Source organism: Marinobacter sp. LV10R520-4, from assembly GCF_002563815.1.
Taxonomy (GTDB): domain Bacteria; phylum Pseudomonadota; class Gammaproteobacteria; order Pseudomonadales; family Oleiphilaceae; genus Marinobacter.
Map to the genome: position 1 here is coordinate 1,777,520 of NZ_PDJM01000001.1, position 53,068 is coordinate 1,830,587.

General features: G+C 54.1%; 67 protein-coding genes, 2 pseudogenes and 2 riboswitches (2 of these 71 cut by a window edge). Of the genes and pseudogenes, 40 read left to right on the forward strand and 29 right to left on the reverse strand.

Annotated elements, in window-relative coordinates; all coding sequences use genetic code 11:
* From ATG98_RS08560 to ATG98_RS08570, 3 genes are all read left to right on the forward strand, one after another.
* Positions 1–295: the 3' portion of a hypothetical protein gene (locus tag ATG98_RS08560; RefSeq protein WP_098424409.1), read on the forward strand. 113 nt of this gene lie to the left of the window's left edge; the window shows 295 of its 408 coding nt (coding positions 114–408); the start codon falls outside the window, past its left edge; its stop codon occupies positions 293–295.
* A gap of 261 nt (positions 296–556) precedes the next feature.
* Positions 557–883, forward strand: coding sequence for an antibiotic biosynthesis monooxygenase family protein (locus ATG98_RS08565; protein WP_098422602.1), 327 nt, complete (start codon positions 557–559; stop codon positions 881–883).
* A 126-nt stretch (positions 884–1,009) separates the two neighbouring features.
* Positions 1,010–1,465, forward strand: a complete 456-nt coding sequence (locus tag ATG98_RS08570) for a GNAT family N-acetyltransferase (protein ID WP_098422603.1) — start codon at positions 1,010–1,012, stop codon at positions 1,463–1,465.
* 68 nt (positions 1,466–1,533) lie between these two features.
* Here ATG98_RS08570 and ATG98_RS08575 read toward each other — a convergent pair whose 3' ends face one another.
* From ATG98_RS08575 to ATG98_RS21825, 3 genes are all read right to left on the reverse strand, one after another.
* Entirely contained in the window at positions 1,534–1,935 is a 402-nt protein-coding gene (locus ATG98_RS08575) for a PIN domain nuclease (RefSeq protein WP_098420659.1), read from the reverse strand.
* Positions 1,932–2,126, reverse strand: a complete 195-nt coding sequence (locus tag ATG98_RS08580) for a type II toxin-antitoxin system VapB family antitoxin (RefSeq protein WP_011785720.1) — start codon at positions 2,124–2,126, stop codon at positions 1,932–1,934. The genes ATG98_RS08575 and ATG98_RS08580 overlap by 4 nt, the downstream gene beginning before the upstream one ends.
* Before the next feature lie 373 nt (positions 2,127–2,499).
* A complete protein-coding gene (locus ATG98_RS21825) occupies positions 2,500–2,784 on the reverse strand; it encodes a hypothetical protein (protein ID WP_179888091.1) in 285 nt (94 codons plus the stop codon).
* Positions 2,785–2,927: 143 nt separating this feature from the next.
* Between ATG98_RS21825 and ATG98_RS08595 the strand changes: the two genes are divergently transcribed.
* The 3 genes from ATG98_RS08595 to ATG98_RS08605 all read left to right on the forward strand — a co-directional run bounded on the left by ATG98_RS08595 (position 2,928) and on the right by ATG98_RS08605 (position 4,244).
* On the forward strand, positions 2,928–3,566 hold the full coding sequence (locus tag ATG98_RS08595; RefSeq protein ID WP_098420663.1) for an SGNH/GDSL hydrolase family protein: 639 nt from the start codon (positions 2,928–2,930) through the stop codon (positions 3,564–3,566).
* Between the two features lie 130 nt (positions 3,567–3,696).
* Complete coding sequence (locus ATG98_RS08600) at positions 3,697–3,954, forward strand: type II toxin-antitoxin system Phd/YefM family antitoxin (protein WP_098420635.1); 258 nt, start codon at positions 3,697–3,699, stop codon at positions 3,952–3,954.
* The gene (locus ATG98_RS08605; RefSeq protein WP_098420664.1) at positions 3,942–4,244 is read left to right on the forward strand and encodes a type II toxin-antitoxin system RelE/ParE family toxin; all 303 of its coding nucleotides are present in this window, start codon (positions 3,942–3,944) and stop codon (positions 4,242–4,244) included. The genes ATG98_RS08600 and ATG98_RS08605 overlap by 13 nt, the downstream gene beginning before the upstream one ends.
* Positions 4,245–4,319: 75 nt before the next feature.
* On the opposite strand, the gene ATG98_RS08610 is transcribed toward ATG98_RS08605, so the two are convergent.
* The gene (locus ATG98_RS08610) at positions 4,320–4,613 is read right to left on the reverse strand and encodes a type II toxin-antitoxin system RelE/ParE family toxin (protein WP_098420665.1); all 294 of its coding nucleotides are present in this window, start codon (positions 4,611–4,613) and stop codon (positions 4,320–4,322) included.
* Positions 4,613–4,852, reverse strand: coding sequence for a type II toxin-antitoxin system ParD family antitoxin (locus ATG98_RS08615; RefSeq protein ID WP_098422605.1), 240 nt, complete (start codon positions 4,850–4,852; stop codon positions 4,613–4,615). The genes ATG98_RS08610 and ATG98_RS08615 overlap by 1 nt, the downstream gene beginning before the upstream one ends.
* Positions 4,853–4,990: 138 nt before the next feature.
* Between ATG98_RS08615 and ATG98_RS08620 the strand changes: the two genes are divergently transcribed.
* On the forward strand, positions 4,991–5,356 hold the full coding sequence (locus tag ATG98_RS08620; RefSeq protein ID WP_143751177.1) for a hypothetical protein: 366 nt from the start codon (positions 4,991–4,993) through the stop codon (positions 5,354–5,356).
* Between the two features lie 72 nt (positions 5,357–5,428).
* On the opposite strand, the gene ATG98_RS21830 is transcribed toward ATG98_RS08620, so the two are convergent.
* Together ATG98_RS21830 and ATG98_RS08625 are read right to left on the reverse strand one after the other, a co-directional pair.
* On the reverse strand, positions 5,429–5,602 hold the full coding sequence (locus tag ATG98_RS21830; protein WP_179887983.1) for a hypothetical protein: 174 nt from the start codon (positions 5,600–5,602) through the stop codon (positions 5,429–5,431).
* Positions 5,603–5,604: 2 nt separating this feature from the next.
* On the reverse strand, positions 5,605–5,841 hold the full coding sequence (locus ATG98_RS08625) for an addiction module protein (protein WP_098420668.1): 237 nt from the start codon (positions 5,839–5,841) through the stop codon (positions 5,605–5,607).
* 97 nt (positions 5,842–5,938) lie between these two features.
* Here ATG98_RS08625 and ATG98_RS08630 point away from each other — a divergent pair, with 97 nt between their 5' ends.
* The 5 genes from ATG98_RS08630 to ATG98_RS08650 all read left to right on the forward strand — a co-directional run bounded on the left by ATG98_RS08630 (position 5,939) and on the right by ATG98_RS08650 (position 7,792).
* Positions 5,939–6,400, forward strand: a complete 462-nt coding sequence (locus ATG98_RS08630; protein WP_143751447.1) for a methyltransferase family protein — start codon at positions 5,939–5,941, stop codon at positions 6,398–6,400.
* A 152-nt stretch (positions 6,401–6,552) separates the two neighbouring features.
* Positions 6,553–6,807, forward strand: coding sequence for a type II toxin-antitoxin system ParD family antitoxin (locus ATG98_RS08635; RefSeq protein WP_098422606.1), 255 nt, complete (start codon positions 6,553–6,555; stop codon positions 6,805–6,807).
* Positions 6,807–7,103, forward strand: a complete 297-nt coding sequence (locus ATG98_RS08640; protein ID WP_098420670.1) for a type II toxin-antitoxin system RelE/ParE family toxin — start codon at positions 6,807–6,809, stop codon at positions 7,101–7,103. Before ATG98_RS08635 ends, ATG98_RS08640 begins: the two co-directional genes overlap by 1 nt.
* A gap of 138 nt (positions 7,104–7,241) precedes the next feature.
* A complete protein-coding gene (locus ATG98_RS08645; protein WP_098422607.1) occupies positions 7,242–7,514 on the forward strand; it encodes a CopG family ribbon-helix-helix protein in 273 nt (90 codons plus the stop codon).
* The gene (locus ATG98_RS08650) at positions 7,511–7,792 is read left to right on the forward strand and encodes a type II toxin-antitoxin system RelE/ParE family toxin (RefSeq protein ID WP_098420672.1); all 282 of its coding nucleotides are present in this window, start codon (positions 7,511–7,513) and stop codon (positions 7,790–7,792) included. Before ATG98_RS08645 ends, ATG98_RS08650 begins: the two co-directional genes overlap by 4 nt.
* On the opposite strand, the pseudogene ATG98_RS08655 reads toward ATG98_RS08650, so the two are convergent.
* The 3 genes and pseudogenes from ATG98_RS08655 to ATG98_RS08665 all read right to left on the reverse strand — a co-directional run.
* Positions 7,730–7,930: pseudogene (locus tag ATG98_RS08655) on the reverse strand (CcdB family protein); the annotation flags it as partial. The gene ATG98_RS08650 and the pseudogene ATG98_RS08655 overlap by 63 nt on opposite strands.
* Before the next feature lie 437 nt (positions 7,931–8,367).
* The gene (locus ATG98_RS08660; protein ID WP_098422608.1) at positions 8,368–8,796 is read right to left on the reverse strand and encodes an organic hydroperoxide resistance protein; all 429 of its coding nucleotides are present in this window, start codon (positions 8,794–8,796) and stop codon (positions 8,368–8,370) included.
* A gap of 161 nt (positions 8,797–8,957) precedes the next feature.
* Positions 8,958–9,407 (reverse strand): MarR family winged helix-turn-helix transcriptional regulator, encoded by a 450-nt coding sequence (locus ATG98_RS08665; RefSeq protein ID WP_098422610.1) that lies wholly within the window; start codon positions 9,405–9,407, stop codon positions 8,958–8,960.
* A 257-nt stretch (positions 9,408–9,664) separates the two neighbouring features.
* On the opposite strand from ATG98_RS08665, the gene ATG98_RS08670 reads away from it, so the two are divergent.
* The 3 genes from ATG98_RS08670 (at position 9,665) to ATG98_RS08680 (ending at position 11,721) form a co-directional block, all read left to right on the forward strand.
* Positions 9,665–9,997 (forward strand): YnfA family protein, encoded by a 333-nt coding sequence (locus tag ATG98_RS08670; RefSeq protein WP_098422612.1) that lies wholly within the window; start codon positions 9,665–9,667, stop codon positions 9,995–9,997.
* A gap of 223 nt (positions 9,998–10,220) precedes the next feature.
* On the forward strand, positions 10,221–11,363 hold the full coding sequence (locus ATG98_RS08675; protein WP_098422614.1) for an iron-containing alcohol dehydrogenase: 1,143 nt from the start codon (positions 10,221–10,223) through the stop codon (positions 11,361–11,363).
* A gap of 22 nt (positions 11,364–11,385) precedes the next feature.
* Positions 11,386–11,721, forward strand: a complete 336-nt coding sequence (locus ATG98_RS08680; protein ID WP_228706066.1) for a hypothetical protein — start codon at positions 11,386–11,388, stop codon at positions 11,719–11,721.
* Between the two features lie 195 nt (positions 11,722–11,916).
* On the opposite strand, the gene gtfA is transcribed toward ATG98_RS08680, so the two are convergent.
* Both gtfA and ggpS read right to left on the reverse strand, forming a co-directional pair.
* Entirely contained in the window at positions 11,917–13,359 is a 1,443-nt protein-coding gene (gtfA, locus tag ATG98_RS08685) for a sucrose phosphorylase (RefSeq protein WP_098422616.1), read from the reverse strand.
* 32 nt (positions 13,360–13,391) lie between these two features.
* Positions 13,392–15,665, reverse strand: coding sequence for a glucosylglycerol-phosphate synthase (gene ggpS, locus ATG98_RS08690; protein ID WP_098422618.1), 2,274 nt, complete (start codon positions 15,663–15,665; stop codon positions 13,392–13,394).
* Between the two features lie 249 nt (positions 15,666–15,914).
* Between ggpS and ATG98_RS08695 the strand changes: the two genes are divergently transcribed.
* A complete protein-coding gene (locus tag ATG98_RS08695) occupies positions 15,915–16,277 on the forward strand; it encodes a hypothetical protein (RefSeq protein ID WP_228706067.1) in 363 nt (120 codons plus the stop codon).
* Here ATG98_RS08695 and ATG98_RS08700 read toward each other — a convergent pair.
* From ATG98_RS08700 to ATG98_RS08710, 3 genes are all read right to left on the reverse strand, one after another.
* A complete protein-coding gene (locus ATG98_RS08700; RefSeq protein ID WP_098420681.1) occupies positions 16,274–16,753 on the reverse strand; it encodes an NADAR family protein in 480 nt (159 codons plus the stop codon). The two genes, ATG98_RS08695 and ATG98_RS08700, sit on opposite strands and share 4 nt — an antisense overlap.
* A gap of 68 nt (positions 16,754–16,821) precedes the next feature.
* Positions 16,822–17,925, reverse strand: a complete 1,104-nt coding sequence (locus ATG98_RS08705; RefSeq protein WP_179888093.1) for a histone deacetylase — start codon at positions 17,923–17,925, stop codon at positions 16,822–16,824.
* Between the two features lie 84 nt (positions 17,926–18,009).
* Positions 18,010–18,555, reverse strand: a complete 546-nt coding sequence (locus ATG98_RS08710) for a GNAT family N-acetyltransferase (protein WP_098422620.1) — start codon at positions 18,553–18,555, stop codon at positions 18,010–18,012.
* Between the two features lie 737 nt (positions 18,556–19,292).
* Between ATG98_RS08710 and ATG98_RS08715 the strand changes: the two genes are divergently transcribed.
* A complete protein-coding gene (locus ATG98_RS08715; RefSeq protein WP_098422622.1) occupies positions 19,293–20,603 on the forward strand; it encodes a DUF2254 domain-containing protein in 1,311 nt (436 codons plus the stop codon).
* 49 nt (positions 20,604–20,652) lie between these two features.
* Here the strand turns inward: ATG98_RS08715 and rlmF are convergent, their stop codons facing one another.
* Positions 20,653–21,606 carry a 23S rRNA (adenine(1618)-N(6))-methyltransferase RlmF gene (gene rlmF, locus ATG98_RS08720; RefSeq protein ID WP_098422624.1) on the reverse strand — a complete coding sequence of 318 codons (954 nt, stop codon included), beginning with the start codon at positions 21,604–21,606 and terminating at the stop codon, positions 20,653–20,655.
* A 198-nt stretch (positions 21,607–21,804) separates the two neighbouring features.
* Here rlmF and ATG98_RS08725 point away from each other — a divergent pair, with 198 nt between their 5' ends.
* The 3 genes from ATG98_RS08725 to ATG98_RS08730 all read left to right on the forward strand — a co-directional run bounded on the left by ATG98_RS08725 (position 21,805) and on the right by ATG98_RS08730 (position 22,947).
* Complete coding sequence (locus ATG98_RS08725) at positions 21,805–22,149, forward strand: HigA family addiction module antitoxin (protein WP_218925850.1); 345 nt, start codon at positions 21,805–21,807, stop codon at positions 22,147–22,149.
* Positions 22,150–22,219: 70 nt separating this feature from the next.
* The gene (locus ATG98_RS21835; protein WP_179888095.1) at positions 22,220–22,396 is read left to right on the forward strand and encodes a hypothetical protein; all 177 of its coding nucleotides are present in this window, start codon (positions 22,220–22,222) and stop codon (positions 22,394–22,396) included.
* Between the two features lie 143 nt (positions 22,397–22,539).
* Positions 22,540–22,947 (forward strand): hypothetical protein, encoded by a 408-nt coding sequence (locus ATG98_RS08730; protein ID WP_098420685.1) that lies wholly within the window; start codon positions 22,540–22,542, stop codon positions 22,945–22,947.
* Here the strand turns inward: ATG98_RS08730 and ltaE are convergent.
* Positions 22,916–23,932 (reverse strand): low-specificity L-threonine aldolase, encoded by a 1,017-nt coding sequence (gene ltaE / locus ATG98_RS08735; RefSeq protein ID WP_098422626.1) that lies wholly within the window; start codon positions 23,930–23,932, stop codon positions 22,916–22,918. The genes ATG98_RS08730 and ltaE overlap by 32 nt on opposite strands.
* A 74-nt stretch (positions 23,933–24,006) precedes the next feature.
* Positions 24,007–24,840 (reverse strand): zinc-dependent peptidase, encoded by an 834-nt coding sequence (locus ATG98_RS08740; protein WP_098422628.1) that lies wholly within the window; start codon positions 24,838–24,840, stop codon positions 24,007–24,009.
* A 64-nt stretch (positions 24,841–24,904) separates the two neighbouring features.
* Here ATG98_RS08740 and ATG98_RS08745 point away from each other — a divergent pair, with 64 nt between their 5' ends.
* The 3 genes from ATG98_RS08745 to ATG98_RS08755 all read left to right on the forward strand — a co-directional run bounded on the left by ATG98_RS08745 (position 24,905) and on the right by ATG98_RS08755 (position 27,416).
* Positions 24,905–25,576, forward strand: a complete 672-nt coding sequence (locus ATG98_RS08745; protein WP_098422630.1) for an SDR family oxidoreductase — start codon at positions 24,905–24,907, stop codon at positions 25,574–25,576.
* A 117-nt stretch (positions 25,577–25,693) separates the two neighbouring features.
* On the forward strand, positions 25,694–26,368 hold the full coding sequence (locus ATG98_RS08750; protein WP_098422632.1) for a hypothetical protein: 675 nt from the start codon (positions 25,694–25,696) through the stop codon (positions 26,366–26,368).
* 73 nt (positions 26,369–26,441) lie between these two features.
* The gene (locus ATG98_RS08755; protein ID WP_098422634.1) at positions 26,442–27,416 is read left to right on the forward strand and encodes a M23 family metallopeptidase; all 975 of its coding nucleotides are present in this window, start codon (positions 26,442–26,444) and stop codon (positions 27,414–27,416) included.
* Here the strand turns inward: ATG98_RS08755 and ATG98_RS08760 are convergent.
* The gene (locus ATG98_RS08760; protein ID WP_098420691.1) at positions 27,413–27,838 is read right to left on the reverse strand and encodes a universal stress protein; all 426 of its coding nucleotides are present in this window, start codon (positions 27,836–27,838) and stop codon (positions 27,413–27,415) included. The genes ATG98_RS08755 and ATG98_RS08760 overlap by 4 nt on opposite strands.
* A gap of 86 nt (positions 27,839–27,924) precedes the next feature.
* Between ATG98_RS08760 and ATG98_RS08765 the strand changes: the two genes are divergently transcribed.
* The 4 genes from ATG98_RS08765 to ATG98_RS08780 all read left to right on the forward strand — a co-directional run bounded on the left by ATG98_RS08765 (position 27,925) and on the right by ATG98_RS08780 (position 30,959).
* The gene (locus ATG98_RS08765; protein ID WP_228706068.1) at positions 27,925–28,677 is read left to right on the forward strand and encodes an SOUL family heme-binding protein; all 753 of its coding nucleotides are present in this window, start codon (positions 27,925–27,927) and stop codon (positions 28,675–28,677) included.
* Between the two features lie 77 nt (positions 28,678–28,754).
* Positions 28,755–29,000: a TIGR03643 family protein gene (locus ATG98_RS08770; RefSeq protein ID WP_098420693.1), complete on the forward strand. Its 246-nt coding sequence runs from the start codon at positions 28,755–28,757 to the stop codon at positions 28,998–29,000.
* 319 nt (positions 29,001–29,319) lie between these two features.
* The gene (locus ATG98_RS08775; protein WP_098420694.1) at positions 29,320–29,736 is read left to right on the forward strand and encodes a CopG family transcriptional regulator; all 417 of its coding nucleotides are present in this window, start codon (positions 29,320–29,322) and stop codon (positions 29,734–29,736) included.
* Positions 29,737–29,768: 32 nt separating this feature from the next.
* Entirely contained in the window at positions 29,769–30,959 is a 1,191-nt protein-coding gene (locus ATG98_RS08780) for an alpha/beta hydrolase family esterase (RefSeq protein WP_143751449.1), read from the forward strand.
* Between the two features lie 46 nt (positions 30,960–31,005).
* Here the strand turns inward: ATG98_RS08780 and ATG98_RS08785 are convergent, their stop codons facing one another.
* Complete coding sequence (locus ATG98_RS08785; protein WP_098422636.1) at positions 31,006–32,445, reverse strand: sodium:solute symporter family protein; 1,440 nt, start codon at positions 32,443–32,445, stop codon at positions 31,006–31,008.
* A 119-nt stretch (positions 32,446–32,564) separates the two neighbouring features.
* Positions 32,565–32,673: riboswitch (TPP riboswitch) on the reverse strand.
* 89 nt (positions 32,674–32,762) lie between these two features.
* Positions 32,763–32,859, forward strand: a riboswitch (TPP riboswitch).
* Between the two features lie 47 nt (positions 32,860–32,906).
* Here ATG98_RS08785 and ATG98_RS08790 point away from each other — a divergent pair.
* The 3 genes from ATG98_RS08790 to ATG98_RS08800 all read left to right on the forward strand — a co-directional run bounded on the left by ATG98_RS08790 (position 32,907) and on the right by ATG98_RS08800 (position 35,893).
* Positions 32,907–33,680 (forward strand): 3-oxoacyl-ACP reductase, encoded by a 774-nt coding sequence (locus tag ATG98_RS08790; RefSeq protein ID WP_098422638.1) that lies wholly within the window; start codon positions 32,907–32,909, stop codon positions 33,678–33,680.
* Positions 33,680–34,996, forward strand: coding sequence for an LLM class flavin-dependent oxidoreductase (locus tag ATG98_RS08795; RefSeq protein ID WP_218925851.1), 1,317 nt, complete (start codon positions 33,680–33,682; stop codon positions 34,994–34,996). Before ATG98_RS08790 ends, ATG98_RS08795 begins: the two co-directional genes overlap by 1 nt.
* A gap of 96 nt (positions 34,997–35,092) precedes the next feature.
* Positions 35,093–35,893: a thiazole synthase gene (locus ATG98_RS08800; protein ID WP_098420697.1), complete on the forward strand. Its 801-nt coding sequence runs from the start codon at positions 35,093–35,095 to the stop codon at positions 35,891–35,893.
* Between the two features lie 81 nt (positions 35,894–35,974).
* Here the strand turns inward: ATG98_RS08800 and ATG98_RS08805 are convergent, their stop codons facing one another.
* On the reverse strand, positions 35,975–38,251 hold the full coding sequence (locus ATG98_RS08805) for a mechanosensitive ion channel family protein (RefSeq protein WP_098420698.1): 2,277 nt from the start codon (positions 38,249–38,251) through the stop codon (positions 35,975–35,977).
* A complete protein-coding gene (locus tag ATG98_RS08810; protein WP_098422640.1) occupies positions 38,251–39,036 on the reverse strand; it encodes a DUF1499 domain-containing protein in 786 nt (261 codons plus the stop codon). Before ATG98_RS08810 ends, ATG98_RS08805 begins: the two co-directional genes overlap by 1 nt.
* Positions 39,037–39,268: 232 nt before the next feature.
* On the opposite strand from ATG98_RS08810, the gene ATG98_RS08815 reads away from it, so the two are divergent.
* The 3 genes from ATG98_RS08815 (at position 39,269) to ATG98_RS08825 (ending at position 42,140) form a co-directional block, all read left to right on the forward strand.
* A complete protein-coding gene (locus ATG98_RS08815) occupies positions 39,269–40,279 on the forward strand; it encodes a DctP family TRAP transporter solute-binding subunit (protein WP_098420700.1) in 1,011 nt (336 codons plus the stop codon).
* Positions 40,280–40,351: 72 nt separating this feature from the next.
* Positions 40,352–40,846 (forward strand): TRAP transporter small permease, encoded by a 495-nt coding sequence (locus ATG98_RS08820; RefSeq protein WP_098420701.1) that lies wholly within the window; start codon positions 40,352–40,354, stop codon positions 40,844–40,846.
* Complete coding sequence (locus ATG98_RS08825) at positions 40,836–42,140, forward strand: TRAP transporter large permease (RefSeq protein WP_098422642.1); 1,305 nt, start codon at positions 40,836–40,838, stop codon at positions 42,138–42,140. Before ATG98_RS08820 ends, ATG98_RS08825 begins: the two co-directional genes overlap by 11 nt.
* 29 nt (positions 42,141–42,169) lie before the next feature.
* On the opposite strand, the gene ATG98_RS08830 is transcribed toward ATG98_RS08825, so the two are convergent.
* Together ATG98_RS08830 and ATG98_RS08835 are read right to left on the reverse strand one after the other, a co-directional pair.
* A complete protein-coding gene (locus ATG98_RS08830) occupies positions 42,170–42,547 on the reverse strand; it encodes a thiol-disulfide oxidoreductase DCC family protein (RefSeq protein WP_098422644.1) in 378 nt (125 codons plus the stop codon).
* 182 nt (positions 42,548–42,729) lie between these two features.
* Entirely contained in the window at positions 42,730–42,936 is a 207-nt protein-coding gene (locus ATG98_RS08835) for a cold-shock protein (protein ID WP_007348184.1), read from the reverse strand.
* A 336-nt stretch (positions 42,937–43,272) separates the two neighbouring features.
* Between ATG98_RS08835 and ATG98_RS08840 the strand changes: the two genes are divergently transcribed.
* The 3 genes from ATG98_RS08840 to ahpC all read left to right on the forward strand — a co-directional run bounded on the left by ATG98_RS08840 (position 43,273) and on the right by ahpC (position 45,345).
* On the forward strand, positions 43,273–43,539 hold the full coding sequence (locus tag ATG98_RS08840; protein WP_098422645.1) for a DksA/TraR family C4-type zinc finger protein: 267 nt from the start codon (positions 43,273–43,275) through the stop codon (positions 43,537–43,539).
* A gap of 190 nt (positions 43,540–43,729) precedes the next feature.
* Positions 43,730–44,602 carry a putative RNA methyltransferase gene (locus ATG98_RS08845; protein ID WP_416376570.1) on the forward strand — a complete coding sequence of 291 codons (873 nt, stop codon included), beginning with the start codon at positions 43,730–43,732 and terminating at the stop codon, positions 44,600–44,602.
* A 179-nt stretch (positions 44,603–44,781) separates the two neighbouring features.
* Complete coding sequence (gene ahpC, locus ATG98_RS08850) at positions 44,782–45,345, forward strand: alkyl hydroperoxide reductase subunit C (protein ID WP_179888097.1); 564 nt, start codon at positions 44,782–44,784, stop codon at positions 45,343–45,345.
* Positions 45,346–45,474: 129 nt separating this feature from the next.
* On the opposite strand, the gene ATG98_RS21490 is transcribed toward ahpC, so the two are convergent.
* From ATG98_RS21490 to ATG98_RS08860, 4 genes and pseudogenes are all read right to left on the reverse strand, one after another.
* A complete protein-coding gene (locus ATG98_RS21490) occupies positions 45,475–46,017 on the reverse strand; it encodes a cation transporting ATPase C-terminal domain-containing protein (RefSeq protein ID WP_143751182.1) in 543 nt (180 codons plus the stop codon).
* A complete protein-coding gene (locus tag ATG98_RS21495; protein ID WP_218925852.1) occupies positions 45,968–46,423 on the reverse strand; it encodes an HAD-IC family P-type ATPase in 456 nt (151 codons plus the stop codon). Before ATG98_RS21495 ends, ATG98_RS21490 begins: the two co-directional genes overlap by 50 nt.
* Positions 46,424–46,439: 16 nt before the next feature.
* A pseudogene (locus tag ATG98_RS21500) lies at positions 46,440–47,333 on the reverse strand (HAD-IC family P-type ATPase); the annotation flags it as partial.
* Between the two features lie 167 nt (positions 47,334–47,500).
* Positions 47,501–48,232: a DUF3581 domain-containing protein gene (locus ATG98_RS08860; protein ID WP_098420706.1), complete on the reverse strand. Its 732-nt coding sequence runs from the start codon at positions 48,230–48,232 to the stop codon at positions 47,501–47,503.
* Between the two features lie 280 nt (positions 48,233–48,512).
* Here ATG98_RS08860 and ahpF point away from each other — a divergent pair, with 280 nt between their 5' ends.
* Positions 48,513–50,081, forward strand: coding sequence for an alkyl hydroperoxide reductase subunit F (gene ahpF / locus ATG98_RS08865; protein WP_098422648.1), 1,569 nt, complete (start codon positions 48,513–48,515; stop codon positions 50,079–50,081).
* A 56-nt stretch (positions 50,082–50,137) separates the two neighbouring features.
* Here ahpF and ATG98_RS08870 read toward each other — a convergent pair whose 3' ends face one another.
* Positions 50,138–50,878, reverse strand: coding sequence for a TrmH family RNA methyltransferase (locus ATG98_RS08870; protein WP_098424414.1), 741 nt, complete (start codon positions 50,876–50,878; stop codon positions 50,138–50,140).
* Between the two features lie 235 nt (positions 50,879–51,113).
* On the opposite strand from ATG98_RS08870, the gene rlmE reads away from it, so the two are divergent.
* The 3 genes from rlmE to ATG98_RS08885 form a co-directional block, all read left to right on the forward strand.
* Positions 51,114–51,734, forward strand: a complete 621-nt coding sequence (gene rlmE / locus ATG98_RS08875) for a 23S rRNA (uridine(2552)-2'-O)-methyltransferase RlmE (RefSeq protein ID WP_098420708.1) — start codon at positions 51,114–51,116, stop codon at positions 51,732–51,734.
* A gap of 114 nt (positions 51,735–51,848) precedes the next feature.
* Complete coding sequence (locus ATG98_RS08880) at positions 51,849–52,139, forward strand: encapsulin-associated ferritin-like protein (protein ID WP_098420709.1); 291 nt, start codon at positions 51,849–51,851, stop codon at positions 52,137–52,139.
* Between the two features lie 114 nt (positions 52,140–52,253).
* Positions 52,254–53,068, forward strand: partial view of a hypothetical protein gene (locus tag ATG98_RS08885; RefSeq protein WP_098422650.1) — the 5' portion only. It continues 526 nt past the right edge of the window; 815 of the gene's 1,341 nt are visible here — the first part of the coding sequence; it begins with the start codon at positions 52,254–52,256; the stop codon falls past the right edge of the window.

The following is a 53,068-nucleotide window of genomic DNA, read 5'->3' on the forward strand; positions in this document are numbered from 1 at the left end:
TGGGCCGTTAGCTACCCTTAGTACGCGAATGTACTTCTTAGCTGTGACAGAAAAAGGTTTATATTTTCATAAATGGAGCTTAATTGGCAATTTTAAAAGTTATGATTTTTTTGAGTTTGATGAAATTGAGAACGTTAAAATAGGTAAAGGTATATTGCAAAGACCAATGAGGTTTCACTTTAAAAACGATAGAAAAATAAAAGTAAAAGCACCGTTAAAGGGTCATAAAAAATTAGCGAAAATGACTCTTGATGTGCAAAATTATATTGAAAATAGAATTTCTCTAGCTCGATAATCCCTTTTCTGATATTAATATATTCACTCGAAGGAGAGTTTAAAAGTACCGCCGATGAAACGATGAGTATACAAGTCGACCATATAGGGCATATATTGGGAACACTTGGGGTAACTATCTATTGCAGATTCAAACCTGTGCGTCTGACAAGTTACTCAAAAGGACGTGAAACAGTTGGCTAGCACTCGTTCCTCGTACATTTTAGCCAACTATTTTGCGCTGCTTCGTAAGGCGTCACAAAGCAAGGGAGATCACTGAATCATGATCGCCAGGGAATGGAAGTGTCGAGTACCTGAGTGCCATAGCGCAGGGTTCACTGCTTATCTGTACGAAAGCGGCATCAAAGACGCTTCTTCAACACCGGGCTTTCGCGGTGCTCAGATTTTCCGCCGCACTCTGGCCCACAAAGTTGAACTGACGCTCATTACGTACTGGGAAAAGCTCCAATCAATCAAGGCCTTTGCTGGCAACGATATTTCGCAGGCGCGCTTGTACCCTGAAGATGAGGTTTATGAGCTTGAGCCTGACTTTTCGGTGCAGCACTATGAAGTCATCGAGCATCAGTTTTTGGTAGAGCAGCGGCGGTAAACGGGTGCAATTACTTTGTAACCAGTCATTCACGTTCGTTCACGGCCTGGCGGCCGTCCAACGGATTCCTTTATCAGGGCTCCTTTAGCTTCGCATTAGACGTACACGATCATCATGGGGAGAGTTATGACTGACCATCAGACCAGCTTCGTCATTGAAAACGACAAGGCCGAATGGCGAGTCCTTTTCAACGGCTATGCCGATTTCTATAGCGTGCCGATGGACGATAGCACTGCAGACAAAGTTTGGGCTTGGCTGCTGGACCCAAGCCACGTCCTTGAAGGGCTCGTGGTGCGTGACGCAAACGGTACCATTGTTGGCTTCGCACACGTTCGTGCCTGTCCCCGAACTCTTGGCGGCTGCGACGTCGGTTTCCTGGATGATATGTACGTTGCTCCAGATGCTCGCGGTTCTGGTGCGTCGGATGCTCTATTTGTGGGTTTGCGCACTTTGGCGGTGGAGCGTGGCTGGCCAACTGTTCGTTGGATTACTCAGCACTTCAATGCGCGAGGTCGCGCGTTCTATGACCGTTATACGTCTGGGCCAAGTGATTTCATTATGTACCAGTGGAAGCAGGATTAGCCCTGACTTGGGGTATACGTTTAACAAGTCACGGAAAACGGACGCGTGAGGCGCCGCTTCGTTCAGCGTTATGCTTCTCTCAGAGCAGGCTCAAGCCCAAGGTAATCAACAAAAGGGATAAAGTCGCGATCCAAAAACAGCAGGGGTAGCTTCTTCTCTATGCAGAACGTTGCGATGATCACGTCGGCCGTTTTTCTGATCGTGATACCCCTTTTACGAAGCGCACGATAATTGTCGGCACACTTGGCAGCCATATCTTTGCCAAACATTTCATATTGATCCAGAGCAAGCAGGCTTTGTTTGGTCTGATGGTATTGCTGGTCGTTGCGGATGCCTTGAAGGATTTCCAGAAATATGAGGTCGCCGATAGCGACTGACCCTTGGACTATTGATGCATCCAGCAGGTCAGTGTGCGGATTTTTGACTCCGTTGAAATAGTCGATCCAGACGCTGGTATCCACCAGTATCATCCGGCGCTCCGCATTTCATCCAGGTCACCTTCCCACTTGATTTTGCCTCGTAGCTTCCGAATCTCCTGCTGCTTGCTAAGCTGTACCAGAAGTTTCAGGCCTTGCTCAACAGCCTCTTTTTTGGTTTCGTAGCCGGAGGCTTTGAGGGCTTCGGCCATCAACTGGTCGTCAATGACGATGTTCGTTCTCATGTCGCACCTATGTGTATGGTTATCGATTTCTATACACAATCTAGCACTTCGGAGAGAACATAACAATCGGCTGCACAGCGACCGATTTTCCGTCGCTTCGCAGCTCCAAACCGGCGCGTGAGCCGGGCGTTATGTTGTTGGGAGATCTGATAGTCAGCTATGAAACTTGAAAATATTGAGTTACTTATCGATGGCTCGGGCGAAATTTCTATCGGAAGGGCTGGGCCAGTTCGATGTGCTGCATGTGCGTCTGATGAGGATCAGTGTCTTGCAATGTTGGTCAGAAGGCCTGATGAGTCGTCATCTGAGTTGCTAAAACGGCTTGATTCTGCAATAGAGAATGCGATTGAACGGAAAATATTTGCGGATGAGATCAATGGATAGTGGCCAAGACGCTGTTCATGACTGTCACGGCATGCCAGATAATGGCGTGTCGATTAGGCTGGAAAAGAATTATGTAAGGCGCGAAAATTTCGTATGGTGCCTGTTTATAGAAAGGCAAGCGACGGAAGGCGATTTGGAGGAGAATCATCATCTCGAAGAGGTTGGCGAGATGATTTGGACGACGGTTGTTGAAATTGGGTTCTGCCCATATTGCGGGCAAGAGCTTGCCGTCCCCAGCAGAAATAAGCCCGGTGATTTTGGTCGCTTTGCTCATATTGACTGCTCAGCCTGGGCGAGCCGATGGTGCTGACCTCAACAAAACATAACCAAGCCATGCACCGGATGCCAAAACCTCCGCTTCATTGCGGTTTTGTCACCGGTGATGGCGGGCGTTCTACGGCAAGGAAGGCTTAGGCAATGCACCAAATCTTGGTATACGCAGATTCGTTGAGTTGGGGCATCATCCCTGACACTCGTGGTCGATTTCGATTTGATCAAAGGTGGCCGGGGGTTGTGGAGAATGCGCTACTCAATGCAGGTACGTCTGTTAGGGTTATTGAAGACTGTCTTAATGGCCGTCGTACCGTATGGGATGATCCTTTCAAGCCGGGTCGCAACGGACGTGAAGGCCTGGAAAAGTGCATGGAGATCAATTCGCCGTTGTCATTGGTGATCATGTTATTGGGCACCAATGATTTTCAGTCTATGCACAATTTGACCGCATGGCAGTCTGCACAAGGCTTAAAAGCTCTTGTCGGTGCAATACGGCGAGCTCCCATAGAACCCGGAATGTCAGTACCGGCAATTATGCTTGTGGCGCCCCCAAAATTGCAAAAGGCCAAGGGCAGTATCGCGCCTAAATTCAAAGGTGCAGAAGATAAAGCCGTGGGTCTGGCCGACGCAATTCAAGCCGTAGCGGCAGAATGTGGTTGTCATTTTTTCGATGCTGGTTCGGTTACGCCGACAAGCCGTGTCGACGGTGTTCACCTAGACGAAGATCAACATCGCACACTCGGTCTCGCGCTTGCCAAAGTAATCCAGCCGTTGGTCCAGTAGTTTTGCCGTATACCAAGTGCAGGCAAGGGACGCTCCCAAAGTCGCGCCCCTGCTGCAAGCGTTAGCTGGGATTGCGCCACCTGAAAAGTGATACTATAGTGTTACTATCAAACTAATTCAGGGTAATTCCATGAAAGTTGAGCTAGTTACAAGCCTCAAGCGCCAAGCGACAAAAATTCTGGCAGACCTGCGTTTATCAAAAGAACCGGTACTGATTACAGAGCATGGCCAGCCGTCCGCTTACCTCGTTGACGTGAAGGATTACGAGTTTATGCAGCGCCGGCTGGAACTACTTGAAGGGCTCTCACGGGGAGAGCGTGCTGTACTGGAGGGAAGAACGTACAGCCAAAGCGAAGCCAGGGAGAAAATGAGTAAATGGCTGAAGTAATCTGGACGGAGCCAGCTCTTCAAGAATTAGATTCTATTGCCGAGTACATTGCTCTGGATAATGTAGTTGCTGCAAGCGCTCTGGTTGAAAAAGTTTTTGAAAAAACGGAGCGCTTGGAAAACTTTCCGCAATCCGGCCGAACTCCACCTGAGCTACCCAATTCAATCTACAGGGAAGTTGTCGTGCTCCCTTGCCGTGTTTTCTACCGTGAAGAAGGGAGTCATGTGTTCATCCTCTATGTTATGAGGGAGGAACGGCAGCTTCGTGTTTACATGCTGGAAAACAGCTAACCAGACGCGGCACGCGGATGCTTTTGTCTTCGCTTCGCTGCGTCAAGGTCGCCGGTGCGCTCAGCGTTATGGGTGTCAAAGATGTCGTTCCACATCCATACTATTGTGAAGAATTCTAATCACAACAATTTTGGATTCGACACCCTCTCGGAAGAATATAATATGGCTGCCTTGGCTAAATTTTCTGTAACCGGGCTTTACGTCTCCAGCATCCCCGCCAATCTCTGGCTGGCGAGCAAGAAGTTTGAAAGCACCGTCCAGTTGCTTCAAGTATTTATTGCGCTGCTTTTTCCCCCATCTTTCAGTGGAAAACTGGCCAATTTCTATGATGTCTTTCCGAGCCGCAGCAGTGAGCAAAAATGGGCGCATTAGTGAGCGTCGTTATCCAGTTCGGCAATAATGCTTTCATAGGAGTAGTCAGCAATACCGCTTTGCTCACCTTCGTCCAAAAGGCGTCGCAACCTTTCAAGCTTACTTTCCGTCTCCTCCAACAGTCGCAGCCCGGCGCGCACTACGTCACTGGTAGAGCCGTAACGACTATTTTCAATCTGTGCGGTTATGAACTCGTCAAAGTGAGGGCCAAGAGTAATACTGGTGTTTCTGGACATAATAGCATTCCTGTACCAAATATTGGTACATTATGCGAAATTCCCCATAACAAGGCAAGGTAGGCCGACGCGATAAAACTGCGCGACTGCTTGCGGCGTTATGCGCACCACAATCTGAGTTTGAGTAAGATCCATAGTATGAAAAAGGTATCAGAAATGCTCATAGCAGTTAGCGGTGACCTGCTAAAGAGCGTGGAAAATCTGGAGGAAATGCAGGCACATTTGGATTTGGTGAAGACTGCATGGAACATGTCGCTGTCATCTGGAAAAAAACGGAATGGAAAGCTCAAAAAGTTCATTGGGTCTCAACGGGCCCGGGCGCCAAGCATAGAGGCACTCGAAGGTCTCGAATGGGAGTTCAGGCGAATCATGAAGCAAAAGGACAAGCTTTTTCCAGCGGTAAAGAAAAAAGTAGAGTTTGCGATGGCCATTGAGGAAAGCAAGAACTGCTATATTATACGGGCATACTTCACTAATGGCGCCGAGCCGAGTCCGATCGCCTAACAATCACAGCCACGGCGACGTCTACTCCATTGCGGCTTCGCCTCCACTCCGTAGCCGCGCGTACTGTTGGCGTTAGGGCTTATTGCGCGTCCGCCAATAGCCAGGCTTTCGGGAGTGGTGGGCAATAGCGATCACTACGCTTTCCTCCGACAACTCAATCGCAACAATGTCGTAAGGGAAGCGCTCCAGAATCAGTCGTTTTGCACCGGTATGGCCGGCTTCTCCCAGTATCCTTACCGTTCGCATTGCTACTGGCTTAGCGTCGCTCGCATCTTTGTTCGAAATTCTTCGCGGCTGAGAAGTGTGGCCTTACCGCTTTTTACCTTGGACACACGGCGAATAATTTCATCATTCCAGTCCCGTTCAACAGAGTCGTCACGAGGGCCGTCTAAGCTCATTATGAGCTCGCGCGCTAGCGCTGCACGTTCCGACTCGGAGAGAGTCGAAATCTGGGAGCGTAGGTGATTTAACGTGTTGGTAGTCATGGTGCCTCCGCGAGTAGCGATACGGCTATGCTATCCCCACCGGACGCCCTTGTCGGGAAGTCGCTTATTTCAATGTTGAGCATCAAGAGAGAAATTCGTGAAAGCACTCGAACTCAAAGTCCCTCCGGTTGCATTGGTAGCCATAGTTGTTGCCAGTATGTGGGCTGTTTCGCGCATCTCGCCAAACCTGTATTTCACCTTCACCGGTGCAGCGTGGTTGGCGGCGGGCATTGCAGTGATCGGCGCTTGTATCGCCATTTTTGGAGTCCTGGAGTTCAGAGCTGCCGGAACGACGGCAGACCCGCGGATACCAGGTCAGTCTGTAAGCCTGGTGACTGGTGGAGTTTATCGACACAGCCGGAATCCGATGTATTTTGGATTGTTGCTGGTTTTGTCTGCGTGGGGCTTGTTCTTGGGCAGTGCCCTGTCTTTGCTCCTCCTCCCGGCATTCATCATATACATGACCCGATTTCAGATTATTCCAGAGGAGCGGTTTATGCGTGAACACTTCAGTGAGTCATACAAAAAATACAGATCTGAGGTGCGCCGGTGGATTTGAGGTCCAGCAAGTCGCTGTTGTCGGACAAATTTTTCGCTGCGCTCCAAATTTGCCGCAGAGCTTTGCGTTGGGCGCCAAGAAGTGTGGCATTGATTCAGTGCAAGCGAGTAGTATGATATTGTCATACTTTATCTGTGTTAGGAGCACCAACTATGAGCATGCACCGGAAAACTATTACGCTGACTGAGCAACAAAACGGTTGGGTGAAAGGTCAGATTGAAAGCGGTCAGTTCGGCAATGATAGTGAGTATATCCGCTATCTCATCCGGCGAGACCAGCAAGCCCAAGTACGTCTCGCCACGCTGAGGCAGGCCCTGTCTGAGGGTGAGTCAAGCGGGATACCTAAACCGCTTGATATACCGGCTATCAAGACTGCTGGCCGTAAACGCATGAAGGCGGCCAATTAGTGTTCAATCTGAGTGTCACGCCGAAGGCGGAATCAGACCTCATCGGAATTTGGGTGTACACCTGCGAAGAATGGGGTGTCGATCAAGCGGATAAATACCTGGATCAACTGGAAGCAGGAATGCAGCAGCTGATTAATCATCCGTCACTAGGCGCGAACTACGCCCATGTTCTTTCTGGGTATCGCAGATTGCAGGTCGAGCATCGCGCTGTTTTTTACCAGGTGCTTGAATCGGAGATGCTTATTGTTCGTGTGTTGCACGAGGACATGGATGCGCCTGATAGGCTTCTGGATTAGTGGCGACTATGTTTCCGGCGCAGCTTCAAGACTCCCATCCAGGCTCCGTGCCGTTGCAAAGCCTCGCGTTAAATTTTTTGCTGACTCTCGTTGACTATGCTGTAATACATTGTAGTCATCAGACTTGAGGGTATCGCCATGAGTGTCACTACAGTTCGCCTTCAGACGGAAGTTGAGCAGCACCTGGAAGCAATTGCCAGCAGGCTCCATCGAAGTAAAGGCTGGGTAATTAATCAGGCACTATCGGAATACATCGAAAAGCAACAGCGAGAGCAAGAGCGCTGGCAGCAAACGTTGGAGGCAATGGAGTCTGCCACCCAGGGGAAAGTGGTTGATGCCAGCGAGGTCCATAGTTGGCTAAACAGCTGGGGCACTGATAACGAGCAGGATGCGCCGAGGTCAGGTAAGTGAAACTGGTTTACACGGATGAAGCCATTGAAGATTTGAAACGCCTCAGGGAGTTCATCGCAGTCCACAACCCCTCTGCGGCAGGCAAGATAGCCGCAGAGCTGGTGGGCAAAATCGAATTGTTACCAGATTTTCCGAAATTGGGGACACCGGTTGAAATGGCACCGGTCCCTGATTCGGTCCGCGACATGGTTTTTGGGAAGTATGTTGTCCGCTATTCAGTACACGTCAGTGCGATCATTATTCTTCGGGTATGGCATGAGCTGGAGGGTGAACGGTAACAAATTAACGCTGACTTCTGGAGTGAGGCCCTGCATCGTTTGGTTCCCGAAGGATGAAAGCCTGCCAAGCGGAATAGCAATGCGTGTTGCAAGTTCGGACAAGTGTGGGTTTTGAATGTCGACGAGATAGGGATAGAACGATTTTCTGGTGCGCTCATCGTCAGCGGCCCAGGTTTCCGGCGTTAGTTATGGGGAACAATTTATGTCGAAAAAAATAGTCATGTTTGAATACGAGAAAGAAACAAAAAACAGTGTTCGCTATAAGGAGGTCCCTGATGAAGGAACTGCTCCTGTCGTGGGTACTTTGTATGTTCAAAAGTGGTTTGCTGGTGATTGCAAATCGATTGAGATAACGATAGACAAAAAAACTAGCTGACTCGCCATTATTCTTGGCGCACGCTGCTCGCCAAGGTAATTGTGGCCGCAGCTAACAATGGCAAGCACCAGACATTTTAAGGCTCCGGCTGCGGGCGTCGCCGGCTCAGGGAATTGATTGACGAACTGGATTTATCCTGACGAGGCTAACCCTCTGCTTCGCGGCGGGTTAGCCTGTCTTTAATCACCCAAAGAGGGAATTAATCAACGCGGGTTAGGGTAACGTCGATGTTGCCACGGGTTGCGTTTGAGTAGGGGCACACTTTGTGCGCTTCGTTGATCAGCTTTTCAGCCTGAGCGTCGTCCATGCCCGGCAGTGAAATTTTCAGCTCAACTTCAATACCAAAACCCCCCGGAATCTCACCGATACCGACTTCGCCTTCGATTGAGGCTTCTTCTGGCATTGCCAGCTTGTCGCGGCCGGCGACGAATTTCATGGCACCAATAAAGCAGGCAGAGTAGCCAGCAGCGAAAAGCTGCTCAGGGTTTGTCCCTTTGCCGCCGGCTCCGCCAAGTTCTTTCGGAGTGGTCAGCTCTACATCCAGAATACCGTCCGATGAGATGGCGCGACCGTCACGGCCACCTGTGGCTTCAGCGGATGCGCGATACAAGATTTTTGCAACAGACATAGTGTTTGCTCCTTTCGACGAGTCATGTTGATGACTCCTCGTGTTCGTGATTAATGAGTGCGCAAGATTTAAGCGCTTTTCAATCTGCAAGTTAGCGCACAAATATATTGTGCGCAAGGTAAATGGCGAAAGTGTAATACGTACGTGCCAGATAGAGGCGCTCAGGTGGGTGTTTTCAGGTTGCTGCGCAGTTTGATCAGCTGCTGTTTCAGTTCCATTAGGTCGGCTACTGACTGGCCACTAACATTGACAATGCAGCCCGGTATATCCTTGGCTTGGTCCTGAAGCACCCGGCCTTTTTCTGTGAGGTGCAGTTCAACCACGCGCTCATCAACTTTCCGGCGCCGCCGGTTCAGCAGACCGTCGGATTCGAGCCGTTTGAGCAGAGGCGTGAGCGAGCCCGGGTCTGTCAGCAATCGCTTGCTGATATGGCTCACGGTTATCCCGTCTTCCTCCCATAAAACCAGCATAGCCAGATACTGCGGATAGGTCAGATTCAGTGCGTTCAGCAGTGGCTTATAGGCTTTGGTCATCATTAAAGACGTCGAGTAGAGGGCAAAACACAGCTGGTTATCGAGCAGAAGCTCGGAGTAGGAGTCGTTGTCGGGCATGGAGGGTCCATCGTATCGGGGGCGATAAAAGCCATCGCGCTAAGTATTTAACTCCGAGTGTACGGCGTTTTTCAGGGGTTTTTCCAGTGAACATGACTGGCAGCATTGAAATGGCTTCCCTGCTTTTGGTTCCTTCCGCTACACACCGGCGCCGGTTACCATTAACGTTAGACAACAGATTAATGCATGCCTTTCTGGTCTTTAATAAGCCAGATCTCCCGATGCGTAAGGTGTGCTGCTGCCAAGGAGTAAGTGTTTTGCCTGAGTTGAAGACTTTTGGCCTTTTTTTCATCACCGCGTTAGCGGAAATTCTTGGCTGCTATTTGCCTTACCTTTGGCTTCGGGAAGGCAAAACTATCTGGCTTCTGGTACCCGGCGCTCTGAGCCTGGTCGCTTTTGTATGGCTGTTGTCGCTTCACCCAACGGCGGCGGGCAGGGTGTATGCAGCCTATGGGGGCGTTTATATTTTTATGGCGATTTTGTGGTTGTGGACAGTCAACGGAATTCGACCAACAACATGGGACATAGTGGGGTCTGCGGTGGCACTTTTGGGCATGGCTATCATCATGTTTGCGCCTCGCACCACGTAACCCGTCAATTAAGTGGGTTATCTGCAAGGTTTGGTTGGTGAAGGATGAGAGCTGGACAAGCGGGCGCACCGCTTCCTTCGCTTCAGCGTTAAGGCTCAGAATGGGCAGATTCTATAAAAATCTTGCTGCCGGCAAATTTAGTCATTACTTTTGATATCTCTATTGTTTATTCCTTCTGGTTGGCCGGGGGGAATGGCCATTCATATTCAGGATGATACATTCTATGTTAGGCGCTTTTGGCTTGGTAACCCCGGCAGAGATACTGTTCGGACGGGGGCACATAGCCCAACTAAACGATCGGGCGACAAAACTGGGTACGCGAGCACTGGTAGTGCATGGTAGAAATCCAGGCAGGCTCTCTGGTGTCTTCGAGTCATTGAAGACCGTCGATATCGTGCAAACGCTGTCCATTGAAAAAGAGCCAGATCTGCAAACACTGATGGCGGCTATTGATCAAGGTAAGCTGCTGGGAATAGACGTGGTACTCGGAATCGGCGGTGGCTCTGTCATGGATGCCGCTAAAGTACTTGCCGCTATGCTGCCCAGTCAGACAGATTTGATCAGCCATCTGGAGGTAGTCGGAAGCGGGTTGCCACTGTCAGCCAAACGCCTACCGTTGATTCTGGTTCCCACCACCTCTGGCACCGGTGCAGAAGTCACTCGAAACGCTGTTATTGATATTCCGGAAGCCCAGCGCAAGGTGAGCCTGAGGGATAACCAGTTACTCCCGGATCTTGCTTTGGTAGACCCTGCGCTTACCGACCACTGCCCCCGGCAGGTCAGCTTATACTCGGGGCTAGACGCGGTTACTCAGGTAATCGAGCCCTATTTATCGTTGCGCTCAAATCTGTTTACGGACATGTTGTGCAGGGAGGCTATCCCCAAGGGGCTCCGGGCGCTAAAGCAACTTATGGACAGGGAATCCGAAGACGCGCGTGACTCGTTGGCTCAGGTGAGCCTCTTCGGTGGTCTTGCTCTTGCGAACTCGGGACTGGGTGTTGTTCACGGTATTGCTGGCCCGTTAGGCGGGCTATGCGGTGCGCCGCACGGCGCGATATGCGGCGCATTGTTACCAGCCGGCATCGCCGCTAACCGAGACAACGTGGTTGAAGTTGAGCAGATCGCTCGTGTCGACCGGGTGATTGACTGGATTGCTGACGTATTTGAGACCTCCAGAGGCCAAGCATTGCAACATTTTCGGCAATGGATTATTCAGAGTGGATTACCCGGGCTGGCGTCGATCGGAGTGACGGATGAACACATTATTTCAGCCTCACAAGCAGCGGCCGGCTCTTCCTCCATGAAGGCCAATCCTGTGGTGTTGTCTACTGCGACAATAGAAGACGTGATGCGCCAGTCTTTTTGATTCTGAATATGGCGGATTGGCTTTGCAACAGCAGGTTGCGGTATGCAATTCTGACGGGAAACTTTATGAGCATCGCTTTATGGAAAAAATAGTGAGAAGAATATTCCAACCAATACTCCGCGTATTTGAATTTGGTGACGGGGAGTATCGTTATGAGAAATCACACCGGAAGATTCTCATTGCTATGGGTGTATTGTTTTTAGCCCTATCAACTGTTTCAGCGGTATTAGCGATCATTTCATCACAACTGGGTGGGCTTATTCCTTTTCTCGTCTTTTTTATGATTGGGCTTGTATGTGAAGTGGTTGGGTTATTAGGGAGTAACCGCGCGGTTGCAAAAATTTGGGGCAGTAAATAGACGAGTCGTGAATCCATTGGGGCCGGCCTGCCCAATACGCGAGTCGTCGCGTGACTCAAGCGAGACGGACGGACTGTCAGTTGGCGCCCTGTTCCAACCAGCCTGTTCTGACAGACACGCGGCGCAAAATGGTGTCATCGGTCGGATTGAGAACATTTGCCACCAGCCAGATTGCACCAGAATTTTTGCCTCTGGTTAACACGCAAGCTTCTCCATCTGCGCGGTGTCGAGGTCGTAATATCCGATTTTTACGGTATTAAAGTTCAGGTCGACAAACAGGTGGCAGTAATAGTCCCCATGGCGCCAGGCCATGGCCACGCTGGAATTGTTGGAGTAGTTCAGTTCAAAATGGCCATCAAAGGCCGGGTAGTTGCTACGAAACTTCATCAGGGCCAGTAAGCGTTGCACGACGGGCTTCTGAATGTGTTGTTCCACTTCGTCCAGGGTGTAGTAATGGCGATTAATATCCCGCAGTTCGCCGCTTTGTTTCATCAGTTCGTGGTTGTTGCACCCGGCCAACAGCCCCACGTAGTAGACCTGCGGAATGCCGGGTGTGAAAAACTGGATCGCCCGGGCGGCAATGTAGGCGTCATCGTTCTGCATGAGCGCGTCGTAGAAGGTGCAGGTGAGCTGGTAGATTGCGCCAACGCTGTGGATATTGGCCGCCGAGCGCCGCATGATCGGGTCTGCACTGCGGGCATCAATGTTATCAATAAGCGCTCGGATTTTTTCATCTGGCAACACACCTTCAACATCCGGAATACAGATTCCGTCGTGGGTATCTAATACGGTAACCATGTTGCGTGGGCACATTCGCAGCCAGTTTTTCAGGTACACGCTGTTTGCGTCCAGCAGCGAATAGAGCAAAAGGGGCGGCAGAGCAAAGCCGTAGGGGTGCATGTTGCGTCGGCCGATCGCGTATTGATAACTGGTGTGATCGTGGACTTCCGGCAGGCATTCCGCGCCGTGTTTCAGGGCCACTTCGTTAATCCAGTCGAGTATCCGATAGACCTCGGGCTCCACCAAAAAGCAGCTGGTTCCAATACGTTTGGTGGTGTAACCAAAGGCATCGAGCCTCAGCAGGTTTACACCTTTTGAGGTGAGAAAGCCGATATAGCTTTCCATCAGGCGGTAAGCCTGGTCGGACTCGTAATTGAGATCAATCTGCTGGTCGGTGAAGGTGCACCAGACCCGGGTTTTTGTGCCATCCGCAAGCGTCACTTCCCGAAAGGGTTCTTTCTCTTTGCGGATATGAATCTTGGCCATGTCATCCGGGGAAATCTCGCCGAACTTGTCGACATGAACGAACAGGTCGGCATACTCCGAATCAAAGCCATTGGCGATGAAATCCCTAAACTCGGGAGACTCGTCAGAGATATGGTTCACCGTCAGGTCGACACAGAGGTCGTACTTTTTAGTGAAGGCTTCAATGTCGTCCCAGGTACCAAAATCCGGGTCCACCTCCTTGTGAGTCAAGGGCGAAAACCCGCCATCGGCATTGGACGGAAAAAACGGCAGGATATGCAGCCCGCCAATGGCCTCTGACAAGTGTTTGTCGACAACTGTGTAGAGGTCTTTCAGGTCATTGCCAATTCGGTTTGGGTAGCAAATCAGCTGCACGGCATTTTTTAACAGCATGTGTCTGGCTCCTGGATTGGGTGAAGGTCATGTCAGGCCGCGCAATGGCCTATGGGCAAAATCTTGTTTAATTTTGTCGCGCGTCGCCGTTCAACTTCATTGATAAACTCCCGCCCCCAATACTCGATGTCATAACGGCAAACCACTTCGAAGGCTTCGCTCAGTCGGTTCCGGGCATCGCTTCGGCTGATCGCCAATGCGTAGTAGCAGGTATCGGCCAGGTCCTGCGGGTGGTGCGGATTCGCCAGAATGGCTCCGCGCAGTTCCGCCGCCGCGCCGGCAAATTCAGACAGCACCAGTACGCCACTGCCTTGGGTTAAGCCCTGGGTTGCGATGTATTCTTTTGCGACCAGGTTCAGGCCATCCCGCAGCGGCGTAATCCACATCACGTCGGCTATGGTGTAATAGGCCACCAGTTCTTCAAAGGGCAGGGCGCGGAAGAAGAACTGCACCGGGGTCCACCCGACCTGTGCAAACTGCCCGTTAATGCGCCCCACCGTTTGTTCGATCTGCGACAGCAATTCCTCGTAAATAGTCATTCCGGCCGCCGCCGGCACACAGATCAGCACAAGGGTGACTTTGGTTTTCAGTTCAGGATGCTCGTTCAGAATGCGCTCATAAGCCTGTAGCTTTTCAATAATGCCTTTGGTGAAGTCGAGACGCTCCACCGACAGAATCAGCCGGACATCCTTGAACTCTTCACGCAGTGTTTCCATTTGCGCGATGACACTCTGGTCAGACAGAGCGGTACGAACGCGATTCAGGTCAAGCCCGACCGGGTGTGCACCCAGCCCGATCTTGCGGTCATTCACTTTTATTTCGGTGCTCATTTCATCAAGACCCACCGCGCAGCCATAGGTCAGAAAGCGCGGTGCACAGCCCATTTTCTGGGTGACCTCAAGCGGTGTGACACCTCTTGCCACATCCACAAAGTTCTCGGCCTGCCTGGGAATATGAAAACCAATGTGGTCACACTGCAACAGGCTGCCGATGATTTCGCGGCGCCAGGGCAGCACGTTGAATACGTCGGCTGACGGGAAGTAGGTGTGATGGAAAAAGGCAATGGTGAGGTCTGGCCGCATTTCGCGTAAATAGGCCGGTACCATCCATAGATTGTAATCGTGAATCCAGACCACGGCGTTTTCCGCCGCTTCCTCGGCGGCGCGCTCTGCAAACAATCTGTTGACCTTGAGGTACACCTGCCAGTGGTCATCGCGGAACGTGGCCCGCTCCCAGAAGGTGTGCAGGGTCGGCCAGAAGGCTTCTTTCGAGAATCGTTTGTAAAAGATCTCAACGTCTTCTTCGCTCAGTGCTACTCGTGCCGCGACCAGTTTTTCGTAGCGGCTGGTATCCACTTCGGTGTGGGTCTGGAAGGGGCCGAGATCGGGATCGTCAACTGACCAGGCGACCCACGAACCTGCTTTGCCATCGGAGAAGAAGCTCAGCAGTGTGGGGATGATGCCATTGGGCGATTTGGGCCGACGTCGAATCAACTCCCCATTCTCGACCACTTCTTCATAGGGCAGGCGATGGTAGACAATCACCAGGTCGGATTTGCCCCTGTTCATGTAATCCGGAATTTCGGCTTCAATACCCAGGTGACCCAGATAACCAAAATGCTCGAATGCCTCCAGAATGCCGCCGCAGCCCGACGCTTCGGCATGAAGTACTCGCGCCTGGTGCTTGGTTGCTTCCAGCAGTTCGGCCTCGGATGCACCGACACAGACACCCTTGAATTCGTGTTGATACATCGACAGGTCATTCAAGGTGTCTCCAGCAACCAGGACCGATTCCGGGTCTACCCCCAGGTGTTCAACCAGACGGGACAGGGTGCGCCCCTTGTTAACGCCCTGCGGAAGTATGTCCAGGTACTTGCCCGCGGAAAACAGTAATTCACAGGATAATGCGCTGACCCGTGACAGCATGTCTTCGCTGACCACATCGTTGTTACAGAAGTAAGAGACGCGGCGCTCCTGAGGGACTTCCTGACGCTGCAAGCCTTTAAATGAGGACAGGGCGCTCTCCACAACTTGCTCACCTGGCCAAAGCTCGTCGATTTCGCCCTGCAGTGGCTGGATGGCTTGTTGCGAGGCGCCATGAACCACAGTACAGCCGACATCGCAGATAATGTAGTCGGGCTGCGGAATCGTCGGATCGGACAGCAGGGGTAGCACGGCTTCTAGCCCTCGACCGGTTACAAACACTAAATCGATCTCCGGGTGAGCAACGATGAGTCGATAAAGCTTGAGGCGATTTTCCGGATCACCTGCGAGAAAAGTACCGTCAAGGTCGGTGGCGAGTAGCATTTTATACTCCTGTATAAGTCTTTCCTTATGTCCAGGAGTTCAGCAAAACATGGCGTAGAGATGGGACACTAGCGTGGGCAAAGCTTTGCTGAACTAGGGGACCCTACAAACTATCAATGCAGTTTTCATACCGGAAGTTGGCGGCAACACCGGTATTCTGCCCATGAAGTTTGAAAATACGTAATGTGATCATAGTGATATAGACATTTCCGTGCATGGCCTAGCTCTTGCAATATTCACAGCTCACACGTGATCACAAAGGCGGTGCATAAAGACAAGAACAATCCCCAAGTGCTTGCAGGCCGCGGGCAACACGCCCCAAAAGCAAGGCTAAGTCAGGAGGTTCCTATCTGGTCTCTTATGCGCCCCATTGGTGCGATTCTGGGCAGCGTCGCACTATTACAGCTCGGCAGTGGTCTACTTAACACTTTGCTGGCAGTGACCGCCGACGGTCAGAAGTTTTCAACAATCTGGATTGGCTTTTTTATGCCCGGCTATGCGGTTTATCAGGTCAGACACGTGTCGGTTCTGACCGCAGGGGAGCATGCGCATTTCGAGCCCATGGTGCAGACGTCGCATGAGATTGTCGGAATGATCGAAAAAGAAGGTTAATGGCTGCCCGCCCGCTCTTCCTGAAGCTTCGCCCGAACGTTCATCAATACGTGGCCGTACTTGTTATCGCCCCGGCGATCCCGTCCACAACCCCAGAAATAATCAAAATTACTATTTTCCACGATTTTTTGATCGCCGGTGTTGAGAAGCGCTTCCGCCAGCTCAGGGTGAGTGCGGCAACGGGTGTAGACGCCCCGGGTCATAACGGTTTCACGCACCCGCTTCCAGTCACTGCGAAAACTCTTCCAGCGTTTGCGGCCCAGTTTGCGGGCCTCAGTTGGTGATATCGCGTTTCGCACCTGTTCCTGGTGGACGTCATCGGTAAACTTCATACCCTGAAAATAATGTTCCAACGACGGCCACACTTTGCCCTCCAGCTCGAAACTGTAGCGGGCGTAGGTCCCGAAGGGGCTATGCGGATCGGTACGGGAGGTAAATAGACTGCTTTCGCTGTCGTCTGATGGAAATAGGGACATGATGGCCGTCGCTGCAAGAGAGTGAGTCAATACACCAAATAAGGAGTGTACCGTGCCAGGTTGAACACTTATTCTTCGTCGCTGAAAGCCGAGCGGTGGAACTCTGCGGCTTCTTCCGCTTCTTTGGCGCCCGCTTCCCAGAGTTTGGGTACGTCGCCACCCGCCAGCACCTCAAGCACCGCGTGAACACCTTCGGCCAGCGAGGAAAGGTTGTACCCACCCTCTAAAACGAACGCGAGCTTGCCTTCGCAGTGGGTGTCAGCAATGTCTTGAACGATTCTGGTCAGCACTTTAAAACCGTCATAGGTGAGGTTCATCGCCATATCGTTGTGGTGGGGGTCAAACCCCGCCGAGACCAGCACCAGGTCTGGTTTGAAGTGCTCTGCGGCCGGCGTCAGTATGTCTCGGAAGACCTTCTCGTAGGCAATGTCGCCGGCGGTTTCCGGAAGGGGGACGTTGATGGTGTAACCTTCACCCAGGCCAACACCCACCTCTTCAATCAGACCAGATCCGGGATAAAACGGTGCAGCGCAATGGGTGTCGAAGAACAGCACATCCGGATCTGCCCAGAAAATATCCTGGGTGCCATTGCCGTGGTGCGCGTCCCAGTCAATGATCAGGACACGTTCACAGCCCAGCTTTGCCTGGGCATGGGCAGCCGCCACGGCAACGTTGTTCAGTAGGCAGAAACCCCTTGCCCGCACGGGCTCGGCGTGATGTCCTGGCGGGCGCACAAGGGCGAAGGCGCTTTGTGCCTCACCTTTGCAAACGCTTTCCACGGCAGCAATGGCGTTGCCGGCTGCCGCTCTTGCCGCTTTGATGCTGTCGGGGGACACCGCCGTGGTGTCTCTGTCGAGCCAGGCGCGTTTGCCATCCAGTGAAAAAAGATGGTCCAGATAGGACGTGATGTGCACGCGTGCCAGCTGATCGTAGGTGGCAGCAGGCGCTCCTGACTGGAACTGGACACCGGGTATGGGGTTTTTATCCAGATGCGCTTTGATCGCCGCCAACCGGCCCGGATGTTCAGGATAGCTCCATTTAAAATCCAGTCCCTGGAGAATAGTCCTGACTCGCTTTTCTACCCGGCTAGGAATAAAAGGCAGGTCTACCTCGGGATTGTGCCCCAGCATTATTTCATCATAAAACACATTGACACTGCGATCGCCAATCACAAGACACTCTCCTTCTTGAGCTCTTTCGGTTGCCTGTCGAAGCTGTCGTTTCGATACGGTTTCGAACCGGGTTCAGCAGGCTTCTCATAGTTGCTGTGACGCAAGGGCTTCCTTCACAGTCGAGGTGAAGGCTGCGGCACGAATGCCGGTGGTTTTAAAGCCCAATTTGGCCCAGGCGGCCTTGGCCTCTTTATTAGACTCAGCGTATTCGAGAATCAGCTCATGCACATTATGGCTTTCCGCAAATCTAACCAACTCCTGTAACAGCGCCCTGAAAATACCGAGATTCCGAAACTCGGGCTCCACCCATACATCGTCAATGATTCCCGACCTGTAAACCAACGCTTCCGCCTGTTCCCAGATTCCCTGACTGTGCCACACATAGATATAGCCCATTCCGATGATGCCGGCATCCGGGTTCTCTGCCACAGTCAACAGCTTGTTATCGTCTCCCAGTGAGGAGCGTAATACGTCCAACAGTCGGTTATGTTCGTTTTTCTTAAGGTTCTGTGGCGGGGCGCCAGAGACATGCAACGCCAGTTTGGCGAGAAACTTCACGAGTACCGGAAGGTCCCCTTCACGTGCTTCCCGAAGCACAAAGGCCGCTTTACTGGCTTTCTTTCTGGCCATAAAAACTCCTGAAACTGAATGGCGAAGCACAAATCACTCTGATGATTAATCGGAGTCGTATCTCACCATTTACCTTTATTAAAAGCTCTTTGGTCAGCTTAGTCGTTTTTTCAAGAAGTTGCTGCACCACCCTGTCGGCAACTTAACACGCAACGAAAGATACGGCCTGATTTCAAGCATCGTTGGAAGTATTCATGGGGGTGATCACGGTAGCGGCAGCTGCTGGGGGTTATTATCCCGGGTATGGATAATTTCAATAGATTTACGACTTCTTGCAGAGCTGGTGCGGTTGGCTGATGCCGCACCTTCTGTCCAGATAGGCGTGTATGCTGTTGGCGACCCCCATTAGTCAGGGGTAGTTGGCGATTCGAGTCCCGGCTTCCAGGTTCTGTTGGCCGGTCCCCAATCAATCAACCCAGGCCCAGAAAAGACAGGATTGCGATAACGATAACGACTGCGCCGACTATGTAGACAATGTTGTTCATGAGAAATACCTTTCACGTATGATTGGGAATCGAAGGGGCCTTAAGGCACCCATGCTCAGCATACTCACGCTGCTTACTTGCGTTCGGTGCGGCGGCGCACACACGGACGATTAAATCGAAAAGGATTTGCTTAAAGCGTTGGTATAAAAAGGTGTGTTTGTTGGTGTGTGTATGACGTTCGGCTTTTCCTACTGGATAGACCATCCGGGCAACCTTTGAGCTATCCTGTACACAACCGCAAAGGATGCAATTATGGCCGAATCACCACTGTTGAGTTCAGACAGGCTGCGCTTTTTTTTCAGCCGAATCAAAGAGCGTTTGTGGGTCAAACCACTGGTGCTTGGCGTGCTTTCTGTTGGCGGTACATTCCTCGCCAAGCTTGCTGACGATGCAGGCCTATCCGGCGTGTTACCCGATGTCACCCTAGAATCTGTTGAATCGCTACTGTCTATCATGGCGTCCAGCATGCTGGTTATTGCGACGTTTGCGGTAGGCTCCATGGTTGCCGCCTATGCATCGGCCAGCGCTGGTGCGACACCTCGTTCCATACCGTTGGTTATTGCTGATGACGTTACCCAGAACGCTTTGTCTGCGTTTATAGGCGCCTTCATTTTCAGTATTGTTTCCCTGATAGCCGTTCAGAATGAGATGTTTGATTCTGCCGGCCGGTTTGCGATCTTTGTGCTTACCCTTTTAGTGTTCGCCATTGTCGTTATCACGTTCGTTCGCTGGGTCGACAGAATCGCTCGTCTGGGCCGGGTAGTAAACACCATTGAGCAAGTGGAAAAGGCAGCCGGCGATGCACTGGATCGTCGCCGTCATGGCCCCACGCTGGGCGCTTTGACAGCCTCCCTGCATCAGGTTGAGGGCAGTGGGGTATTAGTCTATTCGTCGACGGTTGGCTATGTGCAACACATTGATCTGGGGGCCCTACAATCCCGCGCTGAAGCACACAATTGCCGCGTGATGGTGACGGCACTGCCGGGTACATTTGTGAGCGCAGGCCAACCACTGCTTCGTGTCGACAAGTGCGCCGACGGAGGCGTTGAGGAGGAGGAAAATGAGAGCGAGACGTTTAAGCCAGATGTGTTTGCCAGCGCCTTCACGGTCAGTAGCAACCGCACCTTTGAAGACGACCCCCGTTTCGGACTTCTTGCGCTGTCCGAGATCGCCGACAAGGCGCTGTCGCCTGGCATCAACGACCCGGGAACTGCGATCAACGTCATTGGAACGATGGTGCGGCTGTTTACGATTTGGCAATCCCCACTTAAAAAAGAGAGGTTACAGGCGATCACCTATGACCGTGTATCGGTTCCGGAACTGGTGATCGACGACTTGTTTGACGATGCATTCACAGCTATTGCCCGTGACGGCGCGGGTATGGTTGAAGTTTCCATCCGACTGCAGAAAGCTTTTTGCGCGTTGGCTGAAGCCGGTGACAAGGCGATGGCGGCCGCCGCCAAAAAACATTCACGGATGGCACTGAATCGTTCGAAGCACGCCATGTCCCTTTCAGGCGATATTGATGCTGTTGTCAGAGCGGCTGCGTTTTCGGCCAGGTAATTGATGATCGGCGCAGAGATTGAAGAGGTAGGCCTCTTCTGGCTCTTCTTTAAATAAATGTCCAAGCCAATATTCTCGTTGTTTTTTTGCCCTGCTTCATTTCTATTTCCCGTACGTCAATTGCGCCAAGCTTAAGAATCAGTTTTTTTGCCGGCTTTACATTGTCAATTTTCGAAACCAGGCTTGTAAACCAGCGGCATTGAGTTGAAAAAACTTGGCTTTCTTTTATGAGTTTTTTAAGGAACAGCCGTTCGCCACCTTTACACCATAGCTCGGCCTCCAGGCCGCCAAAATTCAGAGTGGAAGACGTAATTTTTTGCTCACCGCGATGACGAGCAAGGTTGTTAATTTTACGCTGGCTGCCTGCTAGAGCTTCCTCTTGCGACCCATGAAACGGCGGGTTGCATACACTGACATCAAAGAATTCCCCGGTTTGAATGATCCCTTCAAAAATGTGATTTTTATCGTGTTGCGTGCGCAGTGTGAAACGGTCTTTTAGCGAGGGGTTATTAGCGATAATCGAGGCTACGTTTTCAAGTGACTGACGGTTAATATCACTACCCACACACTGCCAACCGTATATCTGGCAGGCTAATAGCGGGTATATCCCATTCGCACCCGTTCCTATATCCAGTAAGGAAATATTGGGCCGGGTATTAGCCTGGTTTGTCGTAGGCTCGCCAACGCCAAGCAGCTCGGCTATGTAATGGATGTAGTCGGCTCTGCCTGGAATGGGTGGGCAAAGCGAGCCCTCTGGAATATCCCAATCGATAACGCGGTAATATTGCTTTAATAGCGCGGTATTCAGAGCTTTTACGGCCAGTGGGTCTGCGAATTCTATGGAAAGGTTGCCGTAAGCGTTTGTGTGTACATAGGGGGCTAGTGGCGGACAGCTTTTTACAAGCGATGGGAAATCATAGCCCTGCTTGTGCAGATTTCTCGGGTGTAGATTCTTGCGATCAGGCTTGGTTTGGTTCTTTTCACGTCGGTAAAGTGCGCTCACAGTAATATATCCGAAGTTTAGAATTTAAAAGTGAAACGAAGTCGCCGTCGCGTGACCATCAATTGACATGTGTAACGTGACAAATTACACTCGCGGTCCGCGATCGAAACTTGGCAGGCAGGAGCCGCAAACGATTTCGATGAATGACCAGTGGCGTATGTGCTTTTATTTTGACGATGGTAATACGTGCAAGGTCACATGCAACGACCACTGGGAGAGATATTAACTGTGGCTATTCCTGACACTGGCAGTCTGCAGCACAAGCCGACCCATCCTGGTGAAATGTTAAGAGAGAGTTTCATCCCAGACTACGACTTAACGGTTGCTGGATTGGCTGAATCTTTGGGGGTATCTCGCCAGTCCGTCAATGAGCTGCTGCGAGAGCGCCGTGCGGTCAGCCCTGAAATGGCACTACGGCTTGCGCGTTTGTTTGGTAATTCTCCGGAGTTTTGGCTGAATGCGCAGCGCGCTGTTGATTTGTGGACTGCAGCGCTATCGGTCAAGGAAGAAGTTGACCGAATCACACCGTTAGACGCTGCATAACCAGATCGTGCAGCGAGCTTAGACATTGTTGAAATGGACAGATAAACCAACATTTAACCGAGAGAATATTATGAGCAAGAAACCCGCAAAAGGTTCAGTAACAACGGCCTCAATTGAAGAGCAAACAGCGGCTTTTTTAAAGGCTGGCGGAGCGGTTCATTATGTCGTTAAAGGTAAAAGTGGGCAAATTGCCCCTGCAGGCCCGAAGCCGGTTACCCCGAAGCCGGTTACCCCGAAAAATGACTGATGTGTCCGTTGGTTGGCACTGAAGTTCTTGTCAAGCTCATTAGAAAGCACTGCTGTACAAAGAAACGCCTTTTATAGCGGCGTTAAAGCTTAGCAAGTTTCTGGGTATTCAAACCATTCCCGTATTAGAAGTGGAGTCTATTGATGAAGCCAAAAGACCTCGTGGCGCAGTTCGTTGCTGATATCCAAGCCCAGCGTTTCGATGAGGCAAAGGCCTTGCTGGTGTCGGACGGATTTGAATATGTTGGGCCAAACATGCGTTTCGTGAATCCGGATGACTTGATGGCCTACCAATTCGGGATGGTCGCCATTCAAAAAGCCCTGATTCTCCGTCAGCTCAGTGCCGATGAAGAACACGTGTTCGCAATTCTGGATTACCGGACCAATTTTGAACCGATTGGCGATGTGCGGCTTGCAGTCTGGTTTAGTGTTCTAGGGGACAAAATCCAAAAGGTTGAAGCCTTCTATAATGCGGCTGTCGTTGAAAACATGTTGGGTGGCAACCTTCCCCAGTCGACTGTTAAGGCTGCTGCTGATAAAACCGCTGAATAGCTTTTAATAGCTGGTTTACATCGTTGTTATCAAGGTCTCGGTGGGTCACAAAGCGAATCGGCTCACCGGCGGTGATGAGAATGCCCTGGCTCGCCAGATAATCGCGCAGCGCCGCGGCTTTGCCAGAGCGGCAGCGGGCGTAAACGATGTTGGTCTGGGTGCGGCTGGGGTCAATTTCCAGTTCTGAAATGGCGGCAAGCCCGGTACTCATGCCTTGGGCGTTTTCATGGTCTTCTTGCAGTCGCAGTGGCCCTTGCTCCAGGGCGATTCGCCCGGCTGCTGCCAGTATGCCGGCCTGGCGCATGCCGCCGCCGAGCATTTTGCGCAGGCGTGTTGCTCGCTCAATAAAGGCTGTTGAACCCAGCAACAGCGATCCCACCGGGGCGCCCAATCCTTTCGACAGGCAAACACTGACGGAATCGTAGTGTTTGGTTATGTCCGTTACATCACAGTCTGATTTTACCGCTGCGTTAAATATTCGAGCTCCGTCCAGGTGAAGCTGCAGCCGGTGGTCATCACAAAAGGCGCGAGCCTGGCGCTGGTAGTCCAGTGACAGCACTTTGCCGCCGATGGTGTTTTCCAGCGATAGCAGGCGCGTTATGGCGAAATGAAAGTCACCGGGTTTTATCGCTGCGCGGGCCTTGTCGAGGTTGATGCTGCCGTCGGGCTCATTCTCTATAGGCTGAGGCTGCACACTTCCAAGTACGGCGGCGCCACCGCCTTCGTAGCGATAGTTGTGCGCTGACTGGCCACACAGATATTCGTCGCCGCGACCGCAGTGGCTCATGATGGCCAACAGGTTGGCCTGGGTGCCGCTGGCCGTAAACAAGGCAGACTCGAAGCCCAGCCGCTCGGCTGCGTAGGCTTGCAGGTTGTTCACTGTTGGGTCTTCACCGTACACATCGTCACCAACCTCGGCGTAGGCCATGGCCTCGCGCATTTCCCGGGTAGGGCGGGTAACGGTGTCACTGCGAAAATCAATCATGGTGGCGCTCTTTTGCATCATCGCTAAGGTGTGAGATAGGTCGTGGCATTCTACAGTCAAAGGTAGAGCGCGGTTCAACCTTCGTAGCGGCTGAAGTCTATGGGGTCCAGCCGATAAAAACCGCACAGTGCATTGTAAACGTCCGGTTGTTCGGCTTTTAGGTGTTTTGGCTGCTGAAAAAAGGCTTCTGTCAGCACCGCAAAGAACTCGGCAGGCTTGGTTGCACCGTAGGGGTCTAGCCAGCTTTTTTGATGATGCTGCAAGCTGGATCGCAGGTTCTCATACGCTTTGGTCATGGTTTGTTGCCACACTTGGGCTTGCTCGCCGCTGAGCGGCGGCGCGCCGTCTGCGGTGCCGTCCAGGTAGTCCAGTTGGTGGGCGAACTCATGAAGAATAACGTTGTGCGGGCCGTCTGAATTCATCGCGCCTTCCTCGCATTCAGACCACGCCAACACCACTTGCCCCCGGTTAGATGCCTCGCCCGCACGAACCTGATCACTAACACTCACTACGATGCCATCACTCTGGGCCGTTTGTACGCGATACACATCCGGGTACACCAAAATGCTGCGAACATCGTCATAAGAGGCATAGGGGCGTGCCAGAATAAGCAAACAGGCGTGGCTGGCAATGGTAATTTTTACCCGCTCGTCCACATGAAAACCGGCGCAGCCGTAGAACTCCTTTTCGGAAAGAAAAAGCTGAATGTATTCTTTCAGCTGCTTTTTCAAGGGTGGGGGAAGTTTTTGATAGAGTGGCATATGGGCCTGCAGCAACTTGCGCCAGGCTTTTGGAAAAGGCTGTTGCAGTTCACGCTGTCGCCGCCAGTTGCGGTAGAAAAACAGGTAAAATATCGCGAAATCGATGAGCGCCAGAGCAAACACGGCGAAGACAAATGGCGAAGACAATGTGGCTGTGTCCTGTTTAGAGGGCGTTCTGCCATCTTATCCTATTCATCTATGAGGTGTTGTTATGTCGAATAAACGAGTAGTGGTGATCACCGGTGCCAACCGTGGAATAGGCCTGGAGCTAGCCCGGCTTTTTGCCGCAAAGGGCTGTGAGGTGATTGGCGTGTGTCGTGAAACCTCGGCCGAGCTGGCGGAAGCGGCTGCCAAGGTTGTTGACGGTGTAGATGTTACAACCGACACCGGTGTGGAAAAGCTGATGGCCGGCCTGCAGGGCGTTCAAATCGACGTGCTGATTAACAACGCGGGTCTGTTGCAGGACGAAGTACTGGGTAGCATCGATTTTGACTCCTTGCGCACCCAGATGGAAATCAATGCCTACGCGCCGCTGCGAATCGCCGAAGCCCTGTTCCCGCAAATGCCTTCCGGTGGAAAGATCGCGAATATTACCAGCCGCATGGGGTCGATTGCTGATAACGACTCCGGTGGTCGCTACGGTTATCGTGCCTCCAAAGCCGCATTGAACGCGTTTGCGAAATCTTTGGCGGTAGACTTGAAGCCTCGCGGTATCGCTGTCGCCCAGCTGCACCCGGGCTATGTGAAAACGCGCATGGTGAATTTCGGCGGGCTGATTACCCCAGAAGACTCTGCGAAAGGGTTGGTTGCGCTGATTGAAGGGCTGAATCTGGAGAATTCCGGGTCCTTCTGGCACAGCAACGGTGAGAAGTTGCCTTGGTAAGTAGAGGTAAAGGGTAGAAGGAACGGCGTGGTAGAATGTTTCGCTTGAATATAGAGTGCCGCGCCTTGATATTGGGGCGAATCCTTTGCCGGTGTATTGACGACTTTTGAGGTTTTTATGGCCCGTTTTGAACTGCTGGGTACCGCCACCATTCCGGGTAAAGGCACGGAGTTGCGCCTGCTTCAGCGCAATGATGAGTTTTCGATCAAAATTGCCGGCAAGCCCGGTGAACTGATGAACAGCCGCCTTCATGGCTCCGAAGATGCCTTGGCAACGCTCGCTTGCGAGCGGATTGCCGATCACCCCACACCGCGCGTGTTAATTGGCGGTTTGGGTATGGGCTTTACGCTGGCAGCGGCCCTGGGCGCTTTGGGTGATAAGGCGGAAGTAACCGTGGCCGAGTTGGTGCCAGACGTAGTGGAATGGAATCGCGGGCCATTGGGTCTTGCGGCGGGTTATCCCTTGAATGATCCCAGAACGAAAGTGCACGTCGGCGACGTGGTGCAGCTGATCAAAGACTCGCCGGGCCATTATGACGCCATTTTGCTGGATATCGACAATGGTCCCGAAGGGATGACCCGTAAGGAAAATGACTGGCTGTACACCGCCGCCGGTATTGCCGCCGCCCAGGCTGCGCTGACGTCCGAAGGAATTCTGGCTTACTGGTCGGCAGGGCAAGACCCCACGTTTACCGAAAGAATCAAGCGTACCGGGCTTTCTGTTGAGCCGGTGACTGTGCGCGCTCATCGCCCCGGCAAGGGTGCCAAGCATGTCATCTGGCTGGCGTGGTAGAGAGCGTTGGTTATTAACGCTCTCTGTCGGCACTCTTTATAAATAGTCCAGCTTGAATTAAGGAACCCGATTAATGTCCTGGATGGTCATGGTTACTCAGATTTTTCTGCCGGTGCTGCTGCTGTTTTGGTTTGCACGGTTTCCGGCGGCTGGCGTTCTGGTCTTTGGGCTTCAGGCGATTTCGGTTGGCGCAGTTATTCTGGGGGTAGGGCTCGCGGCTTTATGGACCATGCCGCCTTTCTGGGTGCCGTATCTTTACGGCGTTGTGTTCCTGTTGACCATCGCCTGGCATCTTGTACGAGGCCACTTGCTTGGCAACGGATTCTGGCAAGCGTCTGCCGGGCCAACCACGTTGGTGCTGATGGCAGCCGGGTTGGGCGCGATTGGCGGCTATATGGGTTATCTGGCGTGGCTGGGCCGTGAACTCCCGCAAGTAGACACGGTGAATATCGCACTGCCCTTCGGCGCGGGCGACTATCTGGTGGCGCACGGGGGCTCAGGCAGCCTGGTCAATATTCACCTGCATACACTGGACGAATCGGTAGAGCGATTCCGGCCCTGGCGGGGCCAGAGCCGCGCGCTCGACATTGTCCGCATTACGCCGTTTGGCCGTCATGTAGAAGGCTGGCAACCCGCTGACCCAACTCGTTATGTCACCTTCGGAACACCGGTATTAGCACCGTGTAACGGGGCAGTCGCCAGAATCGTGGACGGTGTTCAGGACATGCAGGTTCCTGAAATGGACCCCGAAAATATAGCGGGCAATTACGTCGCTGTTGATTGTGGTGATTTCTTTGTGGTGTTGGCGCATTTGCACCAGGGCAGTATTCAGGTAAGCGCCGGAGACAGTCTGGACATTGGGGACAAGCTTGGGGAAATGGGTAATTCCGGCAACAGTTCAGAGCCGCATTTGCACGTGCATGCCCAAAGAGGCCTGCCCGAAGAGGCTCCGCTAAGTGGGCAGCCTCTGGCCCTGACGATCAACGGAGACTTTTATATTCGAAACGACAGGATTAAGGTCTCGGGCTCCGGCGCAGCACAAGATTAATCCTCACGCACAACGAAAACCGACACGTTACTGTGTCTGACGATGTTTGCACCATTCGAGTGGAGAATGTGCAGTCGATCGCCGATGCCAGGCGGGTGGGACGCCATGATGACCAGGTCTGCACCGGTTTCTTTGATGGCTTCCAATAAACGGTCATCCAGTTCCACGGCGATATCTGCCGTCGAGATCACTTTGCTGTCGGTAGCGACGCCGTGTAATTTTCCCTGCTCTTGGGCAAAAGTGTTGAGCTTTTTGGCCAGCTCTTCCGGATTGTGTGCGGCGGCGGATGGGGCTGTGTTGGTGACTGCGATGTAGCAGAGTGCGGCGTTGTAGTGCTTGGCGATGTCGATTGCCGTGTTGAGCGCCTTCGACATTTGCGCCGTACGTGACAGGTCGACGGGCACGAGAATTTTGCGATACATAGCGTTTCTCCCTATCCCAATTCAAGTGCGGAGCCATTTCCTTCCACCATCAAAAGCGTGGCAGTAATTCCCGGATATTGCCACGTATGAAGGCTAAAAAGTCGGCACATGGCGCCTTTCTGTCTTTCATGCCAGACTTCAAGGGTACACAAAAAGAGAGGTGTTTCTATGAATCTTCAGAGAGCGTTTGGTGGTGGACGCTAATGGCCCACCTGAAGCAGACAGTTTGGGTGATGATTGTGGCAATTCTCGGAGTTGGCAACGCTATGGCGACAGAAGAAGCTGAATATACCGTTGTACACAAAGATCAGGATTTTGAAGTGCGCGATTACGAGCCACATATCCTGGCCGAAACCGTCGTAGACGGAAAGTTTTCTAACGCCGGCAACAAGGCCTTCGGCCGGTTGTTCAAATACATCTCCGGCGATAACACGTCCCAGCAGAAAATCGAAATGACCTCGCCGGTTGCGCAGGAAGCCGAAAGCGAAAAGATTGATATGACGTCGCCGGTGGGTCAGAAGCGGGAAAACGACAGCTGGGTCGTAAGCTTTATGATGCCCGCGTTTTATACATTGGAGACGGTGCCCCAGCCCAAAAACCCCAAAATAACTCTACGGCAGGTTCCCATCCAGCGCATGGCTGTGGTTCGCTACTCAGGCACTTGGAGTGAAAAGGGTTACCGGAACCATAGGGACAAGTTGGACGCCTGGGTAAAGGAGAATGACTTCAGTATGATTGGTGAGCCAGTGTGGGCGCGGTATAACCCGCCCTTTATGCCCTGGTTTTTGCGGCGCAATGAAGTTCTGATGCCGATCGCGATGCCGTCAGACAATCCGTAAACGCAACATTGCCTGCATCCAAACGCTGCGGGAAAACGTAATGTTTTGAACACTTCTGTTTAGCTAGAGCACGCGCTATGGACCCAGTCGACGAGTCACGAATTATTGAAATGGCGTGGGAAGACCGCACGCCATTTGAGGCCATCCAGCAGCTTTACGGACTGTCAGAACCCGAGGTTATCCGGTTTATGCGAAAATCACTCAAGCCCGGCAGTTTCAGGTTGTGGCGAACGCGGGTGTCCGGCCGTGCAACAAAACACCTGAAGCTGCGCAGCCCAGACGTAGGGCGGGGTTATTGCCCGACGCAATACAAGCAACGCTGATTCCTTTTCACCTTCACAGCCTAACCTTTCCACCTTCACAGTCTAGCCTTCCAACCTGCGTGCTTGGTTCTTTTAATCCTGCATTTTTTGCCCCTCCAGCGGTCGCACCTGCTTCGTTAGTAGATGTATTTACGCCAAACTATAAGCTGACGCTTTCGCAGGACGCCGTCAGCGTTTTTTCTTACAGCCCCCTCTATGCCTGATCCATTTGTTCCTTGACAGTCATCTAGATACGCCATATAACATCCATATGGATTCTATTTGGATTCCATACGGAGTTTTAAAGTGTTTGGCCAGTGCTAATCAACAAGGAAAAGCGATGAGCGTGCATGAGATACGACGCAAGACAGGCGACACCACCGAAAAGCTCACTATCAACCTTGGTGTGGTGGACCTGGGGCAGATTGATCTGCTGGTACAAGAAGGGTTTTATTCTAATCGCAGCGATCTGATCCGCACGGCGATTCGCAACCAGTTAGCGGTCCATGCGGACGTGGTCAAGGAAACGGTTGCTCGCAAGACCTATGTGCTGGGCTTGCAGTATTACAGCCGTCGTGATCTTGAAGCGCTGCAAACCAAGGGAGAAGTACTACAGATTCAAGTGCTGGGACTTGCCAGTATTGCCGAGGATGTTTCCCCTGAGCTTGCCTTGGCGACGATTGAATCGATTGCCGTTCTAGGCGCTCTACAAGCGAGCAAGGCGGTCAAGGCCGCCTTGGCGGACAGAATCTATTAGTAGTGTATTCATTCACGCCGAGGGACATTTCCATGAATCGTTCAATCAACGAAACGCTTATGGCCAATCTGAAAGAAGCCACTCGATTGACTCAAGCGGGCCAACTGCAGGAAGCGACCGCAATAATACAGCGAGCGTTGCACGGCACGTCGAACCTAAATAAAGTGGTCAAGCCTGTGTCAGCCGAACGCATGGCGGGCCAAGGCACGCCAGACAGGGCTAAGCCTGTGGGCGATCTTCTGCGCGGCAAACTATCGGGTTTGAACGGGTTGAGCACAGGTTTGGCATCTTCCGTCGAAGCGCTACCCGAAGGTGCAACGTTTAACAGTGACACCTTTACTAATCAAACGGGCAGCCGCGACTACAAACTGTACATTCCCAGTGGTTATCACGGCCAGTCCCTGCCGCTGGTGGTTATGCTGCACGGATGTACCCAGAATCCGGATGATTTTGCGGCTGGTACGGGTATGAACACGCTTGCGGAATCGCAGTTGTGTCTGGTGCTCTATCCCGCTCAAACAGCTTTTGTCAATCACTCCAAGTGTTGGAACTGGTTCAAACCAAGCGATCAACAACGCGAGAACGGCGAACCGGCAATTCTTGCCGGTATGACGCGGCAGATTGTCGATGAGTATAAGTTGGACGAGCAACGGGTTTATGTGGCGGGATTGTCCGCCGGCGGTGCCATGGCAACCACCCTTGCAATGACCCACCCGGACTTATACGCAGCGGTGGGCGTTCATTCTGGTCTTCCCCACGGTGCCGCACACAGTATACCTTCAGCACTTGCGGCCATGCGAGGTGATGCCGCGCCTCTTGCAAGCCGTAATAACAAGAGGGCGGGTGCTGGCGCAATGTCGTCAATGGATCAGAAAATTCCCGCCATCATATTCCACGGTGACCGCGACACCACGGTACACCCTGGCAATGGCGACCGCGTTGCGGCGCAGTATTCTAGCTCTATCGGCTCGGGCAGCGGACCGAAAAACGCGATTGATATCAAAAGTGAACAAGGGAAGGTGCCCAACGGCCATGCCTATACCCGCACGACTCATCATGATGCCAACGGCAAGGCTATTGTTGAACAGTGGTCGATTCACGGCGCCGGCCACGCCTGGGCCGGTGGTGCGCCTCAAGGCTCGTATACCGACCCGAAAGGTCCGGATGCGACTGGGGAAATGCTGCGCTTTTTCCTGACGCATTCAAAAGTCGAGCAGCGGTAGACGTCACGTTAAGGGCAATCGTAAGCCGGCTATTAGCGGCTGCAGATTACCCTTCCAGCTTCCGCACCTGCTGCGCCAAGATGGAAAAATCGAAGCGCTCTCCTTTTGGCATTAGCAGCAACAATAACGACACCGCAATGGGTACAAAGGTTGCGAGCAGGAAAGATTCCAGCAAATAGGTGAGCGGCGCCCCCGGTGCGGGAAACAGCATTAACCCGGTAGCCAGGCCGGCAAACGTGCTAATCGCGGCGTTGTAGCTTTGGTAACGGGCGTTGTAGAAGCCAAAAAATACCGGGAAAGCAGCGGCGCAGCACAGCAGATCGGCCAGCAGAAACAGGTAAAGCACGCTGTAACCTTGGGCCGCCACAAACAGCACCGGTACCGACAACAACACAATCAGCCAGCGGGACAGCGACAGCAGGCTATGGTTGCTCAACTTTGGCAGCAGCCGGCGCAGGTCTATGACCATGATGCTGGTCAGCCCGCTGATGGTGGAGTCGGCACTGCTCATAATCAGCGCCAGCCCAAAGGGTAACAGGCCAATCGCAAACCACACGGGTACGTCCGCCAGCAACACGCTGAACAGCGCCACCGAACCGTCACCCGGCAAGCCCAGGCCTACAAACGCCAGCCCGAACAAACCCATGATGAAAATGATGGGGAAACTCAACAGACCACTGATGATAAAACCGTTGCGGATAACCTTGTTATCGCGGGCGGCGAAAATACGCTGCCAGGTGCCTTGGTAAAATAACCCGGTCAGCACCACTGCCAGGAAAAAGGTCAGGCCGGATTTCAGGCCGTTGATGTCCAGTGGGTTAAGCAGGTGTGGAGCTTTTTCCTGCAAACCTTGAATCGCCGGGGCCAGACCACCGGTGGCCTTCCAGCCAAAGCCAATTAATAGCGCCAAAAAGGGCAAAATCACCAGCATTTGTACCCGGTCGGTAAAAATGGTGACTCGCAGGCCGCCGTACAGGGTGTACAGCAGAGTGGCGCCCATGACGATGCTGGCGGTTAGCCATAAGGGCACCGGCGCTAGTAAAGACACCATTTTGGCAATGGCAGTCAGGCCCGCAGTCAGGCTGATAAACAGATAAAAAACCATGATCACCAGCACGAAGCCGTACATAACGCGACCATAGCGGCCGAGCACAAATTCGGTGAGGGTGTGGCCTTCGGGCATTAATGTTCGAATGCGTTTGCCCAAGGGAATCATGATCAGCCGCGGTGCCAGGGCACCCAGAGCATAACCGGTCACAGCACCAATGCCACCCCAGGTGGCGGCCTGGGCCGGGCCAAACAGAATCCAGGTACCCATGGTGGTTGCCAGCAAGGTTAGCAGGGTGGCAGAGCTGCTCTGGCTGTTGCGGGCGACCAGAAAGTCGTCCAGTTTGTCTTGCTTGTGGCGGGCGTAAATCAGGCCGGGTATCGCAAAAAGTGCGGCGAATAAAACCAGCCATATAAGGGCGGTAGAGGTGCTGAGCATGGGTAAATTTTCCTTGCCGCGGCAGGCGGGAGCGTCATCGCCAAAGGTGGCGGGTCAATAGTACAACCGGGACAACCAAGACAAGCAGCGGGGAAAGAAAGGGGCGCACAGGCAAGCGTAAAGCAGGCGTTTTCCTTCCCTTCGCCGGCATTACCCGGATCAGGTTCGAAGGGTTACCGCACTAAGTGCGGAGTCTCAGCCATCGCAATGGCGCCCCCAGGAATGGCAATAGAGTAGGAAGTCTGTTCGTACTTGTCAATTGCCGCTATTAATGGCGGTTTGGCCTGCATATTCGTGCCGCCGTTGTGCTATGGTTTTGGCTCGACACGGGGTGTCCTGCTTTGCAGGGCTGAGAGCACACCCGTTGAACCTGATCCAGTTCATACTGGCGAAGGGATGTCAGAGGGTGCGCCCGCACCCAATCTGTCCATTCATACCTTCGCCTCAGCCATGAGGTGTCTATGCACAAATCCGTCCGTCTTGATCAACAGCTGGTTTTGATAACCGGTGCTGCCCGCGGTTTGGGCGAACACCTGGTGCGCGCGTTTTTGCGGGAAGGCGCCAACGTTGTCATTAACTACCGCAACAGCGCCGAAGCGGCGCACAAACTGGCCGCTGAAGAACCGGTACGTGCCCTTGCGGTGCAGGCTGACGTGACCGACCGCGCCGCTGTGCAGGCGATGTTTGCCCAGGCCCGGCAACATTTCGGGTTTCCGGTGACCACGGTAATCAATAATGCCTTACCAGATTTCTCGTTCAACGGCGATGCTCGCCCGAATGCGGATCAGCTGACCTGGGAGAATCTGAACCAGCAGTTTGCCGGCGTGGTGGGTGGCGCGCTGAACACCACCCAGGCCGCGCTGGCTGGTATGCGCGAACAGGGTTTTGGCCGCATTGTGAATGTGGGGACAAACTTGTTCCAGAACCCGGTGGTGCCGTACCACGATTACACTGCGGGTAAAGCGGCTTTGCTGTCGCTTACCCGTACCCTGTCGCAGGATCTGGGCCCGGATAACATCACCGTGAATATGGTGTCGGGTGGTCTACTGCGCACCACGGACGCATCTGCTGCAACGCCTGAGGCGGTGTTCGATTTCATCGCCGCCAGCACACCGTTGCGACGGGTGACCACGCCGGCAGAGTTTGCCGATGCTACCTTGTTTTTTGCGTCACCCTGGTCGCGCTCGGTAACCGGGCAGAACCTGGTGGTAGACGGCGGATTGGTGAAAAACTGATGGCGGCCTCCGGTTCACATCAACGGATGATGCACATCAACCTGTTTCTGATGGGTTGTGGCCATCATCGAGCAGCCTGGCGCCACCCGCAGTCGGCGGTGGAGCAGTTGGGAGACATTCGCTATTACGAGCGCCTGGCGCAAACCGCCGAACGGGGCAAGCTGGACGCCGTATTTTTCGCCGACAGCAATTCGGCGGGCAATGTGTCAGACGGCAGCTGGTTTTACCTGGAGCCGCTAACGGCCATGGCCGCCATGAGCCGGGCCACGGAAAAAATCGGGTTTATCAGCACCGTATCCAGCACTTTTTACACACCGTTTCACGCCGCGCGTTTAGTCGCATCGCTGGATCATATCTCCGGCGGCCGCATTGGCTGGAACGTGGTTACTTCGATGTTTGATGTAGAAGCCCGCAACCACGGTTATGACGCTATGCCCGGCCACGCCGAGCGTTACCGCCGCGCCGACGAGTTTGTGCAGGCTGTGTTGGGATTGTGGGACTCCTGGGCTGATGACGCTTTGCGGTTTGATCGCCAAGGCCATTACGCCGACCCCGCCAAGGTGCGACCGATAAACCACCAAGGAGAGTTTTTTCGGGTAGACGGACCGTTGAACGTGCCGCGCCCGGTGCAGGGGCACCCGGTATTGTTTCAAGCCGGCGCGTCGGAGCCCGGGCGGGAGCTGGCGGCCAGATGCGCTGAGGCGATTTATGCCGTTGCCTACGATTTGCCGGCGGCGCAAAGCTATTACCGCGACATCAAACAGCGGGTGAAAGCCGCGGGCCGCGAGGTGTATGTGCCGATCCTACCGGGCTTGGTCACTTACGTGGCACCCACCGAAGCGGAAGCAAAAGCCAAACAGCGTGAGCTTGACGAGCTGTTACCCGTGGATTCATCTTTGCGCCAGCTGGCCATGTTTATCGGCCAGGACTGTTCGGGCTGGGATCTAGATGCACCGGTGCCAGCGCTGCCGCCATTGGAAGAGTTTAGCGGGCCGCAGGGCCGCTACAGCACCATTTTACGCATTATCGAAACCGAACAGCCGACTCTGCGCCAGCTGTTAGGCCGGCTGGCGGCGGGGGGTGGCCACTGCACCATGATTGGCACACCCGAGCAGATTGCCGACAAGATGGAGCACTGGTTCCGTAACGAAGGCGCCGATGGGTTTAACCTGATGCCGCCGTCGCTGCCCGGTGGTATTGAAGACTTTATCGAGCAGGTGGTGCCGGTGTTGCAAGGTCGCGGGCTGTTTCGTACTGAGTATCAGGGCAGCACTCTGCGCGAACATTTAGGGTTGGCCAGGCCTGATCGTCGCTGAAACGTTATTTTTGCTGCCCAATATCAAATCACGGTACAAACACTTGCAACAGTCTCCGCTTGTGCAAGTAGGTACCCACACAAACAGGAACACAACATGACAGAACAAACCTTGGACAAACCACTGGTGATCGCAGGGCGGCAGTTCACATCGCGCCTTATGGTGGGTACCGGCCGCTACAAAGACTACGATGAAACCGCGCGTGCGCTATACGAAAGCGGCGCCGAGGTCGTAACCTTTGCCGTGCGTCGCACCAGCATTGGCCAGAATCCCGACGAGCCCAACCTGCTGGATTTCCTGCCGCCAAACCGCTACACCCTGCTGCCCAATACCGCTGGCTGTTACGATGCCCGTTCTGCGGTGCGCACCTGCAAGCTGGCCCGTGAACTGCTGGATGGCCACAACTTGGTCAAGCTGGAAGTACTAGGGGATGAGTCCACCCTTTACCCGAATGTGGTGGAAACCCTGAAGGCCGCCGAAGAGCTGATTCGTGATGGCTTTGACGTGATGGTGTACACCAGCGACGACCCCATTGTGGCGTTGGAGCTGGAAAAAATCGGCTGCTGCGCGATTATGCCCTTGGGCTCGTTGATTGGCTCCGGCCTTGGTATTCAAAATCCCCACAATATTCGCCTGATCGTCGAGCGCGCCAGTGTGCCGGTGCTGGTGGATGCCGGTATTGGTGCCGCTCACGAGGCGGCTATGGCGATGGAACTTGGGTGCGACGGGGTATTGATGAACTCGGCCATTGCCCATTCGCCAGACCCTGTTGCCATGGCCCGCGCTATGCGCCTGGCGGTGCAAGCCGGGCGTGAAGCATTTCTGGCCGGGCGGATGCCCCGCCGCCAACTGGCAGATCCGTCATCACCGCTGGCCGGGCGCATCGCCAGCGCCTGACACCGCTATTTTTAGATGTAGAGTAGAGTTGTCTGTTGCCAGGCTCCGTTATATTCGCGGAGCTTGTTTTTTTCTGGTCCGTTAATCCTGTTTTTCAATATTGACGGCCGGACCACCGCGACCTGGCGAACGGGCGCCGCCTTCGGCTGCCATTTGCACGCTGATGCGGGGTGCGGCCACGTCCAGATACAGGTCTTCCATCCGCCGCTTCAGCAGTAGATTGAACGCTCGTGACACATCCCACTGGTACTCTGGTTTGGTGCGCATACGCATGCGCAATATCGGGCAGCCATCTTCAAACGCTTGAATACCCTGCATCTCAAGGGGCGACCAGATAAGCCAGCGCATGGCGGGGTCTGCACGCAGTTCCTCTGCGGTGTCGGTCATCAGTTTGATGGCGTCATCAATGGGCAGCTCCGGCGGTACCCGAATTTTTATCAGGGCAATGCCAAACTGGCGCGACATATTGTGAATAGAGCTGATTTTGCTGAAGGTAATGTGGTGTACCACCGCCTCCAGATCCCGCAGCCGCACGGTACGCAGATTGAAACCTTCTACCGTGCCCATAAAGCCGTTGATTTCCACGAAGTCGCCCACCGACATTGAATCTTCCACCACAATAAACAGCCCGGTGATCAAATCCTGTACCAGCGTTTGGGCACCAAAACCGACCGCCAGGCCAATAATACCGGCACCGGCCAGCAGCGGTGTTACATCCACCCCGACAATGGAAAGGCTGACCAGAAAGGCCACCACAATAATCGTCACCAGAATGGTGTTGCGGGCGATAGGAACAATGGTTTGGGCGCGGGCCGCCCTCAGGCGTTTTTTACGGTCGCCGCGGCGTACAGCGCGCTCCAGAAGTTCGTCGGCAAAAGTCCAGGTCAAACTGGCGATTAGCCCGGTAACCGTCAGTGCAAACAAACTGTCCGCCAGGCCAGCACTGAGGGATGGCTTGTCGGCAAGCCCTAACAGGGACAAATCCCATGCCTGCAGCGCTATCTCAAAAAAGACCAGCCATAACGCAATTTGCAGCAGGCGGTAGCCGAATTTCACCAGGCGCCGGCTGAAGGTACTCAGGGATTTGTGACGAGAGCTGCTTTTTTGAATGCCGACAACGCCTTGCGCCGCCAGGGTGACAATCAGCACCAGTGAAACCGTAAGCGCTTTGCCCAAGGCCGCATCGCCTGAACCGCCTTTGGCAAAAACAGCGACCATAGAGGCGCTAAGCGCCAGCAATAACGGAATATGCCAGAGCCGTGCTAGCAGGCCGACCAGTTCCCGCCATACGCCTTGATTCTTGCGCTGGTTATACGGCTGGTTACGAATCAGATGAGTGATCGGGCGGCGGTTGTGGATAATCACGAAGATTGCCAGCAGGGCACCAAACATGCTGAACACCAGCGCCAAAGTAGAGGCCAGATCGGCGCCTAGCTGCGACACCAGCTCTGACGACCCCAGAGCGTCTGACAAAGCGAACAGAGCACCAATAATGAACAGGGGGAATAGCGTGCGCCTGTGTAAAATAGTAACAGCGGTGGTTCGGTGGCCGCTGGAGAAAACCGAAATCATCACATCGAATAATGACGTCAGAAGGCGCCCGCACAGGCTGATATAAGCCAATACCAGAACGATGGTTTGCGCGGCGTCTGAAATTTCCAGCATGCGCAGGCCCAACAGCAGGAACAGGCCAACCAGGGTCAGAATCCAGGGAATGATCCGGCGCGCAAAATGCGCCATCAGCATCCAGGGCTTGGCGCGCCGGGGCATTTCCAGCGGCCAGTCGCGGCGCATAAACAGCATTCGGGCCAGGCGCGACAGGCTGTACAGAAGCGCCACCCCCAGTGCCAGCCCGATGGCAGTCTCTGCCACCCCCTTGAATGAGGCAGCGGCTATCAATCCCTTGCTGGCGCTCAATGCGTTGTCAAAATTGACTTTCCAGCGCCCCAGTGACTCACCAGCGGCACCGTCAGAGCGTGTCAGATCGTCAAAAAATTCGGCCAGCGCTCCCAGCAAGCCTTGTTGAGCAGGCGAGTTGCGCTGATCTTCACTGGCCTGCGCCTGCAGACCCTGTTGTAGGGTTTGCAGCTGTTTGATCAGCTCTTCGCGGCTGCTGTCGTTTTGCAGGGCTTGAATGGTAATTTCAAGTGACTGGCTCAGCTCTTCCGCAGAAGCCGTTTGTTCCTGTTCATCCTGGCCCGATCCGGATAACCCTGGAATTGCTGGTAGCGACAATCCCTGGGCTTGGGTTGCGGTGACCGTCATGCACAGCAGCGCAACACCGATAACAAGCGCAAAAATGGGTGCCGTGAAAAAACGGGAACCCATGGGCTGGCCTTTTTCTTGCGGCAGCATCATCAGCGCACCGCGTGTTGTAGATCTTCCAGAAAATCCTGTATTCGTTCGGCGTTAGTGCCCAGGTCGCTTTTGCCCAGGCGTGAGGCGGAGCGCATGTCTACGCGCACGCCATCGCTGGTGTCGGTCAGGCGAACTACCACATCGTCTTTAAAGCCGAACCAGCGGGTGGTGGCTGTTGCTTCAAGAGTGATGGCCGTCTCTTCAAGGGTTGCTGGGCTGGCCTCGGCCAGTTTCCAACCACGAGCCGCAATCAGGTCCCGTGTCGCTGTTTGCACTTGCGCCATAGGCACCGTTAGCGTGATGGGTTGCAGCATCGGGTAAGCGACCTGTTGTTGGCGCGCGGTATCAATGCCGGGATAATCCACAGCGTTGGGCGCCTCTTCACGGGCGCGGGCCAGGGCTACGAACGCCGGCGGGTTGTCCATGTCGGTGGTAATGTCGTGAATAGGCGGTACCGTTTGCGCCCGTTGCTGCATTTGCACCGGCATAGCAATCATCGTAACCGCCACGACGGCGGCCACAGCGCCGGTCAGAACCGCACCCCAACGTTTACAAAGGCCTGCGACTATAATGGTCAGTATGCCCAATATGGCAGCCACCGCTGCCAGTTGCGCGCCCATTCGCAGCCAGCTAAAGGCATCGCCCAGCGCGATCCATTCCATGCGAAACGCTGGCCCCGATACGGCCATCAGAGAGCTGGCGGTCATCAGCGCGATGACTGCCAGCCAGGCGCACAGTGCAGGCCACTTGCCACCGCGACGATAGGGTTGTGAAAGCGATGACATAGTAATAACTCCTGGTTTTGTTGAGCTACTTTTAATAAGAGCAGCATTGGCTTGGTTCTGCTAACAAGCATAGTGTGCAATGAGGTGCAGTCTCAAGGCGACATAGGCTTAACCGCTGGCACGCAGCAGTTTTTTTGCGTCGCGCCGAGCGACCCTCCTATAATCGCGTGTCTGTCGCCTTCTATGCTTCCGTGCGGCGGCCAGTTTCTCGTCAAACAATAAGGAAAAGAACATGCTGAAACGTTGCACGTTAGTTGCCGCCGCCGCAGGCGCGCTCTTGTTTGGGTCTATTGCCCATGCTCAATACAAAGATGAGTACACCGTATCTACCGTGTTGCCATCGGCCTTTCCCTGGGGCCAGGCGGCCGACAAATGGGTAGAGCTTGTGAACGAGCGCTCGGAAGGGCGTATCAACATGAAAATTTACAGCAACTCCCAGCTGGTGTCTGGCGACCAGACCAAAGAATTTTCTGCCATGCGCTCCGGACTGATTGATATGGCGGTGGGCTCTACGATCAACTGGTCACCCCAGGTGCCGGAACTGAATCTGTTCTCGCTGCCGTTTCTGATGCCAGATTACCCCGCCATTGATGCGATTACCCAGGGCGAGGTCGGCGAGGCCGTTTTTGCCGCCATCCAGAAACGCGGTGTAACGCCGTTGGCCTGGGGCGAAAACGGTTTTCGTGAATTGTCCAACTCCAAGCGTGCGATCAGCGAGCCGGCGGATGTGGAAGGCTTGAAAATCCGCGTAGTAGGTTCGCCCCTGTTTCAGGATACCTTTAATGCACTGGGCGCCAACCCCACTCAGATGAGCTGGGCCGACGCCAAGCCGGCGCTGACCACCGGGGCCGTAGACGGCCAGGAAAACCCGCTGTCGGTGTTTGACGTAGCGCGTATTGACCAGGTAGGGCAGGCGCATCTGACTCTGTGGCACTACATGGCAGACCCGCTGGTATTTGCTGTTAACAATCGGGTGTGGGCGACATTCAGCGCCGACGACCAGGCCCTGTTGAAGCAGGCCGCAATAGACGCCGGCCAATGGGAAATTGAAAAGTCCCGCAGTGAGCTGGACGCCACCTTGGCTGCCATCAAGGAGCGTGGCGTGACCGTCACCGAACTGACGCCGGCCCAGCGTGATGCGTTCATAAACGCGACCCAGTCGGTCTATCAGGAATGGTCACCGCGGATTGGTGAAGATCTGGTAAAGAAGGCCCAGCAAGCCGTCGCTGACCGCCCGCAGTAAGCGTTCTGGCCCGAGTTCTGCGCCGAGAATACCACTCTGGCGCAAAGCCAGACTGCCTAACCCGGAGTTTTCATGTCTACCCGCCCCCCGAAGTGCTGGCCTGAAGCCTGGCTTGCGTCTGTTGCCTTGATTGCGATCTGTTTGATCAGCCTGGGCAACGTGATTGTGCGCTACGCCACCGATGCGTCTTTTGCCTTTACTGAAGAGTTTTCGGTATTTTTTCTGGTACTGCTGACCTTTGCCGGTGCGGCGGTGGCGGCTCGGCACAACCAGCACATTCGTATCGAGCTAATTGAACACCACCTGCCGGCACCGGCCCGTAAAGCCGTGTACCTGTTGCAATGGGCGGCAGGGGTGACGGTATTTTCGATTACCGCCTGGTATGGCAGCGTATTTGCCTGGCAGGAATACCAGTGGGAGTCCCTATCACCCGGGCTGGGCCTGCCCAGCTGGATTTACGTGATTTGGCTGCCGCTGATGGCGCTGGCCATTATTATACGCATGACCCAGAGCCTGATTGACCGCCTGCGCGGCAAAGCCGATCCGGAGATTATTCATGAGTCCTGACCTGCTGATGATCGCCAGTTTCATGGTGGCGCTGCTGCTGGGTGTACCCGTGGCCATCGCCCTGGGGCTGGGCGGTGCCGTGGGCATTGTGGCCGGGCTGTCGCCAGACATGCTGGCCACCTTTGGCACCAACACCTACAACAGCGTGGCCAAGTACCCGCTGATTGCCATACCGCTGTTCATATTGACCGGTTTGATTTTTGAACGGGCTGGTGTGGCCGCCAGTCTGGTGCGCTTTGCCCAGGCCGTTATCGGCCCGCGCCACGGTGGCCTGACCGTTGTTGCCGTGCTGGTGTGCCTGATTATGGGCGGAATGAGTGGCTCCGGCCCGGCCGATGCCGCCGCTGTGGCCATGGTGATGCTGCCCAGCATGCGCAAGGCGGGTTATCCGCAGCCGTTTTCCGCCACGCTGATTGCGGCGTCGTCGTCTACCGCCATTCTGATTCCGCCGTCTATCGCGCTGATTCTGTACTCCATTGTGGTGCCGGGGGTGGATTTGCGCGCGCTGTTTGCAGCCGGTGTGTTCCCCGGCATTCTGGCGGGGCTGTCGTTGCTGGTGCCGGCGCTGTATTTTTCCCGCAAATATCGCTGGGAAGACCCTGAAAAATCAGAGCGTCCACCTTTCTGGCCCAGCTTTAAAGCGGCCTTGCCGGCTTTGTTCGCGCCGGTGATTATTCTGGGCGGCCTGCGTTCCGGCCTGTTCACGCCTACCGAAGCCGCGGTGGTGGCGGTCACCTACGGGGTGATTGTGGGCTGCCTGATTTATCGCAATCTGAGCCTGCGCGGGCTTTACGACTTGGTGACTGACGCTGCGGTTACCTCCGGCGTGGTGATGCTGATTATCGCTTTGGCGGGTATTTTTGCCTGGGCTGGCACCACTCTGGGCACCTTCCAGCATCTGGCAGACGCGCTATTGTCGCTGTCAGACAACGGTTGGGTTCTGCTGGGGCTGGTGATGTTGCTGGTGTTGCTGGCGGGTATGTTGCTGGACGCGGTATCCATTTACCTGATCCTGATCCCCATCGTACTGCCGCTCATGAACCACTTTGGCTGGAACCCGGTGTGGTTCGGCATTTTGCTGGCCATGAACATTGCCATTGGCCAGTTTACCCCGCCAGTAGCGGTGAATCTGATGGTCACCACCCGTATTGCCAATGTCCGCCTGGAACACACCCTGGGTTGGGCGCTGGTGTTTGTTGTCGCTATGGGCGTAAGCCTGCTGCTGGTCGCACTGGTGCCGGGTATCGCGCTGTGGCTGCCCGACAAACTCGGCTTTGTGGTTGGGCCCTGGTAGTTACAGGGTTAGGTGCAATGCTTGAAAATCTAGCGCGGCGGCAACTGACAACCCTGCTTGCAGCGCGAACGAAAGCGCAAGCGGGCGAACACCAGATAGGCTCGGTTCACCAGGCCAACCAGGTGCAGTTTCTTCAATACTGTCGCCAAATGGCGGTAGCCCGGCAGTTCCTGCCACACCACCACAAACGCGTGGGCGCCAGACTGCAGAGTGCCTGCGCTGTCTACTGCGTGAATGACTTTCATCGCATCGGTGTGGCTAAGCCGGTATTGGGCCAGGGTAGTGTCACTGGCGAATATATCCTGCCAGTCGATGCGTGATTGCTTGTCGACCTTGCGGTAGTGGTCAATCTCGCGGCGGCACAACGGGCATTGGCCATCGTAGAATAAAATGGGTTTTGCGGGCATAGCGTGGCCTTCTGGTCAGACTTTGCAATATTTGTGTTAGTGGAGTTACGTTGGCGGGGGCGAAGTGTATTCATTAGCGGGGCAGGAAAGGCACGTATAAAAAAGGCAGACAGCAAAAAGGCAGCCGAAGCTGCCTTTTTTGATTATTGGCTGTTATTCACAGCACAATTATCTGTTCTAGCTTAGACAGCTACAACGTTCTCTGCCTGAGGACCTTTCTGGCCCTGAGTAACAGTGAACTCAACCTGCTGGCCTTCAGCCAGGGTCTTGAATCCGCCGCCTTGAATAGAGCTGTAGTGAACAAATACGTCGGGGCCGCCTTCACGAGTGATAAAGCCAAAACCTTTTGCTTCGTTGAAGAACTTAACGGTACCGGTAACTGTAGACATAATAATAATCCTGAATTCTTTAAGTAATGTGCTGTCAGTCATCCTTAGTGACGACGGATCAGCGGTATGCGGGAAACGAAAAATGAGGCGTGATCAAAAACAGGACGATGCGTTACTTAGTACGTTCTATTGATGAAGTGCTTTGCTAAATCTTTCCGACGTAGGGCACTCTACACGCAAACGAGGTCATTGCAAAGCCTTTGTGTGATTTTTTGTAACCTGCAGGTACAGCAACGGATAAGCCACTTGTTGAAATGGTTAAGATGCAGCAGCACTTCAATAAAACAATAACCAAGCTATAGTTATGACAAGGTAGCAGCCAGAGGAGCACAAATTATGGCCGGAGGATGGGCACGGGATGGCGCCGTGCAAGATCAGATCGACGCCAGCGTTGAAGATGCGGTTAACAAAGCCAGAAGCAGTCTGGGTAAGGGCGATAGCCTGACCCATTGTGAAGAATGCGACCGGGAAATACCTGAGGCCCGGCGGGTTGCGGTGCCGGGCGTGCGCCTGTGCATACAGTGCCAGGCCAAGCTGGAAAAACAGCAGGGCAAAAGCAGCGGCGTTAACAGACGCGCCAGTAAAGACAGCCAGCTGCGTTGACCCCCGGGTGTAAGCCTGCTGCGCAAGAGTGCTATGACGGTGCGGCGATAGCACTCGGATAGCGCTAAGATAGCGCTCAGCAACGCCGTGACCAAGGCGCTCCCCGAACACCTGCCAGCGATACTTTCTGATTATGACCATAACGCTATTCAACCACCTTATTTGCCCGTTAGACGGACAACCCCTGCTGATGCATCAAAACAGTTGGCGCTGCACCAACGGACACAGTTTCGATAACGCCCGCCAGGGCTATGTGCACCTGCTGCCGGTGCAGAACAAGCGGTCACTGGCCCCTGGTGACAGCAAGGAAATGGTGGCCGCGCGCCAGCGCTTTTTAAATGCCGGGCACTATCAGCCGATAGCCGACGCGGTTGCGCAATCGGTGGCGGAAGCATTTAAAACGCTGGGCGAGGGCGCCGAGCACCAGCCGGGTATAAAAGAACCTTTTGCCTGTTTGGATGCGGGTTGCGGCGAAGGCTATTATTTGCGCCAGCTTGAGGCTAGCTTGCCGGGCCGGAAACACCAACAGCAACTGTCGCTGGTAGGCCTGGATATTTCAAAGCCGGCGGTGCTGGCTGCGTCAAGACAGTCAAAAACAACGCGATGGCTGGTCGCCAGCAACGCCAATATACCGCTGGCTGACGGGTCTTTAGGCTGCATTTTGAGCCTGTTCGGGTTTCCGGTGTATCCGGAGTTCCGGCGGATGTTGCGCCCTGGCGGCCGGGTCATGATTGTCGACGCCGGCTCGGATCATTTGCGCGAATTGCGAGAAGTCATTTACCCGGTACTCAAGCCCGAGGTCGACAAACCCAACGCCAGCGAAGCGCCTCCGGGCTTTCAGACAATAGGGCGGCACACGATAAATTTCAGCCTTGCATTGTTCGGCGAAAGCGCCATTGCGGACCTGTTGGCGATGACCCCGCACTTTTATCGCGCCAAAGCCGAGGGCCTGGCCCGCGCCGCTGCGCTTAGCGAATTGCAGGTCACGGTGGATGTGCGGCTGACGGTGCTGGAAACCACGCAGGGTGACGACGCCAGCACCCCAAGCGCTGCCTTGAAATAGCGTGGGTTAGCATCCACATATCCAGATTACCCGCCGCTGCTTATCAGAGGTGGGCGGGAGTGTAAGCAATAGTTTCAAGCTATCTCTTGTTTGGGTATTATCAATTTTTGTTAAGCGCGCAGCATCACTATAGTGGGGCCCACTCATTAATCATCTAGCAAGCAAAAGGGGAATATCTTATGGGTATGATTAACTCAGAAATTAAACCGTTTAACGCAACCGCTTTCAAACAGGGCGAGTTCGTTGAGATTTCCGAAGCAGACGTAAAAGGCAAGTGGTCTGTATTCTTCTTCTACCCGGCTGACTTCACTTTCGTATGCCCCACCGAACTGGGCGACGTAGCTGACAAGTATGAAGAACTGCAAAAGATGGACGTTGAAGTGTTCTCTGTATCCACAGACACCCACTTCACCCATAAAGCCTGGCACGACGCTTCTGAAACCATCAACAAGATTCAGTACTACATGGTTGGCGATCAGACCGGCAACATCACCAATAACTTTGGTGTAATGCGTGAAGGCCAGGGCCTGGCAGACCGTGCAACTTTTCTGATCGATCCGGATGGCATTATTCAGGCCGTTGAGATTACCGCGGAAGGCGTCGGTCGTGATGCGTCTGAGTTGATGCGTAGGGTGAAGGCTGCTCAGTACGTGCGCAAGCACCCGGGCGAAGTGTGCCCAGCCAAGTGGCAGGAAGGCGAAGCGACACTGTCTCCTTCACTGGATCTGGTTGGCAAGATCTAAGGCTTTTTTCTAAGCCTTCGTTCTAAGGCTCCTTTTACAGGGAGCCAAACAGTACGGGCTCTTATTACGGTCTGCTACTGATAGAAAACCCCGGATTCCCGGGGTTTTCTGTGTTCAGGGCAAAGCGGACTATGAGCTGCGTGCGGCCGCTGGCCCAGATGCCCGGTTTCGTAGGCGGACAACCAGCTTGCTCAGCTCCCGCAGCCACAGCACCGAGCTGGCCACGGCGGTGCAGAATAGCCAGTCCTCAAGGCTAAGGCTGACCGTAGAGAAGGGTTTTTGCAGAAATGGCAGGTACACAACCGCCAATTGCAGCAACAGTGACAGGGCCACCGCCGCCCACAACCAGAGATTAGAGAACAGCCCGCTGAACGCGCTCTGCTCATCGGATCTTGACGTAAACACGGTAAACAGTGAGAACAGCACCAAGGTGGTGAAAACCATGGTCTGGCCATAGGCGAGGTTGCCCGTGCCGGCCACCAGACCGCCGGGCAGCGATGCATCCAGCACAAACAGAGTACCGGTTGCGGTGATCAGACCAACGAAAACAATCCCGGCCCACATGCCCCGTGTGATGACACCTTCTTCCCGGGGTCTTGGCGGCTTGCTCATGGCGGCTTCATCACCCGGGTCCAGCCCGAGAGCCAGAGCCGGTGCGCCATCGCTGACCATGTTGATCCACAGAATCTGGGTGGCCAGCAATGGCGAAAATCGCGCGGCCTTCCTCCACAGCAGCAACAATACTGGCAAAGTTGTCGTCTGCAAAAATGATATCCGCTGCCTGGCGAGATACATCGGTGCCGGTAATGCCCATGGCCACACCGATATCGGCGGTTTTCAAGGCAGGTGCGTCATTTACACCGTCGCCGGTCATCGCGACTATGTGGTTACCTTTCTGCAACGCCTTGACGATATGCAGTTTGTGTTCAGGATCAACCCGGGCGTAAACCGAGATCTCTTGCACGGCCCGGTGCAGTGCGTCGTCCGACATCTCGTCAATTTCCGCGCCGGTGAGCGCCCGGTCATTGGTGCAAATACCCAGTTCTTTACCAATACCCGCTTTTCGTGCTGGGGCCACGGCCTCTTTGGCTTCTTCACGCGGCGGCGCGATCACCAACCGTCAGGGCTCGCTCCAGCTCTAACCGCAGGGGTTCACTGATCGTGTTTTCGCCGGTGTCAGTCGCTGTGGAATGCACGGTAATCTCGCCGCTCGGTTCGTACCCGGTGCCGCTTAGAGTTACCCGGCCACTGGCGGTAACAATGGCGCGTACGGTCATTTCGTTGCGGGTGAGGGTGCCTGTTTTGTCTGAAGCGATCACGCTGGCGGCGCCCAGGGTTTCCACCGCGGCCAGATGGCGAACAATCGCATGGCGCCGCGCCATGCGCTGAACTCCCAGGGCAAGCACGGCGGTTACGATGGCCGGCAAGCCCTCGGGTACCGCCGCCACGGCCAGTGCGACGCCAAGAATTAGCACGTCAAAAATAGCCGAGAAGCCACTGACGTGCTCTACCAGGATGATGGTAAAAATCATCACCACCGCAATCACAATCACCACCAGACCCAGCATCCTGCCAACCTTGGCAAGATCCTGTTGCAACGGGGTTGTGTCAGCGGGTGCCTGCTCCAGCATGCCGGCAATCTGCCCCATCTGGGAGTTCATACCGGTGGCGGTAATAACCGCGGTGCCACGGCCGTAGGTGACGGTGGAGCCACTGAAAATCATATTTTGGCGATCACCGATAGGGGCATCGCCAACGATGGTTTCCGGGTCTTTCGATGCGGGAAGGCTTTCGCCGGTTAATGAGGCTTCGGAGGTTTGCAAGGCAACCGACTGAATCAGGCGGCCGTCTGCGGGAATCGTATCGCCTTCTTCTACCAGAACAATATCGCCGGTGACCAGCTCAGCTGCGGCAATGCTCTGCTGTTCACCGCTTCGAATCACCCGAGCCCGGGCGGCGGACATTCGTTGTAACTCCGCCACGGCCTGTTCTGCGCGCTGGTTTCCTGGGCGGAAACGATGGCGTCAGGAGATAACTGATAAGCGGCTTGGGACTTCTTTGATGAGCGTTCGCTGTCCATGCTTACGGGTCCCTATGATGGCGAAGTTCATAAGGACCAGTGTAGCCAGAAATCTGGCCAGAGAAACGATCTGCCTCAGGTACTGGCGATGTCTGTGCCGTAACGGACACCGCGGGCCTTCAGGCGGTAGAACTGTTCTACCACATCGGCCATGGCATCCTGGCAGTATGGGCGCAAACCGCCCAACACCAACCGTTTGGATACGGTACCCAGCGCCTGGTCGCCAGACATCAGGCGATACTCCAGAGTGACCTGGCCGCGCTTGCCGTTGGCTTCCAGGGTGGCGTTATGCAGCTCCAGTTCCGGTGACACTGCATGCAGACTATCCAATGTGACGGTCATGCTGTCGTACATCACCATTGGCCGGTCCGGGTTGAACATCACGCCATTGGATTCCATCAAAGGCTTCATGGTGTGCGGGAAGTTTTTGCCCGACGCTGCCACGTAACCCAAGGTGAATTCCTCGATAAACACTTTGTCGGTGGTTATGTCGCCGCTGCGGGCGACTTCCAGATACACCTTGCCGGCTTGATCGCACACCTGAATAGTGCCATCGGCGCCTTCGCGAAATTCCAGGGGCACGTCTTTACCCAGCAGGGCGCGAAAGTGGAAGGTCATATTCGTCGACAAGCCAAAACGCCAAAGTACTACAGCGAACAGTAAATCCCCTGGCACGCAAAAGCGGCGGGCGTCCGGGTCGTGAATCGGGTTAAAGTCCCCGGCCACTTCTTTGGCAAACAAGCTGGCCTGGGCGGCGCTGATGTATACGCGGCCATCCTTTTCACAGTGAAAACGTTCTAGAAACATGGAGTACCTTATTCCGAGTGGCCAGATTCAGCCTCCCATGATAGTCCAGCTGCACTCATATCAAAATGCACCATCTGGCTTAATGCAAAAATACTGCAGAAACTCTTTCGACAAGGCGTGAATCGGCCAGTGCCGATTAATAGTAATTTCCTATTGCAGTTTTTGAATCAATTGATTTGAGCTTATTTGTCTGGCGCCGTATCGTACCAACATCAACTTAGAACAACCGGCTAAAGCCGAGCCGGTTCACCGGCTTTATCCCTTATAAAAGGACGACAAAATGTTAGATGCCAATCTGAAAGGTCAATTGAAAGGTTACCTAGACAAAGTAAAGCAGCCCATCGAGCTGGTTGCTGCGCTAGACGATAGCGCCAAAGCCAGCGAGCTGTACGAGCTGCTGCAGGAAATCGACGGGTTGTCTGACATGATCACCCTGCGTGAAGATGGCGATTCAGACGTGCGTCGCCCGTCATTTGCCATCAACCGTGTGGGCACCGACGTAGGTGTACGTTTCGCCGGTATCCCCATGGGCCACGAGTTTACGTCTCTGGTGTTGGCACTGTTGCAGGTGGGTGGGCATCCTTCCAAGGCCACCCCGGAGCTGATCCAGCAGGTTCAGGAACTTGACGGCCATTTTGAATTTGAAACCTATTTCTCGCTGTCGTGCCAGAACTGCCCCGATGTGGTGCAGGCGCTGAACCTGATGAGTGTGCTTAACCCAAGCGTGAAGCACACCGCTATTGACGGTGCTTTGTTCCAGGCCGAAGTGGAAGAGCGTGAAATCATGGCGGTGCCCAGCGTGTACCTGAACGGCAAGCTGTTCGGCCAGGGCCGCATGAAGCTGGAAGAAATTGTGGCCAAGCTGGACACCAACACCGACGCCCGCGAAGCGGACAGAATTCGCCAGAAGGGCGTGTTCGAAGTGTTGGTCATTGGCGGCGGCCCCGCGGGCTCTGCAGCGGCTGTTTACGCTGCCCGTAAAGGCATTGCCACCGGTATTGCTGCCGAGCGGTTTGGCGGTCAGGTTGCGGATACCATGGGTATTGAAAACTTGATTTCCGTGCCCTACACAGAAGGCCCCAAGTTAGTGGCCGCGATGGAGCAAAATGTTAAAGAATACGGTGTGGATATCATGAACATGCAGCTGGCTGAAAAACTGATTCCGGCGGCAAAGCCGGGCATGGCCCATGAAATCCGGATGGCCAATGGCGCGTCATTAAAAGCCCGCACCGTAGTGCTGTCTACCGGCGCCCGCTGGCGCCAGCTGGGTGTTCCCGGTGAAAACACGTACCGCAACAAGGGCGTGGCTTACTGCCCACACTGCGACGGCCCGTTGTTCAAAGGTAAGCGCGTAGCGGTGGTTGGCGGCGGTAACTCGGGCGTGGAAGCCGCCATCGACTTGGCCGGTATTGTTGGCCACGTAACCTTGCTGGAATTTGGTGCCGAATTGCGCGCTGACGAAGTGCTGCAGCGTAAGCTGCGCAGCCTGAAGAACGTGGATGTCGCGGTATCGGCCCAAACCACCGAAGTGACCGGTGCCAACGGTAAGGTGAATGGTCTGGACTACACCGACCGCAACAGCGGTGAAAATGTTCACGTAACGCTTGAAGGCGTGTTTATACAAATCGGCCTGATACCCAACACCGAGTGGCTGAAAGGCGATATCGAACTCAGTAAGCACGGCGAAGTCATCATCAACGAGCGCAACGAAACCAGCATTCCTGGCGTATTTGCCGCCGGTGATGCCACCACGGTGCCCTACAAGCAGATCGTGATTTCCATGGGCGAAGGTTCCAAAGCGGCCCTTAGCGCCTTTGACTTCCTGATTCGTAACTCTGTTGACGAGTAAGCATTGAAGAGCATCTGTTGAAGAGCTTTTGCTGACGCGCAATTGCTGTTAAATGATCAGCTGCGCATCAGCTCCCAGCTGCAAATATTGACCGCCGAGGCCAGATTGAGAGATTCAATCTGGCCTTTGCCGTTTATGGTGTAGGCGGTGGCGTTCAGCTCATCAAGGGCCTGAGCCGGAATGCCGCGGGCTTCGTTGCCGAACAAATAGCAGTCGTGGTCGGCAAAGCCGGGCTCGGTCAAGCTGCGGCCATTCAGGTCAAGGCAAGCCAAACGGTGAAATCGTTCGCTCAGGCTGGCCAGCTCAACATCGGTTTCCAGCGGCAGATGAAATATCGCGCCCATGCTGGCACGCACCACTTTTGGATTATAAGGGTCAACGCTGCCGGGGCTGAGCAGGCAGCGAAAACCGCCGAACCAGGCCAGAGTGCGTAAAATGGTGCCCAGGTTGCCTGGGTCCTGCACCTCGTGCAGATAAATGGCTTTTTCGAGGCTGTGCTGTGGGTCGGTGGCTGGCCGGCTTATGGGCGCTATAATAGGCACAACCGCCAAAATACCCTGGGGTGTTTTGGTGTCAGCTAGTCGCGCGATCTGGCGTTCGCTGATCACGTGAGTGGTGAACGGGCTTTGCCAGTGCTCATAAGCCGCTGTCACGTAGAGTTCTGACGCCTTTAACGCGGGCTGGCGGCTGGCAGCTTTTTGCAACTCCAGCACCAGATGCTCGCCTTCCACCAGATAGTGTCCGAAAGCCTCGCGGTATTTTTTTTGCTGCAGTTTTTTAATGTCATCCAGCTTCACGGTCATGTCCCGTTAGTGTGTGCAGAGCTCAGGTGGCTACTATTTAGTGGGGCTATTGTACGTGGCTGCCGGTTTGCTGTCAGTGCGCGGGTGCCGGCGCGCGGGGCGGTTTTGCGGAGCTCGTTTTGCGGGGTTCTGGCCCTAGGCGTACAATGGCGCGAATCGCCCAATGTTTAGAGCCTTACATGGCTCGGTTAACAAAGAATGACTATTGCCTGTTTAACAAAGAGACACTATGGCCCGATCAAAAAGCAGTAACCGCTGGTTGGAAGAGCACGTCAGCGATCCTTTCGTGAAAAAAGCGCAAGTGGATGGCTACCGCTCCCGTGCCAGCTACAAGCTCCTTGAAATTAACGCCAAAGACAAGCTCATCCAACCCACTATGACGGTGATGGACCTGGGTTCTGCGCCTGGCGGTTGGTCCCAGGTGGCCACCGACCTGGTGGGGCATAAAGGTCGGGTAATAGCCTCGGACATTCTGCCCATGGACGCCGTTGCCGGTGTCGAGTTTATTCAGGGCGATTTTACCGAGAACGCTGTTTTTGACGAAATCATGGCGGTATTGGGCGATGCAAAAGTCGACGTGGTGATTTCAGATATGGCGCCCAACATCAGCGGCGTAAACGCGGCGGACCAGGCCGCGTCTATGTATTTGATCGAGCTGGCGCTGGATATGGCCAGCCAGGTGCTAAAACCCAAAGGCAGTTTCGTCGCCAAGGTGTTCCACGGCGGAGGTTATGACGGCTACGTGAAAGCCGTGCGCGAACTGTTCGACAAGGTGGTGGTGCGCAAACCGGATTCTTCCCGCGCCCGCTCACGGGAGGTCTATCTGGTGGGCAAGGGCTTTCGCGGCTGATCGCCTGTCTAAACGAGCTGTTATCAGCTATGTTCAAAAGGCCCTTTTACGCTGAGAGCAGCATGGCGCAACAGAGTCTTTTATTACTCACAACACAGCGATGAGGAACACACTATGGCGAACGACAGCTACCACGAACCGGTTGGAGAATTGTCCGATGAAACGCGGGATATGCACCGGGCCGTCAGCTCGTTAATGGAAGAATTCGAAGCCGTTGACTGGTACAACCAGCGGGTCGATTCCTGCAAAGACGAAGAACTCAAAGCCATTCTGGCCCACAACCGCGACGAAGAAAAAGAACACGCTGCGATGGTGCTGGAATGGATTCGGCGCAAAGACCCGACCATGGACAAGTATCTGCGGGAATTTTTGTTCACCGACGGCTCTATAGCTGACCACGGATAAGCTTGAAACGGCTTTGAGTGGGCAGGTCGTTGATGCAATGCTCGTAATGGCTGATACCAGGTACAGTGCCGTCTTCCTGATTTACCTCGCCCTGCCATTCAGAGATATGCCCCTGTGCTGCTGATACGTTCTGCTCTTGCTTACCTTGCCCTGATTGCAGCCATTCTGGCGCTGCTTCCGGGCATGGCCGGTTTGGGGGCTGCAGCGGTCAGCCTGGCGGTTATTCTGGGCTGGCGGGATATGCGCCTGGTACCCAAGGTGGTGTTTCTGGTGGCGGGTTTTGCGTTGGCGTTTGCTCTGGGCCGCGACCCGAGCATGATTGTGGCAGCGGCGGAAAACATGAGCCGCCTGGCTGGCTTGGTGTTGGCGGTTATGCTGTTATCGTCGGTGCTGGGCCGGACTTCAGATTTGCAAAAAATTTCGGGCAGCCTTTTTGGCGGGCGGCCACGGGTACGTTATCTCAGCCTGGCGTTTGGGACCGCTATGGTGTCGGTACCTCTCAATTTTGGTTCGGTAGCGGTGGTGGGCAGCGTGGTGGGCGAACGTATCCGCAGCAACGGCGATTCCCCGTCTACCCGTAATGCCACCCGTGCCGTGCTTAGGGGTTTTGGTGTATCGCCTACATTTTCACCGCTGTCGATTTCTGTGGTGCTTACACTGACTCTGCTGCCGGGCCTTGGCAGCCTTCAGTTGCTGATGCTCACCATTCCTTTTTCCATAGCTTTGTTGTTTTCCGGGTTGATCTGGCGCGAACCTGAACTTGAACCAAAAGCTGGTCAGGTTGAGATTTCTGGCGTCAGCGCCACTACCAGCCTTGTTGTGACCGACGCCGGCCTGGCACCCTGGTTTCGATTCTGCGCTTTGATTCTGGCAATTTGTGCCGGTGTTTTCTTACTTAGCCATCAGTTTCAGCTCAGCTATGCCTACGC

Bases quoted from the DNA above. Each gene is read 5' to 3' on its own strand.
- ATG98_RS08580 (WP_011785720.1), bottom strand. From the start codon at position 2,126: ATGAGAACGAACATCGTCATTGACGACCAGTTGATGGCCGAAGCCCTC.
- ATG98_RS08725 (WP_218925850.1), top strand. From the start codon at position 21,805: ATGCAACGACCACTGGGAGAGATATTAACTGTGGCTATTCCTGACACT.
- ATG98_RS08820 (WP_098420701.1), top strand. From the start codon at position 40,352: ATGTCTACCCGCCCCCCGAAGTGCTGGCCTGAAGCCTGGCTTGCGTCT.
- ATG98_RS08625 (WP_098420668.1), bottom strand. From the start codon at position 5,841: ATGACTACCAACACGTTAAATCACCTACGCTCCCAGATTTCGACTCTC.
- ATG98_RS08785 (WP_098422636.1), bottom strand. From the start codon at position 32,445: ATGCTCAGCACCTCTACCGCCCTTATATGGCTGGTTTTATTCGCCGCA.
- ATG98_RS08600 (WP_098420635.1), top strand. From the start codon at position 3,697: ATGAAAGTTGAGCTAGTTACAAGCCTCAAGCGCCAAGCGACAAAAATT.
- ATG98_RS08825 (WP_098422642.1), top strand. From the start codon at position 40,836: ATGAGTCCTGACCTGCTGATGATCGCCAGTTTCATGGTGGCGCTGCTG.
- ATG98_RS08835 (WP_007348184.1), bottom strand. From the start codon at position 42,936: ATGTCTACAGTTACCGGTACCGTTAAGTTCTTCAACGAAGCAAAAGGT.
- ATG98_RS08770 (WP_098420693.1), top strand. From the start codon at position 28,755: ATGGACCCAGTCGACGAGTCACGAATTATTGAAATGGCGTGGGAAGAC.
- ATG98_RS08795 (WP_218925851.1), top strand. From the start codon at position 33,680: ATGGCGGCCTCCGGTTCACATCAACGGATGATGCACATCAACCTGTTT.
- rlmE (WP_098420708.1), top strand. From the start codon at position 51,114: ATGGCCCGATCAAAAAGCAGTAACCGCTGGTTGGAAGAGCACGTCAGC.
- ATG98_RS08780 (WP_143751449.1), top strand. From the start codon at position 29,769: ATGAATCGTTCAATCAACGAAACGCTTATGGCCAATCTGAAAGAAGCC.
- ggpS (WP_098422618.1), bottom strand. From the start codon at position 15,665: ATGCTACTCGCCACCGACCTTGACGGTACTTTTCTCGCAGGTGATCCG.
- ATG98_RS08810 (WP_098422640.1), bottom strand. From the start codon at position 39,036: ATGTCATCGCTTTCACAACCCTATCGTCGCGGTGGCAAGTGGCCTGCA.
- ATG98_RS08805 (WP_098420698.1), bottom strand. From the start codon at position 38,251: ATGATGCTGCCGCAAGAAAAAGGCCAGCCCATGGGTTCCCGTTTTTTC.
- ATG98_RS08860 (WP_098420706.1), bottom strand. From the start codon at position 48,232: ATGTTTCTAGAACGTTTTCACTGTGAAAAGGATGGCCGCGTATACATC.
- ltaE (WP_098422626.1), bottom strand. From the start codon at position 23,932: ATGATTGATTTTCGCAGTGACACCGTTACCCGCCCTACCCGGGAAATG.
- ATG98_RS08760 (WP_098420691.1), bottom strand. From the start codon at position 27,838: ATGTATCGCAAAATTCTCGTGCCCGTCGACCTGTCACGTACGGCGCAA.
- ATG98_RS08745 (WP_098422630.1), top strand. From the start codon at position 24,905: ATGTCGAATAAACGAGTAGTGGTGATCACCGGTGCCAACCGTGGAATA.
- ATG98_RS21825 (WP_179888091.1), bottom strand. From the start codon at position 2,784: ATGAGCAAAGCGACCAAAATCACCGGGCTTATTTCTGCTGGGGACGGC.
- ATG98_RS08675 (WP_098422614.1), top strand. From the start codon at position 10,221: ATGTTAGGCGCTTTTGGCTTGGTAACCCCGGCAGAGATACTGTTCGGA.
- ATG98_RS08700 (WP_098420681.1), bottom strand. From the start codon at position 16,753: ATGTCCCTATTTCCATCAGACGACAGCGAAAGCAGTCTATTTACCTCC.
- ATG98_RS08610 (WP_098420665.1), bottom strand. From the start codon at position 4,613: ATGCGCCCATTTTTGCTCACTGCTGCGGCTCGGAAAGACATCATAGAA.
- ATG98_RS08575 (WP_098420659.1), bottom strand. From the start codon at position 1,935: ATGATACTGGTGGATACCAGCGTCTGGATCGACTATTTCAACGGAGTC.
- ATG98_RS08570 (WP_098422603.1), top strand. From the start codon at position 1,010: ATGACTGACCATCAGACCAGCTTCGTCATTGAAAACGACAAGGCCGAA.
- ahpF (WP_098422648.1), top strand. From the start codon at position 48,513: ATGTTAGATGCCAATCTGAAAGGTCAATTGAAAGGTTACCTAGACAAA.
- ATG98_RS08790 (WP_098422638.1), top strand. From the start codon at position 32,907: ATGCACAAATCCGTCCGTCTTGATCAACAGCTGGTTTTGATAACCGGT.
- ATG98_RS08765 (WP_228706068.1), top strand. From the start codon at position 27,925: ATGAAGGCTAAAAAGTCGGCACATGGCGCCTTTCTGTCTTTCATGCCA.
- ATG98_RS08660 (WP_098422608.1), bottom strand. From the start codon at position 8,796: ATGTCTGTTGCAAAAATCTTGTATCGCGCATCCGCTGAAGCCACAGGT.
- ATG98_RS08620 (WP_143751177.1), top strand. From the start codon at position 4,991: ATGAAAAAGGTATCAGAAATGCTCATAGCAGTTAGCGGTGACCTGCTA.
- ATG98_RS08665 (WP_098422610.1), bottom strand. From the start codon at position 9,407: ATGCCCGACAACGACTCCTACTCCGAGCTTCTGCTCGATAACCAGCTG.
- ATG98_RS21835 (WP_179888095.1), top strand. From the start codon at position 22,220: ATGAGCAAGAAACCCGCAAAAGGTTCAGTAACAACGGCCTCAATTGAA.
- ATG98_RS08815 (WP_098420700.1), top strand. From the start codon at position 39,269: ATGCTGAAACGTTGCACGTTAGTTGCCGCCGCCGCAGGCGCGCTCTTG.
- ATG98_RS08845 (WP_416376570.1), top strand. From the start codon at position 43,730: ATGCATCAAAACAGTTGGCGCTGCACCAACGGACACAGTTTCGATAAC.
- ATG98_RS08605 (WP_098420664.1), top strand. From the start codon at position 3,942: ATGGCTGAAGTAATCTGGACGGAGCCAGCTCTTCAAGAATTAGATTCT.
- ATG98_RS08840 (WP_098422645.1), top strand. From the start codon at position 43,273: ATGGCCGGAGGATGGGCACGGGATGGCGCCGTGCAAGATCAGATCGAC.
- ATG98_RS08830 (WP_098422644.1), bottom strand. From the start codon at position 42,547: ATGCCCGCAAAACCCATTTTATTCTACGATGGCCAATGCCCGTTGTGC.
- ATG98_RS08595 (WP_098420663.1), top strand. From the start codon at position 2,928: ATGCACCAAATCTTGGTATACGCAGATTCGTTGAGTTGGGGCATCATC.
- ATG98_RS21830 (WP_179887983.1), bottom strand. From the start codon at position 5,602: ATGCGAACGGTAAGGATACTGGGAGAAGCCGGCCATACCGGTGCAAAA.
- ATG98_RS08775 (WP_098420694.1), top strand. From the start codon at position 29,320: ATGAGCGTGCATGAGATACGACGCAAGACAGGCGACACCACCGAAAAG.
- gtfA (WP_098422616.1), bottom strand. From the start codon at position 13,359: ATGCTGTTAAAAAATGCCGTGCAGCTGATTTGCTACCCAAACCGAATT.
- ATG98_RS08800 (WP_098420697.1), top strand. From the start codon at position 35,093: ATGACAGAACAAACCTTGGACAAACCACTGGTGATCGCAGGGCGGCAG.
- ATG98_RS08645 (WP_098422607.1), top strand. From the start codon at position 7,242: ATGAGTGTCACTACAGTTCGCCTTCAGACGGAAGTTGAGCAGCACCTG.
- ATG98_RS08635 (WP_098422606.1), top strand. From the start codon at position 6,553: ATGAGCATGCACCGGAAAACTATTACGCTGACTGAGCAACAAAACGGT.
- ATG98_RS08755 (WP_098422634.1), top strand. From the start codon at position 26,442: ATGTCCTGGATGGTCATGGTTACTCAGATTTTTCTGCCGGTGCTGCTG.
- ATG98_RS08750 (WP_098422632.1), top strand. From the start codon at position 25,694: ATGGCCCGTTTTGAACTGCTGGGTACCGCCACCATTCCGGGTAAAGGC.
- ATG98_RS08880 (WP_098420709.1), top strand. From the start codon at position 51,849: ATGGCGAACGACAGCTACCACGAACCGGTTGGAGAATTGTCCGATGAA.
- ATG98_RS08710 (WP_098422620.1), bottom strand. From the start codon at position 18,555: ATGGCCAGAAAGAAAGCCAGTAAAGCGGCCTTTGTGCTTCGGGAAGCA.
- ATG98_RS08730 (WP_098420685.1), top strand. From the start codon at position 22,540: ATGAAGCCAAAAGACCTCGTGGCGCAGTTCGTTGCTGATATCCAAGCC.
- ATG98_RS08715 (WP_098422622.1), top strand. From the start codon at position 19,293: ATGGCCGAATCACCACTGTTGAGTTCAGACAGGCTGCGCTTTTTTTTC.
- ahpC (WP_179888097.1), top strand. From the start codon at position 44,782: ATGGGTATGATTAACTCAGAAATTAAACCGTTTAACGCAACCGCTTTC.
- ATG98_RS08615 (WP_098422605.1), bottom strand. From the start codon at position 4,852: ATGTCCAGAAACACCAGTATTACTCTTGGCCCTCACTTTGACGAGTTC.
- ATG98_RS08565 (WP_098422602.1), top strand. From the start codon at position 557: ATGATCGCCAGGGAATGGAAGTGTCGAGTACCTGAGTGCCATAGCGCA.
- ATG98_RS21490 (WP_143751182.1), bottom strand. From the start codon at position 46,017: ATGGTCAGCGATGGCGCACCGGCTCTGGCTCTCGGGCTGGACCCGGGT.